Origin of the sequence: Anabaena cylindrica UHCC 0172, assembly GCF_034931625.1 — a bacterium.
Classification (GTDB): Bacteria; Cyanobacteriota; Cyanobacteriia; order Cyanobacteriales; family Nostocaceae; genus Anabaena; species Anabaena cylindrica_A.
In genome coordinates this window covers 1-57,671 of sequence record NZ_JAYGGY010000084.1, presented here as the reverse complement: position 1 = coordinate 57,671, position 57,671 = coordinate 1, and the positions used below count along the sequence as shown (strand labels likewise).

Here is a 57,671-nt window from a genome sequence, read left to right as displayed (position 1 = left end):
TTTTATTTCTAAGTATTGACCGGCTAGAACTTCAGTTTAATTGAGTAGAAACTACATGGGACAAGGTTTTTTACAAATTGCTTTAACGCTCCTTATTGTCATATTGATTACTCCCAAATTAGGAAGATACATAGCTAAAGTCTTCTTGGGAGAAAGCACAATTCTAGATTTGATTATGAACCCGATAGAGAAAATTCTCTATATATTAGCGGGTATTCGCAAAAAAGAAGAGATGACAGGTTGGCAATATATCCGTGCAGTATTATGCAGCAACCTGGTTATGGGGATTTTTGTATATGCAGTAATCCATTATCAAAGACTTTTACCTTGGAATCCCAACGGTTTTGGGGCGATGAGATGGGATACATTGCTACATACGACAATTTCTTTTTTGACTAACACAGATCAACAACACTACATTGGAGAAAAGACTTTAAGCTACTTTAGCCAAATAGCGGCTTTAGGATTTTTAATGTTCACTTCAGCTGCAACTGGGTTAGCGGTAGGAATTGCTTTTATTCGGGGGTTAACGGGGAGAAAGTTAGGGAATTTTTATGTTGATCTCACCCGTGCCATCACCAGGATATTATTGCCTTTGTCTATTATCGGTGCGATCGCTCTCATTGCTGTAGGTGTACCACAAACATTAGATCAAACATTGGTAATCCAAACCTTAGAAGGCGGAACCCAATATATCGCTAGAGGACCAGTTGCTTCCTTTGAAAGTATCAAAATGTTAGGGGAAAACGGCGGCGGTTTTTTTGGTGCTAACTCTGCCCATCCCTTTGAAAATCCCAATGGCGCTTCTAATTTATTAGAAATGATCGCCATGCTTTGTATTCCCACATCCTTAATTTACACCTACGGCGTATTTGCCAACAACCTCAAACAAACTTGGTTACTGTTTTGGATGGTATTTGTCGTTTTTGTAATTCTGATTTGGGTTACAGCCGTTGGTGAAATGCAAGGGAATCCCTTAATTAACAAAATTATTAACGCCGAAATACCGAATTTGGAAGGTAAAGAACTGAGATTTGGCTGGGCAGAAACTGCATTATGGGCAGTCACAACTACTGCGACTATGTGCGGTGCTGTCAACGGAATGCATGATTCACTCATGCCTCAAGGAGTATTTTCTACCTTATTCAATTTATTTTTGCAAATAATTTGGGGAGGACAGGGAATAGGAACAGCCTATCTATTCATTTACCTGATTTTGACCGTTTTCTTAACTGGGTTAATGGTAGGACGCACCCCAGAATTTTTGGGACGCAAAATTGAACAAAGAGAAATTGTGCTGGCCAGCGTCGTGCTGCTAATTCACCCAATTTTAGTTTTGGTTCCTAGTGCGATCGCTCTAGCATATCCCATATCTCTATCAGGAATCAGCAACCCCAGCTTTCATGGTATCTCTCAAGTAGTCTATGAATACGCCTCAGCCGCTGCAAATAATGGTTCTGGCTTAGAAGGGTTAAAAGATAATACTCTGTGGTGGAACTTCAGTTCCAGTTTCAGTATTTTAGCAGGGCGCTACATTCCCATTATTGCTATCCTCCTTTTGGCTGATAGTATGTCCCACAAACCAAAAGTACCAGAAACCCGTGCTACTCTCAAAACCGATTCTCTCATGTTTACCAGCATCACCGCCGGCGTAACCATCATCTTAGGAGTACTAACTTTCTTTCCAGTTTTAGCTTTAGGCCCCATAGCCGAAGCTTTTAAACTAGCTTCTGGAAATTAGAAAACTGGGGAAATGGGAGAAAATATTTATCTGCCCCCTGCCCCCTGCCCCCTGCCCCCTGCCCCCAATCGTTTATGAATTTCACCGCAACTACCCCAAGACCAAAATCTCGCATTCGTCCAAGCGATCGCCGTCCAAAACGCAAAAAAGCCCTAGTCAGTACCAAAGGACTCTACACTAGAGCCATCAGGGATACCTTTCTCAAACTCAACCCCAAATATGCCATCAAAAATCCCGTCATGTTTGTGGTCTGGTTAGGAACAATAATCACCCTAGCCCTCACAATTTATCCCCCACTATTTGGACCCGTCAACCAAAAAAACCCCCAACTTTTCAACGGCTTGCTAACGGGAATTTTGTTTTCCACCGTTCTGTTTGCTAACTTCGCCGAAGCATTGGCAGAAGGACGGGGTAAAGCCCAAGCCGACGCATTGCGATCTACTCGTTCAGAAACCATCGCCAAAAGAATCGTCGTTGATGGCACAATCACAGAAGTTTCTTCCACCAGCCTCAAACAAGGTGATACTGTTTACGTCGTTGCAGGAGATATCATACCCGCTGACGGTGAAGTAATTCTTGGTGTCGCTTCCGTAGATGAATCAGCAATTACCGGCGAATCTGCACCAGTCCTCAAAGAACCAAGTTCAGATGTTGCTAGTTCTGTTACTGGTGGTACGCGCATCATCTCCGATGAATTAATTATCCGCATCACCGCTGATCCCGGCAAAGGATTTATTGACCGGATGATCAACTTAGTCGAAGGGGCAGAACGCACTAAAACACCTAATGAAATCGCCTTAACCTCACTACTAACAGTTTTTACCCTTGTATTTTTCTTTGTAGTCGTTACCCTGCCAGCCTTTGCCTATTATGTAAACAGTCCAATCAGCGTACCCATACTCATTGCCCTCTTAGTAGCACTCATCCCCACCACTATCGGCGGATTACTCAGTGCAGTAGGCATCGCAGGTATGGATAGAGTAGCTCAATTTAACGTCATAGCCACCTCAGGCAGGGCAGTTGAAGCCTGTGGAGATATAAATACCCTCGTTCTCGATAAAACAGGAACAATCACTCTCGGCAACCGTTTAGCAGAACAGTTTATACCCATCAACGGCCACTCAATGGCAGAAATTGCTAACGTTGCCCTAGCCGCTAGTATCTTTGACGATACTCCAGAGGGAAAATCTATTATCCGACTAGCAGAAAAATTTGGGGCAAAATTTGATATAGACCGTAAAAAATCCCAAGGAGTAGAATTTTCTGCCAAAACCCGCATGAGTGGAACTAATCTGCCTAGTGGACATGAAGCCCGCAAAGGTTCAGTAGCTGCAATTAAAGGATTTGTGCGATCGCGAAGTGGTTCCGCAGGAACTTCTCGGAATGGACGCGAAAACATAGAACTAGATACCGCTTACGAAGAAGTTTCTCACCAAGGAGGCACACCCCTGGCCGTTTGTCTAGATAACGAAATTTACGGTGTTATCTATCTCAAAGACATAATTAAACCCGGTATCCGCGAACGTTTTGACCAGCTGCGGCGCATGGGAGTTCGTACCATCATGCTAACCGGAGATAACCGCATCACAGCATCTGTCATTGCTAAAGAAGCGGGAGTAGATGAATTCATTGCCGAAGCCACACCCGAAGATAAAATCATCGTCATTCAACGGGAACAAGCAGAAGGTAAACTGGTGGCAATGACAGGAGATGGCACGAATGATGCCCCCGCTTTAGCCCAGGCAAATGTCGGTGTGGCAATGAATACAGGCACTCAAGCAGCAAAAGAAGCGGCTAATATGGTGGATTTGGACTCTGACCCCACAAAACTAATTGATATTGTCAGTATTGGTAAACAATTGCTGATTACTCGTGGGGCATTGACAACATTTTCAATTGCCAATGATATTGCTAAATATTTTGCTATTATCCCGGTAATTTTTACCGCTGCTAATCTAGAAAGCTTGAATATTATGAAGTTAACCAGTGCTAATTCGGCGGTACTGTCGGCACTGATTTACAATGCTTTAATTATTCCAATTTTGATTCCTTTAGCTTTAAAGGGTGTCCAGTTTCGACCTTTAACAGCTAATCAACTTCTACAACGTAATATTTTAATTTATGGCTTAGGTGGAGTGATCGCTCCATTTATTGCCATTAAATTTATAGATATGATTGTCACTGTTGTAGATTTAGTTTAAGAACAGGGAAGAAAATAATTACCAATTACCAATTACCAATTACTAATATATGGTGTTTATTCAAGAAACTATCAAAGCAATTCGGATAACTCTTTTACTTTGGTTGTTGACCGCAATTATCTATCCTCTAGCTATTCTACAATTTGGTCAGTTTGCCTTCCCTTCTTCAGCCAATGGCAGCATTGTTTTAAATATAGATGCTAAACCCATTGGTTCAGCTTTAATTGGTCAATTTTTTACATCAGATAAATATTTTCATGGTCGTCCCAGTGTTGTAAGATATAGCCAAGGCAGAAGAGCTTATCTCACAGGTATCTCTGGTGCTAGTAATCTTGCGCCTAGTAATCCAGAGCTAAATAAAAGAATTCTAGAACAAAATAATCAACTTCAAGATGAAAATATACAACCCTTACCAGATTTAATTTACACTTCTGCTTCGGGCTTAGATCCTCATATTTCTTTTGAAGCAATACAACAGCAGTTAGCAAGGGTAGCACGGGCAAGAAATATTAAAGAAGATGAAATAATGCCTTTAATAAGCAAGTATACTGACGAAAGATTTTTAGGGATATTTGGTGAGCCTGGTATCAATGTTTTACGTTTAAATTATGCTCTTGATTTGCAAGAACTGAATCGGCAACAAAATTAATAATTAGGACTTGCTGTAAAGCCCTGCGGGCATAGCTTCGCTTACCGCGTAGCGTGCCGTTAGGCATAAAAATCTTTTGCTTTGGGCTAGGAGTCAGGAATCAGGAGTCAGGAGGAAGAATTAGAAGAAGAGAAGAATCGTCTTGAATGTAGTCAAGTGATAGGTAAATGAACAGTCTCAACGCTTATTCCTTGCACCTGATTCACCTTTTTAACCTGCAAACTCTTGATATATCTAAGTTTTAGAATATGCCTAACGGCTAAATAAGATAACACCCCTTTTGTATCTGCCTCTGCGTTCTCTGCTTCTCTGCGGTTAGTTTTCAAAATTCCGTTTATAAATCCAACAGGACAGATATACAGCAGTTTGCGTAGTTAGGAGGTACAAAATATAAATTGAAACCTATACACAAAGCCAGTTTTACTTCTGACTCCTGACTCCTAGCCCAACTGGATAATTGATTTTCTACAATTACAAATTACGAATTATAAATTATGCTAACTGATACAAAATCTTCTCTATCTTTGAAACGACGGGGAAAACACAAAATATTTATTGGTATGGCTCCCGGTGTAGGTAAAACCTACAAAATGTTAGAAGAAGGAAAGTTATTTAAACAGGAAGGAACGGGTTTTAGTGTGTGTATCTACTTACCCTAATTCGGTGCAATTATTACGTCGGGGTGCTAGGTTGGCTGGTTATATGAACGCTCCTATGTATGTTTTATTTGTGTCTGATCCTCAGCGCTTTCTCTCGAAAGAAGAAAGTTTACATCTTGATATTTGTGAGAAGTTATGTAAAGAATTCGCAGGAACTTTTATCAAAGTTAATAGTCATAATATTGCCAATGCGATGGCTTCGCTCGCCGCAAGCATTGCAGAAGTCGCTGAAAAATACCACATTACTCAGATAATTATTGGGGAAAGTCAGCGATCGCGCTGGGAAATCCTCTTTAAAGGTTTTTTAACCCAAAAATTGGTACGTCTATTGAAAAATGTGGATTTGCATATTATTGCTACCGCAAAAACATAATTGTCTAAGAATTAATAGTGGTTACTTAAGCTTGGGATTTGGGTAATATTTAGGTTAAACTACCTCTGGAACTCACACCAGAAGCTCTGTAAATGCATCCGACTCGCGTTATAGGTTTAATAAGTGGCACTTCTGTCGATGGCATAGATGCTGCCTTAGTAGAGATTGTCGGTACAGATTTGGATCTAAAAGTTGAATTACTCGCAGGGGAAACATACTCCTATCCCGCTGAACTCCGAGATAGGATTTTGGCAATTTGTGGTGGTGCTGCTATCTCAATGGCAGAATTAGCAGAATTAGATGATGCGATCGCTCTAGTTTTTGCCCAAGCTGCCCAAAATATTCAAATAGGTCATCCCCCAGCCACTTTAATTGGCTCCCACGGTCAAACTGTTTTCCATCGACCACCTCAGCAGGGGAACGGAGGGGAATCACTCGGCTATAGTTTACAACTCGGTCGGGGGGCTGTCATTGCCCGTCTTACAGGTATTACTACTGTCAGTAATTTCCGAGTTGGTGATATTGCTGTCGGTGGTCATGGTGCGCCTCTTGTCCCCAGAATTGATGCTTTTTTACTCAGCCATCCCCAAGAAAGGCGTTGTATTCAAAATATTGGTGGTATTGGTAATGTAGCTTATATACCTCCTCGGCATGATGACTGGCTTGACAAAATTTGTGCCTGGGACACAGGCCCAGGAAATAGTCTTTTGGATTTGGCGGTACATCATTTTAGTAATGGTGCTAAGACCTACGATGAAAATGGCGATTGGGCAGCTAGTGGTACTCCCTGTGTTCCATTGGTAGAAAGATGGCTCAATCAAGATTATTTTCATTTACCACCACCTAAATCTACAGGTCGGGAATTATTTGGTGTGAGTTATTTACACGATTGTTTAAAAGACTCCCAAACCTACGAACTCAGCCCCGCAGATGTGTTGGCAACAATTACAGAACTTACCGCAACTTCTATAGTTCACAGTTATCGGACTTTTTTACCGCAAATGCCAGACAGGGTATTTTTATGTGGCGGTGGGAGTCGGAATCTTTATTTGAAACATCGGTTAGAATTATTGTTGGAATCAGTGCCAGTCTTAACTACAGATGAAGTAGGCTTAAGTGCAAATTTTAAGGAAGCGATCGCATTCGCGGTCTTAGCCTACTGGAGACAGCTAGGCATTCCTGGTAACTTACCCACTGCAACTGGAGCAGATCAAGAAGTGCTTTTAGGAGAAATGCACCAGAATAGTTCTGAGTGCATTTGATAACGCCAACTGATTTTATGGAATCTCTCTAATTGCAAAGTGTTGGATTAAAACAAGGAATGTAAAAGGTGACTCACAGTTTTTTATTAGAACCAGGGCGCTGGATCATGCAAGGAAGTTGGCTGGAACGAAATAGTATGCCAATCTGTTTTAAAGGCATGACTGTAGTCGTTTGGGATCGTGATGACTGGTTTTCTATGGCCACAAAATTGGTATTTCCTGGTAGCGATCGCACAGAAATATCTTGCCAATATAAAGGCAGACTGCATGATAGCGATCGCCAATATACTTTTTTACTGCAACATAATCTTTTAGGCCAAGTAGAAGGTGAAGGCTGGATTTGTCCCGATACCATTGTCCAGCGTTTCTGGGTATTGGGCGATCGCGAACGTCGCAGCGGGTTTGAAACCCTACACCAAGTTTCTGATGATAATTACTACCTCACTAGCGGTATTCTTGCCGGCCATTTTTTGACCAGTACAATGGAAGCAAGTTTGGAGCGTCAACCAAACTAGTAAAAGGAAAAGAGGCAAGCTTGATCACACTTTAAAACTTTTTCACCGGATAGTTACTTTCACGGTTATTCACTAGATAACCTAGTTATAAATAAAGTGAATTTTGTCAATCTTTTAGTTACCCAAAATTACTTAAAAGAGATTGATGATTTCCGGTTTCCTCTTCTCAATTCAGTAAATGTAACAACAGATTTGTATACCAGGTTAAAAAAACTTACATTGCACGCAAGTATCCTCTAGAATAAACAAAAAATTATTGGCGAAATTCCCACTTATTTCCGTAAATATACACAAAAAAGCTGATAACTTGATTAATACCCTACTGTTTGTTCGCTCAGTCCTAAAAACTGAAAAAATTACAACTCTACAAATGGCAGGTTTCATTCACGATTTTGGAACATGGGAGCCGAATTTTCTATGCCAGACCCCAATACTGGTCGCTTACTCAGCAAACGCTACCAGCTCCAAGAGTTAATTGGTATTGGAGCAATGGGGCGGGTTTATCGTGCTAAGGATAATTTGTTGGGAGGTGTACCCGTAGCCATCAAGTTTCTTGCTATATCTATTCAAAACGAAAAAATGCGTTTGCAAGAACGTTTTGAGCGAGAAGCAAAAACCTGTGCCTTACTAGGTCAAAAAAGCCTGCATATCGTCCGGGTAATGGATTATGGCGTAGATGAAAATAATACTCCATACTACGTGATGGAATATTTGCAAGGAAAAAGCCTCAGCGATGTCATCCGTGAGCAAAATCTTTCTTTATCTAGATTTTTGAGTATGGCAAGGCAAATTTGCCTGGGTTTACAGTGCGCTCATAATGGCATTCCAGTAGACGGAGCTATCTACTCAATTATTCATCGTGATATTAAGCCTAGCAATATGCTGGTGGTTCAAGATGCTAGTTTTGGTGAACTAGTCAAGGTCTTAGACTTCGGAATTGCCAAGTTAATTATGTCGGATAGTGATCAGACCAAATTTTATTTGGGTACTCTAGCCTATTCTTCTCCTGAACAAATTGAGGGTAAGGAACTAGACAATCGCTCTGATATTTATAGCTTGGGTGTGATGATGTTTGAAATGCTCACATCTAAGTTGCCATTAGTCCCATCTAATCATTCTTTTGGAGCATGGTATCAAATCCATAAATCTCAAAAGCCAAAGTATTTTGCTGAGGTTAATCCTACATTAAGGATACCAAAGCAAATTGAAGATTTGGTAATGAGTTGTTTAGAAAAAAAACCAAGCGATCGTCCTCAAAGTATTAACGAAATTCTCAGTATTTTAGTATCTGTAGAACAGCAGGACAAAATACGTAAAAAAGCTAGTGAAAATATTCCTGTACTCAATCCTAACTTCACCGCTAAACAGCAACCAGAACCTGAAAATAAGGCAAAAATCAGCCCATTGGTATCCCCAGTAGCAGAAAAAATAATCAAAACTGAACTACGGGTATCCCCAATCAGCGATGATATGTCTCGCACCACTTCTTGGCCGTTAAATAAGCCAATTGCTGATATTGTTTTTCCCCAACCCATTTATAACAATGGTGAAATTTTACCAGCGTTGTGGATCATGCTACCGGAACAGGAAATTCAAAAGCGTTTAGTTTGTACTCGATATAATCAATTTCTTTTCATTTCTGTTCCCCATCCTATGCTGTTGTGGATTACAGTTATCTACAATCGCCAACATGGAGCTAAATGGCTACCTTATTATGTTGATCTCAAAACCAATTTTGGTCAGGAGATTGTGCGCTTACTTCAACATACAGGTCATTATCGCTTGCTGTTCTTTGCGCGAGAAACACCCACTCACTGTAACCATGTCCTACCTTCCAGTATTGCCCCTGTCCAATGTCAGCGACTACAAGAGTGGTTGGAAGCAAGCAAGATATCAACATCATCTGCTGATGCTCTAGTTAGCAAAACTTTCCTTAAACAAGAGTATGAAAAAATTAAACCACAGATTTTAGCTAGACTGGAAACAATGGATACAGATTCACCGTTTGACCTATCTGGCTAAATTTCAGATGAGTATATTACAAGTATTATAAATAACAAGAAAGTATTTAATCAGATAAAGTAAACTTTTGTAAACAAAAGCTTTCTACTTTGGCAAATTATAGTTAGATAAATAAAGTGTCAGCCTTAATGATACTATATGTTTGAACTGGTATCATTATCAGTGCGAATTAGAATCAAACTCTCTACAGGTGAAAGTAATTTAAGGTAGACAAACTTCTAAATTTTGTCTTGTTTTTAATTACTAGTATCATTTTAGGGCAGTTTTGAGTTAAGTGATATCAAGTTGAAACCTATGACTTGACTATGAATTTGCTTCCTGAGTCAAGGTTATGCATTCCAGAAGGTAGGTTTGAAAGATCGAAGTTGACGCCCCGGCATCCCCAGCTCTTTTCCTCTGGTGGAAACCAGCAAGAGAAGGAGGTCGTCCACTGCGACAAAAGGAGATTTACTCTATGCCATAGTGGAGCCTGAATCTAATCCCCACTGATGCTTGAGAAGCTCCTTATAGGTTTCCTCTTTGACAACCATTTGTTCATAGAGCTTAACTAAAAAGTCTTGTGCTTGTTCATGACTCATGTGCTTAACTTGTGTTGCAAATGAGCGGATGTTAAACTGTTGTTCCAATGAAAGCTGAATTGGTTGATTCATAGTTAAAACCAAAAAAACAACTCGTAAAAGTGATATAAGTTACAGAAAGGCCAAAATGATCATATTTGGGCTGATATCTATCTTAACGTTTGTTTCTCTTTAATGAAGAAAGATAACAATTGTTGGACAAATTACCCGTTCATTTAGGTCTAACTTTTCGGCTGTGGTATTCTGCGCTTAACCCTACTGGCACACTGTCCAAGCTTGGTCAGGCGTATTTTGGATAAATAGACCTGTTTACAAATTAAGGTGCTTGAAATTGCGTTCAGATTAGGTTTGCCTAATATCCTTGTAGTTGGGATCTGCAAGGGTGATAGGTGCAGAATGTCAATTGCTTCAGATTATATAAATTTAACCTCGATCAGATGAATTTAGAGGTTACAGATATTTCTATCAATTTGTAAATAGAAAAAATGCTCAAATTGAACAAAATGTTGAGTATATTTACTCGATTTATTAACAGTCAATGGTAATTGGTCAGTTATTGATGATTTAATTTATTACCAAAGACTTATGGCAACTGTCTGTAGAGACGTATTACTATACATCTCTACAGCAGTAAAATCCATTTGCTGGATGGTTTTGTTAAGAAATTTACCCCGTTATCTAGTTCCCAGTTTCCGACTGAGAATGCTATCACAGAGGCTCTGCCTAAAGCTATTACTTGCAACTGACAATATAAATTAAGAATTTTCCTCAACAGCAACAAGGACAATGGTGATATTGTCGTGTCCACCTTCCTCTTTTGCTGCTTCGACTAGAGCAAAGGCGGCTTTATCTAACCACGGGGTATCTTGGAGATGGCTGGAAATCTTTTGATCAATCAGTTCCTCGGTGAGTCCATCACTACATAACAGCAAGCGATCGCCAACTTTGATATCTAATGCTTGTATATCAACATGATTAAAGTCTTCACGTCCCAAACAACGTGATAAAACATGACGATAGGGATGCAATCTGGCTTCTTCAACCGAGAGATCGCCAATTTTGATGGCTCTGGCGATCCAAGTATGATCTTCTGTGATTTGCTCCAGTTTGGATTCTCGCAAGCGGTATAGTCTTGAATCTCCGATATGAGCGCACAAAGGCTGTTCTTGTGCAGGAAAAACCACTACCACAGCTGTTGTCCCCATGTCGGAACGTTCAGGATGATTTTGTTGATCCTGCAAAATTGCTTTATTAGCTGTGAATAAAGCTTGTTCTAATAATTTTTGGGCAGATTCCGAAGATTGCCAATTTGCACCCAAGTAAGCTTGGATTTCTTGGGTAGCAATGCGACTTGCTTCTTCACCTCCGGCATGACCACCCATCCCATCAGCAACTATAAAAAATCGCCCTTCCGGGTCTATATAGTAAGCATCTTGATTATTAGCACGAATAAGTCCCGGATCGCTACAACCCGTGAAGTTTAGTTTCATAGATTTTCGAGCAACAATTAATACTTTTGATCATAACGGTCAAGGCGTAAAAGCAGACGAATCAGCAAAAATGATATTGCTGCTGCAATTAAACCAATGAAAACGGCTAACCACAGAAACTTGCCAACTAAGAGAATTGTGGCTGCAATTGTGAAACCACTAATTATAAGAGCATAGCTCATTCCGAGTTGAATGTTACTCTGTCTGCGTATGAGTCTTTCTGTTTCTACGGAACGAACTCGCAAACGAATATCCCCACGTTCGATTTTGTCGAGAGTGTCTTCTAGTCTACGTGGTAATCCGAATGCAGTGCTACTGACTTGTACTGCTTGACGACTTAACTCATTCAAGAAACTATTCCCCTCTAAACCATTGTTATCAGTCATAAGCTGCATTGCATAAGGTTGGGCAACTTCCATAAAATTAAAATCTGGATCTAATCCCTTGCCTACTCCCTCTAGGGTGGAAAAGGCACGCATGACAAAGGTAAAAGTTGCTGGAAATCTAAACGGTTGATTGTAAGCTATTTCGTAAAGGTCTTCACTAATGGCGGCGACTGATTGGTTTTCAAAGGGTTTATCCATGAAATTATCCAGCATATACTGAACCGAACGTCGCACAGGCCCCATGTCATCTACGGGAGCGATCGCACCCAAATCAACAAGAGATTGAACCACGCGATCGCCATCTTTTTGAGCAATGCCAAACAAGGTTTGCATTAAACCCTCTCGGACATTGGATTTAATCGTCCCCATCATCCCAAAATCGTAGAAAATCAAAGCCCCATTTGGGCTAACTGCGAGATTACCAGGGTGGGGGTCAGCGTGAAAGAAACCATTATTTAGTAGCTGATGTAGGTAAGCTTGAGCGCCATAACGAGCGATCGCCTTCCGATCCACTCCCGCAGCTTCCAAAGCCTCATACTGGCTCACCTTAATCCCCGGCAAATACTCCAAAGTAATTACCCTAGAAGTAGCATAGCGCCAATAAACTCGCGGCACATTTACCCAGTCATAATCCCGAAAATTGCGGCGGAAAGTATCAGCATTGCGACCTTCCTTCAGATAATCAATCTCCTCCCAGAGAATGCGGCTACATTCTTCATAAATTCCCATCCAATCTCGTCCCTTTCCCCATTTAGGATGGTTTTGAAAATAACGAGCAATACCCTTGAGAATCTTTAAATCAATTTCAAATAGCTTCTTCAGTCCAGGACGTTGCACCTTAACCACAACCGATTCCCCAGAATGCAGTATAGCCTTATGAACTTGTCCCAAACTAGCAGCAGCTAAAGGAATAGGTTCAAAACTCTGAAATAGTTGAGGAATCTTTTTGCCTAATTCCTGCTCAATAATTGCTTCTACTTGCTCATAGCTAAATGCGGGAACTCTATCTTGTAATTTAGAAAGTTCTTCCACATATTCACTAGGAAAAATATCAGCGCGGGTAGAGAACAATTGCCCAACCTTAATAAAAGTTGGACCCAATTCCAAAAATGTATTACGAATCCAGATAGCTTGGGCTTTACGTCTAGCGCTTTGCTTCTCCTCTGTTATTCCTCCAGGGTAACTCCAAGCTTTGTTATAGCGCCAAAGCTTGTACATTAACGTCAATACAAAAGACCAAATATCTACAAAGCGCCGTTTGCTAGAATAATTTTCCCGATTCCAACGGTATGCTTTATCTGAATAACCTTTGTCCATATTTTTTGTGTACCGTCGGGTATTCACCTAATTACCAGTAAAAAAAGACACTTCCTAAATTTTTTTTGATATAGAAAAACCGATTGAGGGTAATTGGGAATGGCTAACACTCCCGGAGGGAATACAATATTTTCAGGATAAAGGATGATAAAAAGATTAATCTTGTTCATCCTTTTATCTTTAAATCCTGATTAGTAATTAGAAACAGCCCATTACCAATTACCCATTATCAGCCTTGACGAGATAGCAAATTGGTTAGTTACCCCTGTTTTGCTCTTTATTTTGAACTAGTGCGATATTTGTGCAATTCAGTTCTTAAGAGGGCAATTTCGGCTCGTAATTCATCAATTTCTGCTTGTAAGTCAACTGAACCAGCCTTAGTTTGATTAGTACCTGGAGTTGTCGCAGATCCAGCCGTTTCCGCCGCTCGATTAGCTCGTGTTATAACTTCATCTGTAAATTGGCGTAGTTGCTCTCTAGCTTCAGCATCAAATTTGCCTAGTTCACTTAAAGCATCAGTCAAGGCGACTTCTACACGCTCATTAATGACTTCAGCTACTGCTCTGCCTACAAAAAAGGCTTGCACAAGGGGATTACTCATAAATTTTTGTAACGTTGCTCCGCAAGAGAATTATAGCTTGCCTGGATGCTGGAATGCTTCTATCTGAAACATTGGCATCGCAACCACAAAAATCAAATAAAAACATATATATCATTTTTGTCAAGAAATATTACTGCGTAATATTACTCTGTTAATCCCTTTTTTTATCTGTGGTGTAGCCGCAATTTTCACATATTTCGATCAAATCTCCCATAGCGTGCGGATGTAAAATGATCAGGATTTGATTGATTGCATAACCAGGCCCACATTTGATCACCAACAGAAAAATGCCACCATTCTCTGGGATTACGTTGAAATCCTGCTTTTAACATCACATCATGTAGCAATTGACGATGAGCATGATACTGTTGGTTACTACTAGCATAATAATTAGGGTGCGATCGCATCGACATCTCATCAATCGGTGAACCCATATCTACAACTACCCCATCATCATCCACCAGAGTCACATCTACCGCAGCCCCCGTACTGTGAGGAGGGGGAGTATTTATATCTAAACTAGGTACAGCCCAAATTTCATAAACCGCTTCCCAAACTTCTTCCCGTTGCTGGGGTGATAAATTTGCCTCAATCAATCCCCTGTTCTGCAAAGCTTCGGCAAAACTGTAATCTACCATAAACTGCTGTACAGCCACCGGGCGATAAGCATCAAAGATTTGGATATACCAATTAGGATGTAGGAATTGTAAATAATTTTGTGCTTGAATCAACTTTTCAATTACAGTTTCGCGCAAATAATAAGGTGAGTGTACACCATAGTTAGCACCTAACTTTTCATAAGGGTGAGGAGATTCTACCGCAAATAATTCTAAAGGAATTTTTACTAGGGGTTCACCAGATTCGATAATTGGTATTTGATGATAAGGTCGCATTTTAATTTGAGATTTTGTATTTAAATTATCTTACACTTTTCCTTTAATTCATTTTAATTGATATAGAGATATCTACGGTAATGCTCTTTATAATTTCCACAAAAAGTATACAAAATGTAGAGATTTAGCATTGCTAAACCCTTGCAAAAATTGACGATAGATGAGCGATAAATGTAAGGATTCAAGTGTTTGAAACCCAGTCACAGAACCAGTTTCAAAATTGAATTTGGGTTATTAACATACCTTTAGTCGCAACAAGGAACGAAAATATAGGCGTTACGTAATTCTTATTAAGAATGAAAATTTGTGGTTAATTCCCGGAAACCCTTGTCAAAAAACGATTGTAGAGATTTTAGTATGACCTGAATCCTTACCGATAAATTACCTAATGTATCGCTTTATTTTTCAGGGATAGCTGATAATAAGCAACGTAAAGCCTGATTTACTGCTTCTGATGTTTGAAAAACTTTAGCAACATCAGGATCAAGGGTAACAGTAATTCTATTTTCTGATGTTGACGCAAAACGATTAGGACGGGCTTTACTGTAATCGAAATTATATTCAGGCAATAAATCATCTGATTCAAAATAGTTTTGCTCAATGTTGGGTGTTTTGTTCATAATTTTGTCGTTCTTTTTTAGTGGTTAAACGAGAACTGAAAATACGGATTAAATCTTTGTCTCTTTCGGTAAAACAAACTAGAAGTAAGCGATTTTGAGTAGAATAACCAATAATAATTTCCCTTTGTTCACCGAAAGAGTGAGTAGGATCATCAAATATCAAAGCGAACGGATCATCAAATACTGTTTTTGATTCTTCAAAATTCACTCCATGTTTATTAAAGTTTATTTGTGCTTTGTTATGATCCCATTCAAATTCTAATTTCATATAAATTAGAAATTATCACCTACTTTTAGTATAAGTTATTGTTCTCCATCACTCCTCTTGTAAATCCTGATTCTGACAAAAATACTCGACATCAAATCACTCATAAGTGTTCACAACAAGACTTTTTCTCCACCTCTGGAACAGGATCATAACCTCCTGGATGAAACGGATGACAGCGTAAAATCCGCATAATCCCCATCCAGCTACCACGGAACACTCCAAATCGTTCAATAGCTTGAATAGCATAAATAGAACAAGTAGGTTGAAAGCGACAAGTGGGGGGAAACAGGGGTGAGATGAATAAGCGATAGCCTTTAATTAGCCAAATTAATAATATTTTCATATCCTAAATCGAATAAAGTAGTGTTGGAATTCAAAATTTCACTGTGTTGAGTACATTTCCCAATTTAGAATCCATTACCCCATTGTGGCTGCAAATTTTACCTGCTGCGGCTTGGGTTTTACTAGTCATCCTCACCGCTTGGGGAGTCAGTCGTTTTCCTCATAGCGAACCCGAAATTATCCGTAAAATAGTTCATATTGGTATTGGTAACGTAATTTTGATTGCTTGGTGGCTAAATATTCCCCCTCTTGTGGGGATTACAGCTTCAATTTTAGCCTGTGCTATCACTTTATTGTCCTATATATTACCAATTCTGCCGGGAATTAATAGCGTTGGTCGGCAAAGTTTAGGAACATTTTTTTATGCTCTTAGTATCGGTATTTTAATTGCTTGTTTCTGGCATTTAGAGCAACCCCAGTATGCTGCACTAGGAATTATGATTATGGCTTGGGGGGATGGACTAGCTGCTTTAATTGGGCAAAGATTTGGTAAACATAAATATATACTCTTTGACTCACAAAAAAGTTGGGAAGGTTCCTTAACAATGACTGTGGTTAGCTGCTTGATTACTATTATTATTTTACTGGCAATACAAGGAAATATCTGGCAAATTTGGGTAATTTCCTTAGCAGTAGCCATCATAGCTACAGGTTTAGAAGCTTTTTCATTTTTGGGTATTGATAATTTAACAGTTCCTTTAGGTAGTGCAGCAGCAGCTTATATGTTAATTAAGCTATTAGTATTGAGTTGAATTATCCATATTTTTTAGGACTTACACAAAAAGTAAGAATTCAGGAGTCAGGAGTCAGGAGTCAGGAGGAAGAATATTTTTCTCTTCTGTTCCCTGCTATACTGCAAACGGGTCAAACTTGGACTTATGTCATACTGACCGTAACGTAGTGCAGGGAAGTATCTCGGAGATTCTTCACTTCGTACCCTACGGGAAGCAAGCTACAGAATGACACTTTTAACCCGTTTTTAGTATATATCAAATATCCTGAATCCTTACCACAAAAACTCTCTACAAATCTCTTTCTTACCCTACGGGAACGCCTCTGTGGAAGGTGTTTTTTGAAATACGGTTCTTCATGATTTTGCGGAAATCAAGTCAATAAATCGCTTTGCGATCTGTGAAGGGTGAGGAAAATTTCATTCCCTACTCTCCACACCATGTTTCACATATCCAATTCTGTAAGATCGGATTAACTATCTCAGGTGCTTCATCTTGAGGGCAATGTCCCACTCCCTCTAAAGGAATAAATTTTTGTACTTGAGGAAAATTGGCTAATTCTCTACCTAATTCAATTGGTTCCCAAGGGTCTGCTGTTCCCCACAAAATAATTGCTGGACAAGGTAATATAGATAACAAGTCTTCTGGTAATGGTCCACTAGAATAAGCCGTAAAAGCTAAAAATACGGCAGCAGCGCCAGGATCTTTTGCCGGTGTCATCAGAATTTCTACTAATTCATCTGTCACTGTTTCGGCATTAGCATAGGCTTGTAAGAGAATCTTTTTTACTGTTTTCGGTTTAGCTAGTTGGCTAAAAAAGAAGTCACCCACTGCTTGAATAGATAAAACACGTTGCAGAATCGGCGCACCAAGGCGTTTTATCCAAGGTAAATTTAGCCGTTTGCGATCGTGTAATAATCGCAAAGAACAGTTAATTAACGCAATTCCTAAAACCATATCAGGTCTAATTACCGCCGCTTGCATTGCTACAATACAGCCAATTGAATTACCGACTAAAAAAGCTGGTTCACCTACCACTTGGCTACAAAAGTCTGCTAATTGCTGCCCCCAGTTTTCTAGTGTGTATGTGATTTTTTCTCCTGGGTGAGGTTTAGCAGAAGCACCAAAGCCGATCAAATCAATGGCATATACTCGACAATTTTCGGCTAAAACTGGTATATTTTTACGCCAATGTCCCCATGAAGCACCAAAGCCATGTACTAGAATCACCGCAGGACCGCTAGTTCCTTGGGTTTGGTAACAAATGGGGAAACCTTGCCAAAGCCAGGTTTGTGTGGATGTAGATGCATTTGTATAAGTTGTCATGAGTTGATTTTTGGATAGGGAATTATTCAGAATTTAAATTTGTCTAACTATTTAAGAATTATTTTTATATTGATGTATTTACTTAAGTAAACGTTTTATCAAGTTATTTTTCACGTTTGCTGACAACACACTACACGGAATGTCTTTGAAAGAGATAGTGAAAAATTTCCAATATACTAAGTACGCTGCGCTATATTAAGTATGGCTACATCTTCTGTAAGAGATACAGTATCGCAAGTTGGAGATAAACGAATAGGTGGCACTTTACAGTATTTTTAAGAAAATTTGCAGAAATATAGCGGGTTGGGATGATTAAAATAGCACCAGTAAGAGATCAAGTAGTTTTACAATTTACGCTAACTCAATTAGTATATAAAATTAATTGGATATAAAACAAATGCTAAGGCGTAGTTTTACACCTGGAAACTAACGCTAATTTTGAAAAAGTTTTTGTTCCTAGTTCCTTCGGGCGAAAGAAGATGAATATACTAGAAACAATTGATACTCCTATCGGAAGTTACGCTCCAGATTTTGAGTTGCCAGGAATTGACGATCATGTACACCATCTCAGTCGTTACTTAGAAAATTTACGCTCAGTCTGTGTCATTTCCATTTGTAATCACTGTAATTATGTGGATTTGTATATAAGTAGACTAAAAACTATTCAATCGGAATTTTCCCCTAGGGGTTTCACACTGATTGGATTAAATTGTGGTGATGGCAACAATGATGTTCGTATTGGGGAAGAAATTGACGCTGTATCCAACTTTGAGAGGATGAAAGCATTTGCCCTTCATCATGAGTTAAATTTCCCCTATCTATGGGACTCAACTCAAGATGTAACTCGGAGTTTTGGAGCAGTTAGTACACCAACGGCTTTTCTAATAGATAGTGATGGGATTTTGCGCTACAAAGGTCAAATTGACGATCACCCGCAAGAGCCACTAGCTTCAGGAGTGGATTATTTGAGAAATGCGATCGCTTGCTTATTTGCAGATCAAGCAATCCAGCCAGCACAAACACAACAGGTCGGAACACCATTAGTATGGCGTAAATAGACCTGATAGACACAGATAGCCCATTGTACTGCTATCTTAAATTGGAGGCAATTGCAACTTATTTGATAAAGTGTAACTTCATGGGAACGAATTACCGACGGGTTTTACTTAAACTGAGCGGTGAAGCTTTGATGGGCAACATGGGCTATGGTATTGATCCAGAAGTAGTCAAGGAAATAGCCGAACAGTTAGGAGAAGTGGTAGCCACTGGCGTTCAAGTCGCTATTGTCGTTGGCGGCGGCAATATTTTTCGAGGGGTGAAAGCGGCATCGGCGGGGATGGACAGGGCAACCGGCGACTACATTGGAATGATTGCCACGGTAATGAATGCCATGACGCTGCAAGATTCACTAGAACGAATAGGGGTACAAACGCGGGTACAAACTGCGATCGCTATGCAAGAAGTAGCAGAACCCTATATTCGTCGTCGCGCCATCCGTCATCTCGAAAAAGGACGGGTGGTAATTTTCGGTGCGGGGTCAGGAAATCCTTTCTTTACCACAGACACTACTGCCGCTTTAAGAGCAGCTGAAATTGATGCAGAAGTGATTTTTAAAGCGACCAAAGTAGACGGAATCTACGACGCTGACCCCGAAATTTATCCTGATGCCAAGCGTTACACAACCCTCACCTACACCCACGTGTTGGCTAACGATTTACGGGTTATGGATAGCACCGCAATTGCCTTGTGTAAAGAAAATAATATTCCCATTCTGGTATTTGACTTAACAGTGCGAGGTAACATTCACCGCGCAGTAATGGGAGAATCTATTGGTACCCTTGTGGGAGGTTCTTGTGAAATTAGATGAAGCCGAAAGTAAGATGCAACATACCGTTGAGGCTACTCAACGGGCTTTTAATACCATTCGCACTGGTCGCGCTAATGCCAGTTTGTTAGATAAAGTCCAGGTGGAATATTACGGCACACCCACCGGACTAAAATCTCTAGCAAACATTAGCACACCTGATGCCTCAACAATTCTGATTCAACCCTATGATAAAGGCAGCCTCAACATAGTTGAAAAGGCAATTTCTTTGTCAGATATAGGCATAACTCCCAGTAATGACGGTTCTGTGATTCGGCTCAATATTCCGCCTTTGACAAGCGATCGCCGGAAAGAATTTGTCAAAATGGCTGCTAAGTATGCAGAAGAAGGTCGAGTTGGGATTCGCAATATCCGCCGTGATGCGCTGGACTCCATTCGCAAACAAGAAAAAGCTGCGGAAGTGTCAGAAGACGAATCACGAGATCAGCAGGACAAATTGCAAAAACTGACAAACAAATACACAGCAAAAATTGACGAATTGCTGTCAGAAAAAGAAAAAGACATCACAACTGTCTAAGTTGGTGATTGGGGATTGGGGACTGGGAAAGATTCTTATCAATTACCCATTACCCTTCCCTATATTTATTGAAACTTTACCAAAAATCTTAAACCCTTATATATACTAGAAAGTCAACTAATTAAAATAAAAAGCAAAAATTCAGTAATTATGTACGACTGTATCATCGTCGGTGCTGGACCAGCAGGTGGAGCAGCCGCATATCATTTAGCCAAGCGAGGACGCTCAGTATTAGTTTTAGAGAAAGAATCCCTACCTAGATATAAGCCTTGTGGTGGTGGTGTGTCACCAGCGATCGCGCAATGGTTCGACTTTGACTTTAGTCCCGCAATTTCCGTCAAAGTAGATTCCCTCCGTTTTACCTGGAAACTAGAAGATCCCGTAGAAGCAAAAATCGGCATCAAAGAACCAGTCTGGATGGTGCGACGAGAGATTTTTGACCATTTTCTAGTCCAACAAGCCCAAAATCAAGGGGCTGAACTCCGGGACAATACAGAAGTTAAAGGTATTGAATTTAAAAATGATCATTGGCAAGTTAACACTGCTAATGGACCCGTCACCGGTCGTTACTTAATTGCTGCTGATGGTGCAAAAGGTCCAATGGCAAAATGGCTAGGTTTTAAAGACCGTAAACGCCATTTAGCAGGTGCATTAGAAGCCGAAGTTGCTGCTGAAGTAGTCAACAAAAACATGGCACACTTCGAGTTTGGCTTGCTGAAAAATGGCTATCTTTGGAACTTCCCCAAAGCTGACGGTTATTCCATCGGTGTTGGTACATTTATTGGTAGCGCACCGCAAGACTTTAAAAAAGTTTTAGATCAATATGCCCAATCCTTTAATATAGATGTCAAAACTAGTAAACAATACGGTCATCCCCTCTGTATTTGGGATGGTAATCAAAAACTACATACCCAAAATGCCATTTTAGCTGGTGAAGCTGCTTGTGTAGTTGACCCCTTTACAGCAGAAGGTATTCGCCCTTCAATTTTTAGCGGTGTCCTCGCAGCACAATTCATTAATGAGGCTCTCGGTGGTGATATCAACGCCTTAGAAAATTACAGTGAGGCCATTAATGAACAGTGGGGAACTGACATGGCTTGGGCGCAAAAATTGGCAGGAGCCTTCTATCGCTTCCCCGGTATTGGCTACAAAGCCGGTGTTAAACGTCCCTCTGGCGCTCAAATTATGGGCAAAATTCTCTGTGGAGAATTGAGATATAGTGATGTTGTCGGCCGGGCATTGAAACGGTTGATTCCCGGTTTTGGCGGTTAGGTAATAATTCCTAACCAAAAAACCAGATAATTACTCCTGTTCCCAGAACGCAAAGAACCCCAGTCAAGCCGGCTAGGGGTTTTTTGTTTTTACCTGTAAACAATTCTGAGACTTTTCCTGTGTAGGTAATTAGCTCTGCTGTATCTATGGTAGCGATCGCCCATACCCATCCGGCATGAAGTCCCCAAGCTATCCCTAAGTTATTATTATCCGCTAACCTAGCTACTACCAAAACCATTCCCATTAGCCACAATCCGGGGAGTTGGGGTGCAGTTTCCCGTTGTTCCCAGACTAAATGTAGTAACGCAAAAATCAAGCTGGAGATAATCGCCGCTACCCAAATTGCATAATCCTTTTCTAACTGAGTCAACAAAAAACCCCGAAAAACTAACTCTTCTATTCCACCAACAAATAAAGCCACCAAGGAAATTGGTAACAAAATAGATGGTATTAACTTGAGATGAGATTTTTCTAAATAGCACCAACCCAGCCAAAATTGGCAGGTAAACACTATCACAAGACCCAATACACCCAGCCCAAAACCTAGCAACAAGGAACCAAAAATAGAAAAGTTCCCAACCAAGCCATAATCAGCAAAAGACCCAAGTCCTAACCAATTAACTCCCCAGAGAATTAAGGGCGCTAATAAATAGAGAGATACTAATAAAGGTATTTTTTGCTCTGGCTGTAAAGGTTTATTAAGTTGCAATTTGAGCATGGTGGCTGCGATCGCAGCTAATGGCAACCAAGACCCTACCCAAACAATAAAAAAAGCCACCACAACAAATCCTGGCGTATTTTTAAATAACGCCAGTGATGTATTGACTGATGGCTCTAAAAGTGATAAAAAAACAGGCAAAAAAATCACGATAGAATTCTAGTAGAAATAAAGTTCTTGCTTATTATTCAAGACTCTACTAGAATTTGTGACTCATGCAAAAGGTAAAATTGTATTTTGTTGTGTGAATATATACTTAAACTACAAATATTATTTATTTGTAGCAGTAGGGACAAGTTATCAAGTATTTACCTAAAACTTCCCCCTACTATCAGAAAAGTTTATTCCTCTTCATCTTCCAACTCTGTTTCATCAGAGTCTACATCCTGCGGGGTTAATTTTTTATCACTTTCGCCTAACTGAATCAAGTGAATGTGCTTGTAACCCAACCTAATTTCAAACTCATCACCAGGCTTTAAGCCCATTGCTTTGGTGTAAGTAGCACCAATAACAATTTGACGATTTTGGTGAACACTAACACGGTATGTCGGTTCGCGCCCACGTCCATCTTTAGGTGCTTCTGGGCTGAGAGGAATCCCTCTAGCTGACAACAAAGCATCATAAAAATCGGTGAGATTGACACGAACCTGATTATTCTTAGTAACGGTGTAATAGCCGCACTGCTTTGCTCTTTCTCGGCGGGGTAAATTAGAAAGCTCTTTTACTTTAGCCAGCAGTGCTTTTCCAGTTAATGGTGCGGTTGCAGTTTCAGTCATTATGCTCAAAATTTCCTTAATCTCTAGCTGATCATTAATGTAGTCTGAACACAGTAGTTAGCTTTTTATGCCTCTACACAGAGCTATTCAAGACTTGTGGGTGAGGGGTGAATTCCTGCTGATATGAGCAGCCCAAGTAACTCTATAAATGGTTTAGCACCTTCAATTAGAGGTTAGGGTTGTCACAGAAATCTATTTAGGTGATTTTACGGCACTTTTAACCATCATTCGCCATGAGAAATAAAAGTATTTTATTTTTGGCGCTACTGTAGCGGTGTAATTTTAAGCCACCTTTACAAATCAGGTTAGTTCTACTCCAAAAAAGTCGTAGATACAATAAATTGCAGGTTTTTCACTTTCAGTGCTTGCCTTTCTCGCCATTGAGTTGTAGGGTCATCCCTACTCATCATCTCAAGCTGAGGACAGCATTGTATTGGCTTATGGTCTTGCGGACATACACCCTTTTGTCCTGCTAGTAGAGACATGAATTTTCTTGTCTCTACACCATGAATAAACAAAGCGGTAATAGTCGCACTTATACGGCGATTGGTACTGGTTTTGTTAATTCATAATTTTATATTAAATACTAGCATGGACTAATAATAGCAAAATATTTATTTAATTTAAAATTCAATTTGCAATTCAAGTTTTTTTTTAATTCCTGGACTTGGGGAGAGAAAAAGCAGTGTAGATTTTTCTCTGGCTTTATACTGTCATGAGTTTTGAGTCAAGGCTTTTATAAAAATTCATATGATGAAGACGAGCAGTTTTGAGTGAGTGAGTTAAATTCACGGTTCTCTTGATAGAGATGAGACAAAAATCCATCTCGATTTTTGGCCATGTTTATTAGCATCAGGTCAAATCTCTCAAATTCTTCTGCACTTCTGTCTAGCGGAAGATTCAATTTACCACATCTATCCGCCGCTTGATAGGCATGACACAATAATTGTTATCCGCTTTAACACTTCTATATATTTAAAAAATTTCTACTTCGCTGCTGCTTAAGAACTTTTGATAATTAGGACTTGACTAAAGAAGGATGAAGTAGTTGGGGGTAGATATCTCGCCTTTTGTGAGGAAAAAGGAAAAAATTTTTTCAAATATTTAGACCTATTATGCCTGTGAGGATGAGAAATTAAGGTTCTTCAGTCTTTGGTTGACTGTGGTTGACATCAAGATGTATAAGCTGCATTGAATCAAGTAAGCACCTCTATAGGTGAAACACTTCCACTCTGTACTCCCCAACAGGTAGATTAAATGCAAAAGGATGATTCCTTGTTACTGTTAGATTGCTTTGAGAAGATAAATTTCGCTCATTGCACTTCTACGACTAAACTTTTAATGGTTATCGTTAAACTGGAATCATGAGAGCCTTAAGCGTCAGCTTATTAAGCACTGACGTTATGTACAATAGCTCATTTTTCACAACAACCGACCTGGACTCATGATTTTTGAAGCGGGTAAGGCAATTTAAAAAATTTGATTGGTAATAATGGAAGTTATTTTTAAGATTATTCGGCAGCAACAAAACTCTACTCCTGTTGTGCAGAGCTATCCTTTGCAGGTAGAAGCAAGTAGTACAATACTAGATTGCCTCAATCAGATTAAGTGGGAACAAGATGGAACTTTAGCATTTCGCAAAAATTGCCGCAATACGATTTGTGGTAGCTGTGCGATGCGAATCAATGGACGTTCGGCATTAGCCTGTAAGGAAAATGTGGGTAGTGAACTGGCTAGATTAAAACAAATTCCATCACTGCAAAACCAAGATAATACCATTGGTGAAATTGCGATCGCTCCTTTGGGTAATATGCCAGTGATTAAGGATTTGGTCGTGGATATGAGCAGTTTCTGGAATAATTTAGAAGCAGTTGCTCCTTATGTCAGTACAGCCGCGCGACAAGTTCCAGAAAAAGAGTTTTTGCAAACACCACAAGAGCGATCGCTCCTCGATCAAACCGGTAACTGTATTATGTGCGGTGCTTGCTATTCTGAATGCAACGCCCGCGAAGTCAACTCAGACTTTGTTGGCCCCCACGCCCTCGCCAAAGCATATCGCATGGTAGCAGATTCCCGCGATAGTGAAACTGAAAATCGTTTAGAAAACTATAACGAAGGTACTAAAGGTGTTTGGGGTTGTACTCGTTGTTTTTACTGCGACTCAGTTTGTCCAATGGAAGTTGCACCATTAGAGCAAATAACCAAAGTTAAACAGCAAATTCTTGACCGCAAACAAGCCAGCGATAGCCGTTCAATTCGTCACCGAAAAGTATTGATAGAGTTAGTAAAAGCAGGTGGTTGGATTGATGAACGCCAATTTGGTATCCAAGTAGTTGGTAACTATTTCCACGACCTTAAAGGCTTACTCAGCATTGCACCACTAGGCCTGCGAATGCTTGTCCGGGGTAAATTCCCTCTGTCCTTTGAACCCTCAGAAGGGACACAGCAAGTGCGATCGCTCATCGAATCCATTCAACAAGTAATGAGTAGCGAGTAACGAGTACTGAGTAAGAATTTTTTCTCCCTGCTCCCTGCTCCCTGCCTTCAATTACGAATTATTTAGGTTCTTGAGGGATATTCAATTGTCTTCCAGCACGGTCATACAGCAAAATATCCCATTGTCCATTATTACTAAACTCAAACGCAATCCTACTACCATCAGCACTAATTGTAGGATTGCGGATTTCCGCTTGCAGACTAGGAGTTAAATTTCGTGATTGGCGCGTTTCTCGGTCATAAAGAAAAATGCTCGAACGCCCCTGACGACTCGCAGTAAAAACAATATAACGACCATCTTGGGTAACAGAAGGATGGGACGCGATCGTATCAAAAGAATTTAAACCCGGTAAATCCACCAAATTCCGAGTCACAGTATCAAACATATAAACATCTTCGCTACCCCTGCGGTCAGTAGTAAATACAATATACCTCCCAGAAATTTGTGGATCTAACTCTGAAGCCAGACTATTAAGACCCCGACCACCAGAATCAAAAGGATAACTCAACAAACGAGGATAACCAAAACATCCAGTTAACAAAGATGAGCTTAAAAATAAAATAATAGGTAATTTGTAATTAGTCATTGGTCATTGGGCATTGGGCATTGGGCATTGGGCATTGGGCATTGGGCATTGGGCATTAGTCATTAGTCATTAGTCTCTCCCTGCTCCCCTGCCTCTTCGCTGTCACCTGTCACCTGTCATCTGTCACCTAATTACTCACAGTTGCACCATTAGGAATATCTAACTCCACCGTCGGTCCACGATCTAGCACTTCCACATCCCATTGTCCACGACTAGCAGATTCAAAGACGATATAACGTCCGTCAGTACTGATATGAGGCTTTCTTACCCAACCTCGATATGTAGGCGTGAGGATTTGTGATTTTTGCATAGCGCGATCGTAAAGTGCTACAACTGCTCTACCTTGATCACTAGTTAAATAACAAATATAACGCCCTGTATAGCTGAGGCTGGGACTTTCTGCGATCGTTTCCCGTCGATTCAAGCCTGGTGTAGAAATAAAACTTTGGATTTCCAAGTCGTATATCAACAATTGCTGATTACCATTTCGATTAGAAACAAACGCCAAAAAGCGACCGTTTCCACTCAAAGACGGTTGTTCCTCAGTATAACGACTGTTCAGAGAAGATACCCCTAAAGGAATATCACCAGAACCACAGGACACAATTAAACTAGTCAAACTAAAAATTAGGCTCCAATGAATTGGTTTTTGGAGCCACAACATAGACGTAAATGTTCTCACATCAACCGCATTCCGTCGCCTTTGAAACTACCATCCCCCCCAACTGTTCTAAATATCATCATCAAAATCAGTCGAATTATCTCCCCTATCATTTGGCTTTTCAATTGGGTTATACGGTACATAATCAGTAGGAATAGCCTCATCATCTTCCCTAACTCTGCGAGGAGATGAATCAGCAGGTGGACGACGCTTTCTTGGTCTAGGAGCAACATCATCCTCACGAACTTCTGGGCGTTGAGGTCTGTTATTACTGCGACGTGGCTGTTTTCTTACATCCTCCTGGGGACTTTCCCAATCATCAACTTCCCTAGAAACAGAACCCCAATTTTCTTGTTCATAACTTTCTGTAGGGCGACTCACAGAGCGCCCAGAGGTAGGACGACGTTTCCTTTCTCCAGTTTCAGGTTTTTCTGTACTATTACGGCGTTCAGAACGGCGGGGGGTTTGATCCTCGTAATAATCATCACGGGTTGAACGCTCATCTCGGCTACCGCGAATCCTAGCACGTGGAGGTTGTTCTTCCTCCTCATAAGGAAGGGGTTCCAAATCTGCATCCATCTCCGCTTGATAATTGCGTCGCTCAGAGTAAGAATATTTTCTGCTTACTTCTCGCTCATCATCCACAATCGGAGTATTTCGTTTGGCTTGTTGGGTTGCTATACTCCGCAGACGAATACTTTCAACTGCAAAAAATACAGTAGTCCCAACTAAAAGCAGCTGACCAAATTGCAGAATGGGATCTAATCGCCATCCTTGGAAAATGAGAATAAAACCGCACAATAAGCCAACTGCTGCAAAAAAGATATCCTGATCTCGTGACAATTCTGGCCGCACTGTGCGGAGAAAATATAGCGCTGCCCCAGCCACAGCCAGGAAAATTCCTAGAATACTGGCTGAGTTAGCCCCAAAATTTACCTGAGCCAAAACACTGGCTGAGTTCAGCCCAAAATTTATCATTGCTGTTTTCCCAATATCAAATCTATGTTAGCGAGTCACAATTAAAATCACTACTCTAATCTATTGACAATATATTGAAGCTTCAAAGCATCTGGCAAAGAAGCTCTGAAGCTGTTTACCGTTATTGGAGAATTAGGGATTTAGTGACAGGTAATTGGTAATTGCTGATGGGAGAGAATAATCTGTCACCTGTCACCTGTCACCTGTCACCTGACCCCTATTCCTTAGAAACGTTGGATTTTATCTTTTTGGCTGATGAAAATCAACCCAACTGTTGCGGGGATAACTACAATTGCAGTACCCCAAACCAAACTCCAAAGAAAATTTGCTAAAGAGGGTGTCATAATTCTCAACCTTTTTTTACACACTTCATTTTAATTTTAATCTTAATCTTGTATCACTTTCTTGAGAAGAGTTGACAGCATTTCGTTAAAATGAGAGAGAAGGCTTTACAAAGCTTCAACTTTTCTGGCTTGCGCCCAAATTTTATATTTACTCACAGATATTAGCTGAAAGTAATGACTGGTGCTAACTTGACCTCTTTGATTCTCGGTCTCATTTTGGGACTGATGATATTTCTGTTTATTTTCCGCATCATTCTCACTTGGTATCCACAAGTCAATCTCAACCGTCTGCCCTTTAACCTGATAGCTTGGCCCACAGAACCTTTTTTAGTGCCATTGCGAAAGCTAGTACAACCAATTGGTGGGGTCGATATTACCCCTATTATTTGGGTTGCTATTTTGAGTCTAGTACGAGAAATTCTTTTAGGTCAGCAAGGTTTACTGACCATGATGTCTCGCGTGAATTAGGTGACGGAGGTGACAGGTAACAGGTAACAGGTAAAAGGGAGAACAATATTTATTCCATTACCCATTACCCATTACCCATTACCCATTACTGAATCTTCATTTCTTGGACAAAATCAGTGTAAACATTACCTGCCAAAAACTGCGGATTTTCCATAATTTTCTGATGGAAGGCAATGGTTGTAGGTAGTCCTGTAATTGCACATTCTCGCAAAGCCCTTTTCATGCGGTTAATGGCTGTAGCTCGGTCTGGCCCCCAGACAATTAGCTTACCAATGAGGGAGTCGTAATAAGGAGGGATTTGGTAATCTGTGTACACATGAGAATCAATTCGCACGCCGGGACCTCCGGGGGGTAAATAACCAGTAATTTTGCCTGGGGAAGGGCGAAAATCATGATCCGGGTCTTCGGCATTGATACGGCATTCAATGGAATGACCCCTGAGAATAACTTTGTCTTGAGTTAAATTGAGTTTTTCACCTTGGGCAATGCGGATTTGTTCTACAAGTAAGTCAATACCAGTCACCATCTCTGTGACTGGATGTTCAACTTGTATGCGGGTGTTCATTTCCATGAAGTAATATTTACCAAATTTATCTAGGAGAAACTCGATAGTACCTGCCCCGGTGTAGTTGATGAATTGGGCAGCTTTCACCGCAGCTTGTCCCATTTTTTTCCGCAGGTTTGAGTCAAGTGCTGGACTGGGGGCTTCTTCTAGGAGCTTTTGATTGCGGCGCTGAATTGAGCAATCTCTCTCACCTAAGTGGATAACATTACCGTAGTTATCCGCTAATATTTGAAACTCAATGTGGCGCGGACGTTCGATAAATTTTTCTATATAAACGCCGGCATTACCAAAAGCTGCTCCTGCTTCTCCTTGGGCGGCATGGAAAAGTTTGGTGAATTCATCTTCAGAACGGACAAACCGCATACCCCGACCACCACCACCTGCTGTGGCTTTAATCATTACAGGGTAGCCGATCTTTTTAGCGATCGCTATTCCTTCTTGCTCACTCTCTACCAAACCATCACTACCAGGGACTGTGGGTACTCCAGCTTTTTGCATGGTTTCTTTGGCTGTGGCTTTATCCCCCATTAACCGAATAGATTCTGGGCTGGGGCCAATAAAGGCAATATGGTGGTCAGCACAAATTTCCGCAAACCGAGCATTTTCTGCCAAAAAGCCATAACCAGGATGAATAGCAGTAGCATTGCGCGTCAAGGCGGCAGCAATAATATTGGGAATATTCAAATAACTTTTACTGCTGGCTGGTTCACCAATACAAACTGCCTCATCAGCAAGTTGGACGTGGAGAGCATTCCGGTCAACGGTGGAGTGAACAGCAACTGTCGCAATTCCCATTTCTTCACAAGCTCGGAGAATGCGAAGCGCTATTTCTCCCCGATTAGCAATTAAAATTTTGTCAAATTTCATTTTCTAGCTTCGATATTAGTACCACGTAGATTGACATTCTCTCCCATCCCGTTGAAATAAAGCTGTCGCATTACTGCAAATTTTAACAGGAGATTCTCCACCTTCATTCTTATAGATTTCATGATTGGGTTGGTTGCCTCCCCGAATCTTAGCTAAACTAACAACACTGCGGCTGTCAGTCTTTGCCAGTTTCCCGCACTTGGCTTTTTGGAAGATCACCATAACTTTTAATATCCCTTGTCCCATAACTATATTTCTGTCAGCTTCATACCCGCATTCAAAGAATTTGAGAAAAAATTCGCCTTATTTGTGTTTTTATGCTATATTGAAGTCTAGCTAAATTTTGCGGATGTGGCGGAATTGGTATACGCGCACGCTTGAGGTGCGTGTGGCTTTGCCTTGCGAGTTCGAGTCTCGCCATCCGCATTTTTGTGTCTCTAGTTTAAGTGCTGATGTTCAGATTTATCAGCCTAATTAACCCAGGTTCCTAATTAGGATCTGGGTTTTTTATGCTTTCATAGAAACAGGTGAAGTTTTGTAAATAACATTGACTACTATTGTTACGCCCACAAATAACTCAACATTGCCAACCGCTTGGCATCGCCTAAATCCTATTTGGGAAGGTGGAGAGAAGGATATTCAAAAAGGTTTACCTCATACTCAGTTAGCACCAGCATGGCAATTGCTACTTTTAGGAGATGGTTCTCCAACTAGGCATTTACAATTACTCACTTGTGAGCCTATAGAAGTGGATGTCATTGATATGGCTTTGATTGGCATGAATGGGGATGCTGCACCGGATTTAATTCAAGTCGTCCCCGGTCCACGACTGCGCCGACAAGTATGGCTACGTACTGCCTCTGGTCAGCGATTGGGGTATGCTACTTCCTGGTGGGAAGCTAGTCATGTAGATGAGTTTTTGCAAAATCGTTCTCTACCGATTTGGGCGAGTTTAGCTCGGATTCGGACAGAGTTATATCGAGATATTAGAGGCATTTACTGTGGTTCTTCAGCTGCCCTAGAGTCAGGCTTTGAGCAAGTTGGGCCTTTTTGGGGTCGTCATTATTTATTTTGGCATCATGGACAACCTCTAACCTTGATTTATGAGGTTTTTTCGCCCTATTTAACTAAATATTTGGGTCAACAACAAGGTGATCAGAAAACAGACTGAAAACTCTAGCAAAATTGAAATTATTGAGAATTAAGATATAAAACTTAAATTTTCGCAATAATTTATAAAAAGCTATTATGCGGTAATTTGATACCGTGAAAGTAATTGTACTTCATCTGCAATACAATTATGAATTATGCCTTCTCTAGAACTTTGATAATGGGAAAATGAATGGCTAATTCTGAACATTTGGGTATCTTTTGTCAAGGAGCCAAAGCTTGGAATACTTGGAGAGAGAGCAACCCAGAAAAGATTCCTGATCTAAGTGGAGCATACATTGGCTGTATGGGTTTAGCTGATTCATGTAATGATAATGATGGGTCAGTAGATATTGCGTATGACTTTGAGGAAGATGAGGTGGATTTAAGAAGATTAAATCTTAGCAGAGCTAATATGAAAGGCTGTCACCTTGAAGTGCTTGATCTTAGCGAGGCAAATCTTAGTTATGCGGACTTAAGTCAAAGCCAATTTCTCTGTTCAGTAGATTTTACCAAGGCTAACTTTTTCAAAGCTAATTTAGTCGATGCAGACTTCAGTCTTGGTGTCCTTATGGAAGGACTTTTTTTCCAGGCATCCCTGACACAAGCAAATTTTACAGATGCCAATTTAACTGGAGCGCTTCTATCAGCAGCAGATTTGGAAGATGCAAGTTTAGTTAGGGCTAATCTGAGTAACACTAACCTTGTTGGAGCAAATTTTAGAAATGCAAATCTTGAGGAGGCAAATCTTTACGAAGCTGACCTCAGAGGTGCGGATTTTACGGGCGCAATACTCAAAAAAGCTAACTTAAACAAAGCTTTGACAAGAGGGAATACTAATTTCGTCAATATGGGTATATTCGATCTTAGTTCATTGAACCGTAGTCATGTTATTTTTAAGAATGCCGATTTAAGAAATGCTACGTTGATTGATGTGGACTTGAGTGAAGCCAATCTTAATGGAGCAATATTTTGATAGGTTTATTTCCTATCATCTCGACAGATTTATAAACTGGAACAGCCGATTAGGTTGTCTGTTTTCGTTCGCAATTAAGCAAGCTAAAGGAATCGGCTAGGTTGTTATGGATATGCAATAGTGATGCTGCAAGCAGATCGCAAAATTGAGTGACCTGGTTAGCGATCGCTTATAATTGGGAAAAGCCGAATGTTTTTCTTCCTATGCCAGTAAGCACTGAAGCCATTAAGCAAGACTTGGATAGACTGACTCACAATCAACTTCAGCAAGTAGCTGATTTTATTGCCTTCTTAAAGTTTTGCAATCAGCGTCGTCATCAGGTTGTCCTCGATCCAATGCAATTGGCTGACCTATTTACAGAGTTTGCTGATGAAGATCGCGCCTTGGCTCAAGAAGGCATGAATGACTACGCAGTAATACTCCATCAGGAAGACTAACGATGACTAATCCTGTCAAACGGGGTGAAATCTGGCTAGCCGACCTCAATCCAACTCAAGGTTCTGAACAAGCAGGCATTCGCCCTGTCATCATTTTCCAGAATGACCTTGTTTCCCAGTTCTCAACTACGACCATTGCTATTCCCCTCACCACCAACCAACGTCGCGCTGCTTTGCCTATATGCTTACTGATCGAACAAGGTAATGGTGGACTCAGCCAAGATTCTGTTGCCTTATGTTTTCAGATGAGAGTTCTTGATAAAACTCGTTTGATTAGCACACTGGGACAACTGAGTCCTGAAATAATTGCCCAATTGGAAGACGTGGTTTTGCTAACTTTGGGATATGAATCATGAATTTGACAACGAAAAACCAAGGTCAAAAATAAGAAATAGCTCATTATGTACCGTGCGTAAAAGAAGTGTAATGCACTAATCCCCTCCCTGCAAACCCTTATTCCTCTGTGTCGCGCCTTTCAAAAATATGCGATCGCAGCATAATGCAAATATTATACCACTCGGTTCCCGGTGAGATAATTACGAATTACCAGACTAAACTAGATAACTAGCAAGTTGGGTTAGGTAGTAAGTTGCAATGGCACCATCTATTGTGTCTAATTGGATGATGAAAAAAAAGAAACCGTCTTTGGTGCTAACGCTATCAGCTGCTGGGTTATTGATTGGTGCTGGGAGTGCGGCATATTGGTTTTTTATTCAAGGACAACCATTTTCCAGAAATTTGCCAGTGGGTGCAAATATTATTCCTGAAGATGCCTTAGTTACAGTTTCCTTGACGACGGATACTAAGCAATGGCAAAAATTACAGGAGTTTGGAACACCAGAAACTCAAAAAGAACTGAATAAAAATTTATTACAACTGCAACAGCGGTTTCTCACCAATAATGGTTATGACTTTGAGAAAGATATTCAACCGTGGGTAGGGGATGAAGTTGCGATCGCTATTTTAGCTCCTCCATCTACCAAGCCTATATCTAAACCAGTAGCAACTAATACTGAAGTTGGTTCTGAGCAATCAGTCGTGATAGTGCTACCAATTAAAAATCCAGAAATCGCCAAAAGTATTTTGGCACAACCCAAACCCCTCAAACAAGGTAAATGGATTGACCGCACTTATCAAGGAATCGCTATTAAACAAACCGAAGGACAAGCTGGAGGAAAGCTTTCAGCAGCATTGATAGATCAGCGATTTCTCGTAATTACAGATAATCCCAAAGCCACAGAAAGAACGATTGATGCTTATAAAAGTAAAGCATCTTTAGCAACCATAGGGGGCTTTGCTCAAAATTTCTCAAAAACGGCCAGTTATCAACCTTTTGCTCAATTTTATCTAAATGTGCCGATCGCAGCAAGAATAGCGGCAAAAGCTCCCAACCGTCCTTTACCAGCCCAGGTTTTAGCTCAACTTCAAAATAACCAAGGTTTAGCGGGAACTGTCACTTTAGAACCAAAAGGAATCCGTTTAAAGGGTGTTTCTTGGTTAAATCCTAATAGTCAGCGAGTGCTGGCAGTAGAAAACCAAGCTGGAACTATGCAAAATCGCCTACCCAGCGAAACTTTAATGATGCTTTCTGGTAGTAACTTAAAGCGGTTATGGGCAGACTACATTTCTACATCTAGGGGAAATCCTTTATCACCAATAATGCCTGAACAGGTGCGACGGGGTGTAAAGTCGTTAACAAATTTGGATTTAGATCGGGATTTACTAAGTTGGATGAAAGGTGAATTTTCAGTTGCAGTAATTCCTAATATCCCAAAAGATGGTTCACCGGATAATTTTCGGGCAGGGTTGGTATTTATGACAAAGGTAGGAGGCAAAGGTGAAGGAGACCAAAGAAGTGCGGCAGAAACTTCCTTAAAACAGCTAGATGAGGCGATGCAAAATCAATACCAGTTCAAGATTCAATCGGCAACTGTGGCTGGTAAACCTGTTGTCAACTGGATTTCACCTTTTGGGACTTTAACTGCTACTCATGGCTGGTTGGATGAAGATGTGCTGTTTTTCGTTTTAGGCGCTCCTATCAGCGACAAAATTGTTTCTAAACCTCAAATTACACTCGGTAGTACTCTCGCTTTTCAAGAAACCGTCCCCAGAGAATTGAATCCAGCCAAGGGTCTATTTTTCTTGGATGTGGAACGGACTGTTAAAAACTTTACTCTGAATACAACATCTGCCAGTCAACAAGCATTGCTTGCAGGAATACGGACAATTGGGCTAACAACTGCGGTTAATGATAGTCGCAGTCAGCGATATGACATATTTCTAGAACTTAAAAAAACTGGTAAGTAGGAATTGGAGGCAGGAGGCAGGAGTCAGGAGGCAGGGGGCAGGGCAGGGCTGTTTCATTCGATAAGGTATGTATTTTGTCAATATGATTGGCAATAAATATCAGAGCAAAAGTCATAAATTGGTGACCATTTTGATGCCTAAGATTGAATGCCAAGCTTATTTTTCATCTTCTAGACTCTTGCATTTGCAAGCCTTTTAGGGAATGAAACAGCCCTGGGGGGCAGGGGGCAGCAGGAGAAAGATAAATATTCCTCTGTTCCCAATCACCAATCACCAATCACCAATCACCAATCACCAATCACCAATTACCAAAACTAGATAGGATCAGAATAGTCGGAATTGATATTTCAAGCATTTATTGGGGAGAAGAGTTTATGAATCTGGTTGTACTCCAGAACTGGCTAGATAATGCCTCTTTTGCTGTTTTATTCTGCACTATGCTGGTGTATTGGGTGGGGGCGGCTTTTCCGAATTTATCGGTGACAGCGGCTTTGGGGACGGCTGGAATGGCGATCGCTAATTTGTGTATTGCTACTCTGTTGGGGGCTAGATGGATTGAAGCGGGCTATTTCCCTCTCAGCAATCTCTATGAGTCCCTATTCTTCCTAACTTGGGGTATTACCGCTGTGCATCTAATTGCAGAGAATAGCAGCCGTAGCCGCTTGGTGGGGGTTGTCACTGCTCCTGTGGCGATGGGAATCGCTGCTTTTGCAACTTTGACCCTACCATCAACAATGCAGGTTTCTGAGCCGTTAGTTCCTGCTCTCAAGTCAAATTGGCTGATGATGCACGTCAGTGTGATGATGTTGAGTTATTCGGCTTTAATGGTGGGTGCGTTGTTAGCGATCGCTTTTTTAATTGTCACTCGCGGCCAAAACATCCAATTACAAGGTAGTTCCGTCGGCACAGGTGGCTATCGCAGCAATGGTTACAAGTTAATTAAGGCTGGGGAAGTAATTTCTCAACCCCCAACACCAGTTGCGGAAAATAATGGCTTTTCTCGTTTGGAAAGCAGTAGCAACGGAAATGGAACCGCTGTTTTAGATTTACTCACTGTCCCCCAAACTCAAACTGTAGAATCTACGGAAACTCTTTCACCTCAACGCCTCAGTCTAGCTGAAACCCTCGATAATATTAGTTATCGCATTATCGGTTTGGGATTTCCCCTGCTGACAATTGGTATTATTGCTGGTGGCGTTTGGGCGAATGAAGCATGGGGATCATACTGGAGTTGGGACCCCAAAGAAACTTGGGCGTTAATTACTTGGTTAGTTTTCGCTGCCTATCTTCACTCTAGAATAACTCGTGGTTGGCAAGGCAGAAAACCAGCAATTTTAGCCGCTACTGGTTTTGTTGTGGTTTGGATTTGCTATCTCGGTGTGAATCTTTTGGGTAAAGGTTTACATTCTTACGGTTGGTTTTTCTAAGGATATCTTTTTCCCCTTTTCTTTTGAAGAGGGGAATGTTTTTTATCTAACGCAAAGACGCAGAGAGAAATTTAGGAATATGGTATAAAATACAATATACTAAGTTCCAATTAGTTTGAAGTAAAATATATGGGTAATGAATTTGAAAGACTAGATAAAAAGGATGTGATTTCTGTTCATCCTGAAAATTTTGAAAGAATAAATGTATCCAGAACTTTAACAGTAATTGAATTAATAGAAGCTGTTAAAGATTATATAGGTTCTGATAATACAGATGAAAAATTGTTTGCAGAAGGCGTGGAAGTTGAAATACTCAGACCCGGTGATGTCTGGAAAAAGGGGAAAATTAAATTTTATTTGGAATTTTGCCATGATGAACCAAAAGTCAAAGAAACAATTGTGAATAAGAATTTAGAAGTAAATCAAGAAACTTCGTCATTAGATGATTTACGCGACAAACTCAAAGATATTGAAAATTAATATTATTTACCCAAACACAGGTAAGTAAAAGAAGGGACGTTAAATCAAAAACTATTTTTTCGTCAATACCATACCAATTTAGTTATAGGAGATAAATATGGAAAATGGATGGGAGCCAGTAGATAACGAAGATACAGTTTTGTCTATTACAAAGGTTGTTCAGCGATATATAATGGATGATCCTATGTTTAAAGTCGCTCAAATTCTCAGTAAAATTAAGTCCAATATCATCTCTATTGATAGTAGCTATTGGGAAAAAACTGACGAATACATAGAAAAGAAAAGATGGCTAAATGAAGGCGTAGATTGTGAAATTATGAAGCCAGGCGGTTACTGGAAAAAAGGTAAGCTTAGGGTTAGAGTCACTCTAGAATTTTGTCCTGATGAACCGGAATCTCCACTTGATGATTTACGCAACAAACTTAAAGAAGTTGAAAGCTGATCTTCCGTTTAGTTTGTAAGGATTCATCTGTCAGGTTATAGCCACGCTTCAACTAGGGTAATGCTATCAGCAAAAATAAGAATCAAATGACATGGACTCCTCTCCACGCCCAAATACATCGGACTATTCGCTCACGCCTTTTATTTACACCTAACCAACGGTTATTAGTTGCAGTTTCTGGTGGACAAGATTCTTTATGTTTAATTAAATTATTATTAGATTTACAACCCAAATGGGGATGGAATTTAGCTATAGCTCATTGTGATCATTGTTGGCGTGAAGATTCTTTAGCTAATGCTAATCATGTGCAGAATTTAGCACAAAGCTGGAATACACCTTTTTATTTAGAAACTGCGACAAATTCTGTAAATAGTGAAGCATCAGCACGAAATTGGCGATATCAGGCTTTAACTAAAATAGCCCAAAATAATAATTATCAATATATCGTTACTGGACACACGGCGAGCGATCGCGCGGAAACTCTGCTTTATAATTTAATGCGTGGTACTGGTGCAGATGGTTTACAAGCTTTAACTTGGCAACGTCCACTAGCTGAAAATATAGTATTAGTGCGTCCACTCTTAGAAATTACGCGCACCCAAACAGAGCAATTTTGTCAAAGTTTCAACTTGCCAATTTGGGAAGATTCCACAAATCAAGACGTGAAATATGCTCGCAATCGTATCCGCCAAGAGTTGCTTCCATATTTACAAAAAAATTTCAACCCCCAAGTCGAATCGAATTTAGCCCAAACCGCCGAATTGCTACAAGCGGAAGTGGAATATTTAGAACAAGCAGCCCGTCAATTGAAGGAAGAAGCAATGGAGGGAGGGGAAAATGGGGAAATGAGGACACATCATTTAAACCATCCTCTGAGGTTAAATCGGCGGGTATTAGAGAAAGCAGCTTTAGCCTTGCAACGTCGTGTTATGCGTCAGGTATTGCAAGAAATACTACCTAATGCTCCCAACTTTGAACATATTGAGAAATTAACGGCTTTAATTACAGCCCCAAATCGTTCTCAAACTGATCCTTTTCCTGGTGGAGTCATAGCGATCGTACAAGATAGCTGGATCTGGATAAAAAAAGATAAAGAATAAAGGCTGATATATTGGTTCATCCTTCATTCTTGATTTCTTCTATAACGCAAGCAACTGTAAATCGGGTATCAAATTCTGGAGAGTTTGACGCATTTCAGTAATAGTCTGAATTTGAGAATCACCAGTTTCTTGAACATGAGCCAAAGAATTAGAAATGACTTGCAGCTTATCCCGTAAACCATCCAAGCAATCTTGAATAGGTTGTAGTGCTTCTTGATAGAGATTTACCCTACCCCAGCATTGATAATTGGTTGTTTGCAAGTTGAGTAATTTTGCTTCTATGGCTCTGAGTTCTTGGCGCTTTTCATCTAGTACAAAGTTTTGATGATCAATTCCTTCTTGGTTCATCTCTAGCTCGGCACTCAGTAGTGAAATCTCGCTTTCGAGCTTTTGCAGTTCTTGGGAGTATTGTTGTCGTTGGTGATCAATTTGGGCGAGAATTGACTCTAAATTAATATTGTTTTCCCCTGGAGAATTGACAACAGTCTGTCCTTGTCGTTGCAAAAGGATATTTTGGTTACGCGTTAGAGTTTTTTGTCGATCTATTAAATTACGGCGTTGTCCTTCCAAACTATCATTGAGCATTTGGTACAGGAGTTCTTCATCTGCTAATTCTGCTTCTAAATTTTTTGAATCTTCCTCTGATGCTTGCTGTATCTTGGTTTGCAGTTCTTCTATACTTTCTTGTTTGTAATTGAGTTCTTGTTCTTGTTCTTGAACAAAAATAGAGTCTTGGTGCAATTTTTCCTGGTCTTCTGCCACCATTTTTTGCAGTTCTTCCAGGGGAATTGTCTGCAAAGCTTCCACATCGACTTGCTGTTCGACAGCTATATTACCAGCCGTTGCTACCAAAGTCTGGGTTTGTTGGTATAAATCTTCTTGATTTTGCAACTGCTGTTTGAGTATGGCAGAAAAATCCTCTTTATTCTTAAGCGTGGCAGTAGTGAGTTGAAACTGAACTAGTTGTTGCTCTAAAGAGAGTATTTCAGTTTGGCGATCGCGCAAAGTTTGGGAAATTTGTTCAACTTCCTCTTGCTGTTGATGAGCCAAAGTCAGTTGCGACTCTAGTTGTTGCCAATGTGGGTTAAGAGTAGCTTGTTGCTGTTCAATTAGTTCAAAGGCACACTTAAGGTCTTCCTGTAATGTTCCAGTGGCACTAACGTCATTAGTAGACAAGCGCTTGAGTAAATCAGCGATCAGCTGACTTTGCTCCTCACCCAAAACTGAACCCTGGGGGGCATCTGTTTTGATCTCATCTAGACGACGCTGTTCTCCCCGTAAATGCTCCCAAGCACCTTCTAGTTCCTGACGATTGCGTTCAACTTCCGCTTGCAACTGTTCAATTTGCTCACGGGATGTTTCTACTTCATGTTTTTGTGTTTCCAAGCGTTGAACATCATTTTCCAGTTGTTGCAGTTGTTCTAATCTTGATTCCATGTCCATTTCGCGGCGATTTAGCTCTTGGACTTGAAACATTAGCGACTGCTTCCACTGGTCAATCTCGTCCTCTTTGAGCTTAAATTTTTCCATCTGGCGGGAAAAATTCTGCAAAATGTTGACTAGGGGACGGCCAGCCTCTTGAATCCGCTGCACTTGGCGATTCGGACTCAGTTCCACTAGTACTAGTGCGCCATCATTCAATTTGCCTGCTTCCTCAGCAGTTATAGTTTCTTCTGATACAGTGTTCCAATTCTGGTCGCTTCGTTGACAAGCTAGTAGTTTTAGTTCTGTTTTAGAACCACCACTAAGTAAGCCGCCTTTTTGCTTTTGTACTTCTGCTAAATACAGCACACCGCTAGTCCTTTTGATGCACTTTACGTCTGTGTTTTGGGATATATCTTAGATTATTTTGTTAACTTGTCTTGTTTAACCTCAGTTTAACAGCACAAGATAAACAAAAATATTTATGGAAGTGATATCTCACATCTTGATATATCTTGATATTTGGTAGACGCGGCAATGTCGCATCTTTTATATCCTGTACCCATGATAGTAATTATAACTACCGTGTGAACACTAAGTTTGTCAGTTATTGATCACAAAAGGATCATGTCTGGTTTCTGAGACTGTTTGTCTAGGTCATCTTAACCTTAGTTGCAACATGAAAAAACTGAAAGTAACAATTGATATAGTAATCTCTCTAGAATGCCACGGAGGGTTTTTTAGCTAAATGCAGGGAAATTTAAACGAGATTGATATTTACAGTATCCTACAACTGATTTCCTTAGGACAAAGAACTGGGCAGTTGTGGGTAGAAGCGCATCATTCTTACCCAACTCACAAACTGAGTGGAGAAGACACTCTCAAGTATCGTTCTTCGGGAGATAGCAAACCACAGTCTTGGTTTGTATTTTTCCTCAACGGTCAAATAGTCTATTGTCAAGCTGGTGAAAGTAGTTTATCTCGGATTGACGATTACTTGCGTCATTATCGAGTTGAGCAGCGACTTAATAAAACGCAACTTGCCACTTTAGAATCTACAAATTCCCCAGAGTATGCTTACATTTGGGCGCTTCTAGAGCAGAATATTATTACCCCAAAAATAGCTCGCAATATCATTCATGGCTTAGTACATGAGACACTCTTTGATCTGTTGAGTTTACATCAAGGTAGTTTTATTTTTGATTTAGGTACAGCACTTGTTCCGCAATTAACTAGCTTGGAGATAGCTACACTGACAACAAAAATCACTAAACAAGTACAGGAGTGGAAACAATTATATCCCCATATTCAATCACCAGAACAATTGCCAGTACTGGCTGATATAGATAGATTTCGCCACTCATTACCAGCATCAACAGTGAATAAGTTACAACATTGGGCAGATGGTAAAACATCCCTACGGCAATTAGCTCGTTATCTGAATCGTGACATTTTAACCGTTGCCAAAGTCATATATCCTTACGTACAACAGGGGTGGCTACAATTAGTATATTCTGTGACTGATAGCCCTAGCGATCAAATACCAAACTGGGAGCAACCAGATAAGAACAAAGGACGGATAGTATGTATTGAAGATGCGATCGCCATCTGCCAAACTGTAGAGTCAATCTTAAACCCACAGGGCTATGAAGCAATCTGCATCACCAAACCCTTAGAAGCCCTCAGCCTCGTTTTTCAACTCAAGCCAGATTTAATTTTATGCGACATTGCCATGCCGGAATTAGACGGTTACGAAATTTGTGCCATGCTGCGACATTCCACCGCATTTCGGTTGATCCCAATTATCATGTTGACCGGAAAAGAAGGATTTATTGATCGCGTCAGAGCTAGGATGGTTGGGGCTACAGATTATTTAACAAAACCATTTGCTGATACAGAATTACTGATGCTGGTCGAAAAATATATCCACATAGATTCTGGTGTGGGAATATAAACGGAATACAAGACTTGTGGATTTGCTCAAACATAGGGTAAAAAATGTTATCACAGAATCAGCTAACTCCAGTAAGATGTCTAGAATCAGTAAATTATTACAATACTAGAATTAATTTATACAGTTAATATTTGTTAGAAAACCAATGAATATTCATTCTAGAAACACAAAGTATAAATCAGGAGGTAGATAGGTATTTATGAGTACAGTTCTGATTGTTGAAGACAGTATTGCTCAAAGGGAGATGATTACAGACCTCCTGAAAGCCAGTGGTTTAACGGTTGCCCATGCTTGTGACGGAGTTGAAGCTTTAGAAGCAATTCAAAGCAAACCTCCAGATTTAGTAGTTTTGGATATTGTCATGCCCCGCATGAATGGTTATGAACTATGTCGGCGGTTAAAGTCTGATCCTAAAACCCAAAATGTACCTGTAGTCATGTGTTCTTCCAAAGGTGAAGAATTTGATCGCTACTGGGGAATGAAACAAGGAGCCGACGCTTACATAGCCAAACCATTTCAACCAACCGAATTGGTAGGAACAGTCAAACAACTGCTGCGAGGATAAGAGTCAATAAAAATAAACACAGATAAAAAAATATGGTCAGCAAACCAGACTTTTTAAGTGGTAGTGGTCAAGATCAATTCCGCCCGGAATTACAACTAGAAAGTCCCGAAGGCGAGTTACATTTAAGATTTTACCTTCCCTCATATCAGGAATTTGCATTGCAAGCCACTGGCATCCGGGAAGTAATCGAACTCAGCCCAGATCGGATCACTCCGATTCCTAATGCTTCTCCCTTGCTGTTGGGTACTCTAAACTTGCGAGGAAGATTAATTTGGGTGGCAGATTTAGGACAATTTTTGGGGGAGGGAACTGCATTAAACACGGATAGGTCTGAAATACCAGTAATTGCTATTGAAGATCAAGACATAATAGTAGGTTTAGGAGTAGAGCAAATCTGTGGAATGGGCTGGCTTGATGTACAGTATCTGATGCCATCAAATAACGTACCAGATACTATGGCTCCATTTTTGCGTGGAGAATGGTTAGATACTAAAACTAATAAGTATCTACGACTAATAGATCAAACAGCTATTTTGCGAAGTGCGCGGTGGGCAGGATGAAGTCGGGAGGGAGGAAATGGTAGTAAATATAGATGATCACAATTCAAAATATCAGCAAGCCGTAAAAGCTTATACAGAAGGAGACTATGAAGTTGCAGCTACTTTAGTAGACCAGGTGGTGCAAAATTTACCAGATGACCCCAACTCTCATCTGTTAAGAGGCCACATCTATTATGTTTTGCAGCAATTTGAGATAGCAAAAACTGAATACGAAAAGGTATCTCATTTAACAGATGATGAAGAAATTCTTGGTTCTGCCATTAGTTACCTTGAGAACATCAATCAATACTTACAGTCATTTGGTGGAGAAGAATCATTAATAGAGTCTAATGAGTCAATAAATTCCAGAGAAATGTCTAATGGTCTGGTAGATAATGAGGCGGAATTATTAGATTTAGGAATGGCTGGAGACTTCGATGACACCAGCTTTGATCTGCAATCTTTTGCTGAATATCAACCATCTGACAATGCCATCCAAGATATATCCCAGAGTAATGCCTTTGATAGTCATTTAGACGATCTAGAATTTGACCAAATACCAAATAATGGTATAGCCTTTGGTGATGATCCTTTCGTTTTAGATCAACCATTAAAAGGTGCAGAGGCAAATGGCATTAGTGATAATGGAGAATTAGGAGCTTTCGAGCTACCTCTGACTTTAGATCCACAAGCGAGTATTGATAGTGGTGAAGCATCAGGAGCTTTAGAATTACCTCCTTTTTGGCAAGAAGATATTTCCACAGGAAATATAGAAAATTCAGGAGAGAATAATCCTTTTGCTGATATTGAAGTCGATACTATTCAGGAATTTTCAGGAATTAAAGACGATCAGACTAATTCACCTTTTGGAGAAATCAATAATTGGGAACCTACGCCTGAATTATTGATGGAACAAGATTCACCAGACTTTGAAAATACAAGTATGGGGAATTTTGAATTTGCTAACCATAGTCCGGAGGAGATCAACGCCGTCAATAATTGGGAACCCACACCAGAATTATTGATGGAACAAGATTCATCAGACTTTGAAGATATAAGTACGGGGAATTTTGACTTTGCTAACCATAGTCTGGAGGAGATCAACGCCAGCATTCCTGATGAAGAAGAAATCCCTAACGATTTAATCAAAACTGATTTCAGAGACAGCGGTGAACATACATATTTGAGTAGTTTAGATAATTCGTTAGCTCAAATCCCAGAGGAAATAGAAACTGTATCAGAGTCAAACTTCAATACCAACCAAGAACAAAATAAATTTGGTGATGATAATTTCGATTTAGAGGCTTTTGAGTCTGCCTTTGGATCAGAAGGCTTTCCTGATGATGAAGATATCCATAGTGTTTCGAGTATTTCACGGGGAGAAAATTCTAAAAATAATATCCAGTTTTTAGACGATTTTGACGATTTTGATGATTTAGGCAATATTCCTAGCTTTGATTTGAGTGGAGATTCTAACTACAGCGATGTGGATTCATTATCTCAATCACAGGGAATCAGAGGTACAAATAGCCATAGTTTCAGTGGTACAAATAGCCATAGTTTCAGTGGTACGAATAGCCATAGTTTTAATGAAGAAACCGATAACAGTGTTGACCGTGATGAGGAACTGTTCACGATTACTGGGGCCCAAGAAGCAGTCCCTGTATTTACTGAAACAGATGCTTCAAAACTAGAACCTAATGTCAGTGTTGAGCAAGGCTTGTTTGCGTTTTTTGAGAATGCTTCTCTAGAAACAAAGCAATTGTGGATTGCTGGCACAGTGGGTTTCACCTCAGCAATGGTAGCTGCTGTAATTAACTTTGGAGCTATGCAAATGTCTCCGGCTGAACACCGGGTTTCAGTGCGGAATACAGGTTGGGCAATGGCTGTAGCGGCGGGAATTGCTGGGGGAGCAACAGCAGGCTTCATGGGGAATCTCACACTCAAGCAAATTCGGCGCACTACCAAAGACCTGCAAACACAGTTTGATGCTGTCCGGGAAGGGAATTTGAATGTTCAAGCTACAGTTTATTCCGAAGATGAATTAGGATACTTAGCCACTAGCTTCAATGATATGTCGCGGGTAATTTTCACGACTACTAATGAAGCGCAACGGAAAGCGGTTGAGCAAGAGGAAGCGAAAGAAAATCTGCAACGCCAGGTAATTCGTCTCTTGGACGACGTAGAAGGAGCAGCCAGGGGAGATTTGACAGTTCAAGCTGAGGTGACAGCCGATGTATTGGGAGCTGTAGCTGATGCCTTTAACCTGACAATTCAAAACCTGCGGGATATTGTGCAACAGGTGAAAGTGGCTGCACGAGAAGTTACTAAAGGCTCAACCAATTCAGAAACCTTTGCTAGAGCCTTATCTGGTGATGCCTTGCGTCAAGCAGAAGAGTTAGCTGTGACTCTAAATTCCGTGCAAGTGATGACTGAATCTATCCAACGGGTAGCGGTGGCTGCAAAAGAGGCAGAGACAGTAGCTCGTGATGCCAGTACGATCGCACTCAAAGGAGGTGAAGCAGTAGAAAATACAGTGGCGGGGATTTTGGAAATTCGGGAAACAGTGGCGGAAACTACCCGCAAAGTTAAACGATTGGCAGAATCATCCCAAGAAATCAACTCTATTGTCGCCTTGGTTTCCCAGATTGCTTCTCGTACCAACTTATTGGCACTAAATGCCAGTATTGAAGCAGCAAGAGCAGGAGAAGCTGGACGGGGGTTTGCAATTGTCGCCGATGAAGTTCGTCAGTTAGCAGACAAATCCGCCAAATCTCTCAAAGAAATTGAACAAATCGTGATGCAAATCCAGAGCGAAACCAGTTCTGTAATGACAGCGATGGAAGAAGGTACACAACAAGTAATACAAGGTACAAGACTAGCAGAAGAAGCCAAGCGATCGCTAGAAAACATCATTCAAGTAGCCGATCATATTGACCGGCTGGTGCGCTCAATTACCAGTGACACCGTAGAGCAGACAGAAACCTCTCGCGCTGTAGCTCAAGTAATGCAATCAGTGGAACTCACAGCCCAAGAAACCTCCCAAGAAGCACAGCGAGTTTCAGGAGCCTTACAACACTTAGTAGGGGTATCTCGTGACTTGATCGCTTCCGTGGAACGCTTCCGAGTGGAAACCATTGAATCCAGGTAAAAGATGCAAGATGAAGCATGATCATAGTTCATGCTTCAATCACCGATTCTACCTTGAAGATTCTCATGTTGAGTACGGGAAGCTGTCATCGGGGGATCTACAGCCTTAATCATTAATCCTTTATTCTTCATCGTTTATGCAGCCGGAACAACAACAGCGGATTTTGGGTTACTTTATCGAAGAAGCCAGAGAACACCTGAATACTATCGAACAGGGGTTACTGAAGCTACAAGATACCCTCAACGACCCAGAAATGATCAACGAAGTCTTCCGAGCCGCTCACTCCATCAAAGGAGGTGCGGCTATGCTGGGCTTTAATAGTATCCAGCAAACATCTCACCGTTTGGAAGATTGTTTCAAAATTCTCAAAGAGCATCCAGTCGCAGTTGACCAAAAGTTAGAGTCTCTGTTTCTAGGTGTCTCTGATACTTTGAAAGCATTGTTAGATCATCTGGGTAGTCCGTTTGGCCTTTCAGAGGAAACGGCGCATACTTTGATGTTAGAAAGTGAACCCATATTTGCTGGACTTAATGAGCATCTAGCACAACTTTTACAATCAGAAGATAGTGCCAGCCTATTTACTGAAGCTGCACCGATAACGCAGCCAAAACAGGATTATAAACCTCAAGAGCAACCACAAAAACCGCTAGTAGGCAGCAAACCCAACGATGTATCAGAGTTCCAAACTCAAGTACTACAAGCCTTGCGGGATATGTTGCAACTGTTTAAGCAAAGCACCGTACCCTCATCAAGGGAAGATCTACAGAAATGGTGTGACAAATTAGTCAAGCTTGGTGAGAGATTAAATTTGCTCAACTGGTGCAGTTTGTGTCAAGCAGCCGGTAATGCGATCGCCAATCCCGACAATTCTTATCTCACTTTAGCCAAAATCATTATTACCGAAATCAAACAAGCTCAGGAATTAGTTATTCAAGGTAGAGAAGCCGAAATAACTATTAGTTCACAGCTAGAAGCACTTGAACTACTTCCAGAACTAGAGCTATTAGAACTACAACTTGATTGGGCTGATGACCAGTCAGAGACGGGAACAGAATTTCAAGAAACACTGGAACTACATACAGATAATTTGTTGCTAGAAGAGAATAGCACGATTATATTTGCAACAACAGAAGAACTAAATTTAGCAGTAGATACCAGCGACAATCCCTTTGATAACTTACCAGAAATAGCAGCAACCAAAACGGATGCAACTACTGTTTCTGCCGATTCTTTATTCAGTTATCAAGACTCTATACTCAACCTAAATCATATTATTGACCTCACTGGACCAGAGGTAGGTATTTCTGAGTTAAATACCCTAGCGGACTTGTTTGAAGGTGAGACTCCCGAACTGGAGGAAACCTGGCAAAAAGGAGAAATGCTAGATACCACCATCAATCAACTAGGAATTAGTAATGGTGAAATTGAAGATGAAGAAGATGATCTTGATTTAGATTACTTCCTATCATTGGATGCCAATACAATTAATGATCAGCAACTGGATACCAATACAATTAGTGATCAGCAACAAAGCCCCAGTCATACTTCAGAAGACCTGACCCCATTATTTGGCGAAAACTTCTTAGAACCAGAAAATTTAGCACCACAACAGCAAACAACAACTGCTCAGGTTCGAGAAACTAGTGAAAATTCCCTGGATAATCTAAATTTGGAATTACCTCCAACTGAGATTATCAATGTAGAATTGACGGTTAATTCTGGAGAAATTGAGTCAACAAATATTAATACTCATGAAATATTAGAAAATTTGTTGGCATTAACATTAGAAGAAGAAAATAAATCACTGTCTACAGAACCAGAATCTCTAGCAGAAATTGAAATTAATCCCAATTTAGACTTAGCCAACAGTGTTGATAACTTATTACCAACTGCAAATGCTAATTCCCTAGAGGAAATGGCCTTTGATATCCCAAGCTTAGAACTGAATCAACCAACACCAGAAAGCTTGTCTTTGGACAATCTGTTCAACGAAATCGCAGAAGATACACAAGAGCCAATAGATGATTTAGGAATTGGAGATATATTTGATTTACCAGAAGAAACAACAGCCGTAGACGTTGCCACAGAAGAGGACGACTTCAACAACTTCTGGAACCAGACAGATGTAATTCAAAACCAAAAAATCGCCGCTGTCGTAGAGCAAGATGTAGCTAGAGAATTAGAGGAAAGCTTATTTGCAGCAATATCTGAGGAATCCGTAAGTGATCATCAAGAATCGGAAACAGACCTCAGTTTTTACTTGCAAGACTTTGATTTTGCTGTTCCTGAAGAAGAGGTAGATGATCTAAACTTAACCTCAGATTCAGTTGATGATTTATTTGCTGATTTGGCAGATTCTCAATTCAGTTTCTCCATAATTGATAATGGTGGAATGTCTTCATTGCCGGAAGTACAGAGCTTCCCTCAAGAGCCAGAAGCATTGAATTTCACACCAGAATTTACTAACCAATCTTCCCAACAATCCTCTGAATTAGAGGATACGCTGGTTAGTTTTAATGACGACAGCGACCAGAATTTATCACTGGAATTGACAGAAATAGATGTGCCTGTAACTGCTTTACCAGCAGTAACCAACCAAGAAGAGTTAATTGTCAATTTTGAAAATATTGATTGGGTAGATAGTTTATCAATAGAAGAGAACGATGCAGTTGTAGATGCTAATTCCTTAGAATTGGATTTAGAAGCAGATGAATCTGCTATGGAACTGCCAGCTTTGGCTGAAACCGATGAAAATAATCACATCCCAGAAGAAAATGCTGAACAATTAGAGGTAGAAAATACAGTAGTAGATACTATTGAAGATGAAGCCTCTGTCCTAGATGAATTTGCCGAATTAGACGCATTACTAGAAGATGAAGAATTAGAAACGAGTTCCAGTGCTGCCATCCCAGATGCAGATTTTGCAGCTTTAGAAGAATTGCTAGGAACCAATAGTTTTGCGATCGCAGAAACACCCACAGCATCACCAAAAGTTTATCAACCTGTAGTGGCAAAAGCTCACAATCCGGTTGTATCTTCAGAAATGCCTGATGAATTTAAGGATTTGGAGAAATTACTCGCTGAAGCGGATCAAACAATGAGCGCCCAAGGCAGAGTAGTTAAATCTAATACCAGCAAAACACCACGTCCCACAACTCGACGAGTCAGAGAAGAAAGCATGAAGATTCCAGTTAAACAACTGGATGAAATGAGCAACTTAGTTGGGGAGTTGGTAGTTAATCGTAATACCTTAGAGCAAGATCATGAACGGCTACGACAATCCTTAGATAACTTGCTAATTCAGGTGCAGCATCTTTCGGATGTAGGAGCGAGGATGCAGGAATTGTATGAGCGATCGCTATTAGAAGCATCTCTCCTCAGCAGCCGGAATCGTTCATCAAGAGACAACAGCAACTCATCTAGCAATTCCCAAGACCGAGGATTTAGTGAACTAGAAATGGATCACTTTACCCTCTTTCATACATTGTCCCAAGAAACAATAGAGTTTATTGTGCGAGTGCGAGAATCAGCCAGTGACATTGATTTCGTCACCGAAGAAACCGAACGAGTCGCACGGCAATTTCGTCAAGTCACCACCCAGCTACAAGAGGGACTGACAAGAACCAGAATGATACCTTTTGCCCAGGCCATCGATCGCTTGCGGAGAGGAGTGCGCGAGAACGGCATTAAGTGTGGCAAACAAGTAGATTTAGTCACAGAAGGAGCAGATACATTAATTGACAAAATGATCTTGGATCATCTCACCGATCCACTGACTCATATGCTCAATAATGCGATCGCTCACGGCATCGAAACTCCAGAGGTTCGCAAAGCTACTGGCAAGCCAGCAATGGGCATCATTACTTTATCCGCTTTCCACCAGGGAAACCAAACAGTAATTTCTGTAACTGATGACGGAGCCGGTATCGATCACGAAAAAGTCAAATTCAAGGCGATTCAAAAAGGTGTCATTACACCAGAAGAAGCACAAAATATGTCTCGTCTAGATCTCTACGATCTTTTATTCCTACCCAGTTTTAGTACTGCTGATGAGATCGATGATCTCAAAGGACGCGGTGTAGGCATGGACGTAGTTCGTACTGATATTAGCGAAATTCGCGGCACAGTTGGTACTGATTCAATCATAGGTAAAGGAACTACCTTCACCATTCGCTTACCACTCACCCTTAGTATCTGCAAAGCCCTCTGCTGTATCTCTGATAAGTCAAGAATCGCCTTCCCAATGGACGGAGTAGAAGACACACTAGACATATCCGCAACAGATATTCAGCAAGATTCTGATGGACAATCATTCATTTTCTGGCGGGATACAGTCCTCCCATTCCGACCTTTACACGAAATTCTCGCTTTCAATCGCCAGATTAGTCGCGGTAACATCTATGGCAATACAAGAGAAGATGATCTACTTTCTGTCGTTGTATTACGCTCAGGAAATACAATGGTCGCTCTCCAAATTGACCAAGTATTGAGCGAACAAGAAATTGTAATTAAGCAATTTGAAGGCCCCGCACCCAAACCCAGCGGTGTGGCTGGTGCAACAGTTCTTGGTGATGGTCGCATTATGCCCATTGCCGACGTTTTAGAAATCATAGACATCTTCCAAGGTAAGATGTCCAAACAAATTGGTGGCGGTTCTTGGCAACGCAAAACAAATTCTCCCATCCCTGAAGTTCCAGATGTGAAGATTGAGCCGACAGTGTTGATTGTCGATGACTCAATTACAGTCCGAGAATTGCTCTCACTCACCTTCAACAAAGCAGGTTATCGTGTTGAGCAAGCCCGTGACGGTCAAGAGGCTTGGGATAAACTTCGTTCCGGTTTACCTTGCGATATCGTCTTCTGTGACATCGAAATGCCCCGTTGTGATGGACTGGAATTACTCTCACGCATTCAAAAAGATAATACTCTTAACCACCTACCCATAGCCATGCTCACCTCACGAGGTGCAGACAAACACAGACAAATGGCAGTTCAACTAGGTGCTAGTGGTTACTTTACTAAGCCTTATCTCGAAGAAGCACTACTGGAAGCAGCTTCACGGATGTTGAAAGGAGAAAAACTCGTTACAGCTTAGTGGAGACTGAGAAGAGGAAAGGGAGCAGGGTGCAGGGAGTAAGGGGAAAAACTTTTCTCATCTGCGCCCTATCTCCAATTTCTATTCGTGGGTAGTAGCCTAAAACTGGGGATATGGAGAGAATAGAGAATGCACAGCAATCATTTCTATAACTATGTCTAATTCTCCAAAATTCCTCACCTATCCCAACACTAGCAAAAGCAATCAAGTTGATAATTATCACGGTACGTCGGTTGCCGATCCTTACCGGGCTTTAGAAGATCCAGATTCTGAGGAAACCAGAGCTTGGATTGAAGCACAAAATCAAGTGACCTTTGGGTACTTGAACGAAATTTCTGGGAGGGAACAAATTAAACAACGTCTCACCAAACTTTGGGATTATGAAAAATATGGTATTCCCTTTAAAGAAGGTGAAACTTATTTTTATTTCAAAAATAATGGACTGCAAAATCAAAGTATTCTCTACACTCTGCCTAACTTGGATGCAGAACCTAGAGTTTTACTAGACCCTAACCAACTTTCAGAAGATGGCACAATTGCTCTTTCTGGAATTGAAATTAGTGAAAATGGTAAACTTTTAGCCTATGGTTTATCTAATTCTGGTTCAGATTGGCAAGAATGGAAAGTCCGTGATATAGAAACAGGTGAAGATTTACAAGATCATTTACAATGGATTAAATTTTCTGGTGCATCTTGGACTCATGATCATCAAGGTTTTTTTTACAGTCGTTATGATGAACCAAATAAAAAAACCAACTTAGCAGCAGAAAACGTAGTCTTGGTTTCTCCGCAAGAGGAGCAATTTTCTAAGACAGATGTTAATTATTACCAAAAACTTTATTACCATCAACTTGGGACACCTCAGTCAGAAGATATCTTAATTTATCATCGTCCTGATGAGAAAGAATGGGGTTTTGGTGGTGAAGTTACAGAAGATGGTAAATATCTAATTATTTCCATTTGGCTAGGAACTGATTCTAGAAACTTGGTTTTTTACAAAGATTTAACTAACCCTAATTCTGAAGTTGTCGAATTAATTAACCAATTTGAGGCTGATTACAGTTTTATTGATAACAATGAACAGGTGTTTTATTTTCGCACAAACTTAAATGCACCACGAGGCAAAGTTATTGCCATTGATATTAAAAATCCCTCATCAGCAAATTGGCAAGAAATTATTCCCCAAACAGCAGAAACATTAGAAAGTGTAGGCATTCTTAATCATCAATTTGTTGCTGATTATCTCCAAGATGCTCATAGCCAAATTAAAATATTTGACCTGACTGGTAAATTTATCAGGGAAGTAGAATTACCTGGACTGGGTTCAGTAGGAGGATTTGGTGGTAAGCGTCATGATACAGAAACTTTTTATAGTTTCACCAGTTTTACTACACCAGGAACTATCTACCGCTACGACATAAAAACTGGTAAAAGTGAAGTTTTTCGCCAGCCAAAGGTAGATTTTAATGCTGATGAGTATGAGACAGAACAAGTCTTTTATCAAAGTAAAGACGGTACAAGATTACCAATGTTTGTTACTCATAAAAAAGGTATTAAATTAGATGGCAATAATCCCACTTATCTCTATGGATATGGGGGTTTTAACATTTCATTAACCCCAAGCTTTTCCGTTGGTTTGTTAGTATGGCTCGAAATGGGGGGAGTGTATGCTGTGCCTAATTTGCGTGGTGGTGGTGAATATGGGGAAGAATGGCATCAAGCGGGAATGAAGGAGAAAAAGCAAAATGTCTTTGATGATTTTATTGCTGCGGCTGAATGGTTAATTGCTAATAATTACACCCAACCTCAAAAATTAGCTATTGGTGGTGGTAGTAATGGTGGTTTGTTGGTGGGTGCTTGTATGACACAGCGCCCTGATTTATTTGGTGCAGCTTTACCCGCAGTGGGTGTCATGGATATGTTGCGCTTTCATAAATTTACCATCGGCTGGGCTTGGGTAGCAGAATATGGTTCTTCAGAAAACTCGGAAGAATTTAAAACTCTCCATGCTTATTCACCGTTGCATAATTTACAGCCGGGGACTGCTTACCCTGCGACTTTGATTACTACCGCAGATCATGATGATAGGGTAGTACCTGCTCATAGTTTTAAATTTGCTGCGGCTTTGCAAGAGGCTCATGGTGGTGATGCACCTGTTTTAATTAGAATTGAGACAAAAGCGGGACATGGTGCGGGTAAACCAACAGCGAAGATTATTGAGGAAGTGGCTGATAAGTGGGCATTTTTAGTGAGGGTTTTGTCCAGCTTTTAGGGATTTTATCTCTTGTAGGGTGCGTCAGACCCGATAATTGAGCATCTAACAGATTGTCTCTATCTGACGCACCGCACTAATATGCTATTGCAAAAGCCTGAAGTAGGGATTTTCGTCTCTACAATTTTTTTTACCAGAGTCTATTAATGGGACTTTTCACGGATTTATAGAAATATGACTGGAAGCTGGACGCTAGTGAGGTTAAAATCGCAAACAAGGTCTAACTCTGAAGTAAAACTATGAAGACGGCTGAAAAATTGGCTGCTGGTTGGCTGCTCACACTCGGATTCATGTTTTTAACGATATCCGTCTCGGCAGTAATTACAAAAAATACTACACTCAAGCCAATTTTGCCAGGTATAGATGATAAAGGTTTGGTGAAAGATTTTGTTAATCACGAAGCTCTTAACCAGCTTGATAATACAGCTACGCAAGGTATAATGTTTGGCATTCCTACCGCAGTATTGGGAGGATGGTTAGCTTTGGGATTGTACAAGCAAAGCAAACAAAATAAAAAGGCAATTAATCAACAGATGAATGAACATTTGCGATCGCAAGAGCAAGCGAAATTATCGCAATTTTATCAAATGCTACAAGAAAATCAAGGGCGTGTAACTCTCTTGGGCTTTGCAATGCAGTCGCAATTACCAGCAACCGAAGCTAAAGAATATTTAGATGCAAAAGCTAAAGAATTCAATGCAAATTTTCAGGTCAACGAAGAAGGAGGCGTATCATATCATTTTGATGTGTAAAGTACCAACACCAATTTACGCCTAAGTATGATAACGCAGATTTTTTTGACTGTAGCTGCTATTTTTGGCGGTTTGTCTGTTGCTGGTGGTGCTTTTGGGGCTCATGCTTTGCGGGAAAAAATCAGCGATCGCGCTTTAGAAATCTTCGATACTGGCGCTCGCTATCAAATGTACCACGCTCTAGCACTATTGTTTGTCGCCATGCTCATGAGTCGTACCCCTTCTCCACCATTAACCTTGGTAGCCAGTGGTTGGTTATTTATAGCAGGTGTAGTTATTTTTTCAGGTAGCTTGTATGCCATCAGCTTAACAGGTATCAAATCCTTGGGAGCGATGCCTTCGGCGAGCGCAGCTATCGCACCTTTAGGAGGCATATCATTGATGGCTGGATGGCTGGCTTTAGCTATTACTGCTGCAACTATCAAGTTTTAATAAATAGGTAATATTTGAGAGTGCGTCAAAAATGGCGCACCCAAATTATATAAAAGTTAAATGTCTCCAACATCAGAAATCGCCGTTGAGTTTCGGGATGCCAGTTTTAAGATTAATCGCCGTTTTCTATTATCCCACTTAAATCTTACCATTTACCAAGGGGAAGCCCTTGTCTTACTCGGACGCAGTGGTAGCGGTAAAACAACCACCTTAAAATTAATCAATCATTTGCTGATTCCTACCCAAGGACAGGTTTTTGTCAACAATCGCCCGACAACTGAATGGGATGGGATTAAACTGCGACGGCGTATCGGTTATGTGATTCAAGACATTGGTTTATTTCCCCACTTTAGCGTCAGAGAAAACATCGCCCTCGTTCCTTCTTTAGAAAAATGGACACAACGCCGAATTGAGACGCGAGTCTATGAAATGTTAAACTTGGTGGGTTTAGACCCAGAAACATTCGCCCAGCGCTATCCCCATCAGCTATCAGGAGGTCAGCGTCAGCGAGTGGGTGTGGCCAGGGCTTTAGCTGCCGACCCGCCTGTATTATTGATGGATGAGCCTTTTGGCGCACTTGACCCCATCACTCGTCTAGAATTACAACAACAGTTTCACCACTTGCAAAAGCAACTGGGGAAAACCGTGATATTTGTTACCCACGACATTCAAGAAGCATTCTTCCTCGGTACTCGAATTGGGTTAATGTATGAGGGGAATTTAGTTTTCCTGGGTACAAGAACAGAATTTCTCCAATCTCAACATCCAGAGGCCAAGGCTTTTATTGCTTGTTTAAATGCTTGGGAAAAAAGTGCTTAATTGAAGGATTTAACCTTGTTTTTAATCCAATACGCCCCAGAAATCCTCCTGCGTACCGGGGAACATTTAGTCTTAGTTGCGATCGCAATGCTGGTGGCCATATCCATCGGCATCCCGTTAGGCATTTTCATCACTCGCCAGCCGAAACTCGCCCAACCCATTCTCGGTGTCGCTAACGCCCTCCAAACCATTCCCAGTTTAGCCATCTTTGGTTTCCTCATTTCTGTGCCATTTCTAGGAGGAATTGGCAAAATTCCTGCTATTGTCGCCTTGACTCTCTACGCTTTACTTCCCCTGATTCGTAATACTTACATAGGCATTAATAACGTCGATCCAGCCATTCGAGAAGCCGGCAAAGGTATGGGAATGACAGATTGGCAATTGCTGTTTCAGGTAGAAATTCCCCTCGCATCAGGCGTGATTTTGGCAGGAGTCAGAGTAGCAACGGTAATCTCTGTAGGAATTGCCACCATTGCCGCAGCGATCGGTGGTGGAGGATTGGGAGTATTTATTTTTCGAGGTATTTCTACAGTTAATAATCAATTAATTTTAGCAGGAGCAATACCCGCCGCTTTCATCGCTTTAGGAGCAGATTTATCCTTAGGATGGGTAGAGAAAAAAATAACAGAACAAAGAGATAAAAAGTTTAAAATTCATCGCAAATTTACCGTTGCCGTGGGTATATTAACCTTACTAACAGCAGGATTAATAGCCTTTAATTATCAACAAACACCACCAACAATTATTATCGGTTCAAAAAATTTTACTGAACAATTTATCTTAGGAGAATTACTAGCTCAACAAATAGAATCTCACACAAAATTAAAAGTTGATCGCCGCTTCAATTTAGGAGGGACTTTTATCTGTCACGAAGCTGTAAAAACAGGACAAATTTCTGGCTATGTGGAATATACAGGAACATCCTTAACAGCCGTATTGAAACAAAAACCTATTAGTAATTCTCAAGTCGTATATGAAAAAGTAAAACAAGAATACGACCAGAAATTTAAATTAGAAGTTATGCAGCCTTTAGGATTTAATAACACCTTTGCAATGATTATGCGAGGAGAAGATGCTAAACGTTTTAACATCAAAACTCTTTCTGAAGCAGCTAAATATACTCCTCAATTACAAGCAGGTTTTGGCTATGAATTTCTAGAACGAGAAGATGGCTATCCAGGTTTATCTAAAACCTATGGCTTACAGTTTGCGAACATAAAACAAATGGAATTAGGATTGATGTATCAAGCTTTAAAAGAAAAGAAAGTAGATTTGATCGCAGCCAATTCTACAGATGGCTTGATTCCGGTTCTCAACTTAGTTATTTTAGAAGATGATAAAAGTTATTTCCCTCCCTATCAAGCTGTTCCTATTTTTAATCAAGCAACATTGGAAAAATATCCAAAGTTACGAACATCAATTAATCAATTAGCAGGTTTAGTTTCAACTGAAGAAATGCAAAAGATGAATTATCAAGTAGATAATAAATCTCGTCCTGTTGAACAAGTTGTGAATGAGTTCCTCAAGTCTAAATCTTCCCAAAGCAGCAAACCCTAATCATTCGTAATTTACCACCATTTTGTCCCTGCTTCACCCTTAAAAGGTCCAACAATATCAGAAGTAATCCATCCACCGTAAAAATCACCCGGTTGAGGCTTCACTAGTTCATCGTTTACATAGCAAGCATCCATTAAATTTGCATAAAAACTATAGTATTCTTGAATCCCTACAAAATCAGGAGTTGGTTCAATATATTTCCAAGCAGCATAATTGATATTTTTATCACCCACAGATATATTGTAATATTGACACCAGCCTTTCCATTCACACCAAGTTTTTTTAGGTGTTTCTATCAAATGTTCTAGTTTAATGTCTTCAGCAGGGATGTAATACACTGGTGGATGACTAGTTTCTAACACTCTTTTAGCTTTCTGGGTTTCTCCTAAAATAATTCCATTAAAAATAACCTTGAGATGTTTATCAGTGTCTTCTAAAATTGCTGGACGGGGATAATCCCAAACTGATTCTTGACCTGGTTGTGGGGGAATAGGATTTGGTTTCATTATTAGTAATTTCCTTTTTTTAAGTGATAATTAAGAGGGTGTTTAAAAAGTTTTAGCTGAATGATTTTAAACACTTGCTGAATCTCCCCGAATCCCTTTTAAAAAGGAGGGAAATAGAGTCAGAGTCCAATACTGCTCGGTTAAGGCTTAAAAGTCATTATATGGTAGGTTGGGTTGAGGC

General features: G+C 40.4%; 52 protein-coding genes, 1 tRNA gene and 1 pseudogene. 35 read left to right on the top strand and 19 right to left on the bottom strand.

The genetic code is table 11. The features are described from left to right. Positions 1–55: 55 nt before the first annotated feature. The 8 genes and pseudogenes from kdpA to VB713_RS17555 all read left to right on the top strand — a co-directional run bounded on the left by kdpA (position 56) and on the right by VB713_RS17555 (position 9,422). Positions 56–1,741, top strand: coding sequence for a potassium-transporting ATPase subunit KdpA (gene kdpA, locus VB713_RS17590; RefSeq protein ID WP_323312808.1), 1,686 nt, complete (start codon positions 56–58; stop codon positions 1,739–1,741). A 74-nt stretch (positions 1,742–1,815) separates the two neighbouring features. Continuing rightward, entirely contained in the window at positions 1,816–3,942 is a 2,127-nt protein-coding gene (kdpB, locus tag VB713_RS17585) for a potassium-transporting ATPase subunit KdpB (RefSeq protein WP_323312807.1), read from the top strand. 49 nt (positions 3,943–3,991) lie between these two features. Continuing rightward, a complete protein-coding gene (gene kdpC, locus VB713_RS17580; protein ID WP_323312806.1) occupies positions 3,992–4,591 on the top strand; it encodes a K(+)-transporting ATPase subunit C in 600 nt (199 codons plus the stop codon). 494 nt (positions 4,592–5,085) lie between these two features. Continuing rightward, positions 5,086–5,250 carry a hypothetical protein gene (locus tag VB713_RS17575; RefSeq protein ID WP_323312805.1) on the top strand — a complete coding sequence of 55 codons (165 nt, stop codon included), beginning with the start codon at positions 5,086–5,088 and terminating at the stop codon, positions 5,248–5,250. Beyond that, positions 5,201–5,623, top strand: a pseudogene (locus VB713_RS17570) (universal stress protein); the annotation flags it as partial. The gene VB713_RS17575 and the pseudogene VB713_RS17570, both read left to right, overlap by 50 nt. A 92-nt stretch (positions 5,624–5,715) precedes the next feature. Further along, positions 5,716–6,885: an anhydro-N-acetylmuramic acid kinase gene (locus tag VB713_RS17565; RefSeq protein WP_323312804.1), complete on the top strand. Its 1,170-nt coding sequence runs from the start codon at positions 5,716–5,718 to the stop codon at positions 6,883–6,885. Positions 6,886–6,953: 68 nt separating this feature from the next. Then, the gene (locus VB713_RS17560) at positions 6,954–7,400 is read left to right on the top strand and encodes a hypothetical protein (protein ID WP_323312803.1); all 447 of its coding nucleotides are present in this window, start codon (positions 6,954–6,956) and stop codon (positions 7,398–7,400) included. 417 nt (positions 7,401–7,817) lie between these two features. Then, positions 7,818–9,422, top strand: coding sequence for a serine/threonine-protein kinase (locus VB713_RS17555; RefSeq protein WP_323312802.1), 1,605 nt, complete (start codon positions 7,818–7,820; stop codon positions 9,420–9,422). 452 nt (positions 9,423–9,874) lie between these two features. Here the strand turns inward: VB713_RS17555 and VB713_RS17550 are convergent, their stop codons facing one another. The 8 genes from VB713_RS17550 to yidD form a co-directional block, all read right to left on the bottom strand. Further along, the gene (locus tag VB713_RS17550; RefSeq protein ID WP_015212684.1) at positions 9,875–10,072 is read right to left on the bottom strand and encodes an NblA/ycf18 family protein; all 198 of its coding nucleotides are present in this window, start codon (positions 10,070–10,072) and stop codon (positions 9,875–9,877) included. A 683-nt stretch (positions 10,073–10,755) separates the two neighbouring features. Beyond that, positions 10,756–11,490: a Stp1/IreP family PP2C-type Ser/Thr phosphatase gene (locus tag VB713_RS17545; RefSeq protein WP_323312801.1), complete on the bottom strand. Its 735-nt coding sequence runs from the start codon at positions 11,488–11,490 to the stop codon at positions 10,756–10,758. 17 nt (positions 11,491–11,507) lie between these two features. Further along, positions 11,508–13,193, bottom strand: coding sequence for an AarF/ABC1/UbiB kinase family protein (locus tag VB713_RS17540; RefSeq protein ID WP_323312800.1), 1,686 nt, complete (start codon positions 13,191–13,193; stop codon positions 11,508–11,510). Between the two features lie 277 nt (positions 13,194–13,470). Beyond that, positions 13,471–13,794 (bottom strand): DUF6825 family protein, encoded by a 324-nt coding sequence (locus tag VB713_RS17535; RefSeq protein ID WP_323312799.1) that lies wholly within the window; start codon positions 13,792–13,794, stop codon positions 13,471–13,473. A 188-nt stretch (positions 13,795–13,982) separates the two neighbouring features. Continuing rightward, positions 13,983–14,687 (bottom strand): M15 family metallopeptidase, encoded by a 705-nt coding sequence (locus tag VB713_RS17530; protein ID WP_323312798.1) that lies wholly within the window; start codon positions 14,685–14,687, stop codon positions 13,983–13,985. Between the two features lie 398 nt (positions 14,688–15,085). Further along, positions 15,086–15,307, bottom strand: coding sequence for a hypothetical protein (locus VB713_RS17525; RefSeq protein ID WP_323312797.1), 222 nt, complete (start codon positions 15,305–15,307; stop codon positions 15,086–15,088). Beyond that, on the bottom strand, positions 15,285–15,575 hold the full coding sequence (locus VB713_RS17520; protein ID WP_323312796.1) for a BrnT family toxin: 291 nt from the start codon (positions 15,573–15,575) through the stop codon (positions 15,285–15,287). The genes VB713_RS17525 and VB713_RS17520 overlap by 23 nt, the downstream gene beginning before the upstream one ends. 100 nt (positions 15,576–15,675) lie before the next feature. Then, positions 15,676–15,918 (bottom strand): membrane protein insertion efficiency factor YidD, encoded by a 243-nt coding sequence (yidD, locus tag VB713_RS17515; protein WP_323312795.1) that lies wholly within the window; start codon positions 15,916–15,918, stop codon positions 15,676–15,678. 43 nt (positions 15,919–15,961) lie between these two features. Here yidD and VB713_RS17510 point away from each other — a divergent pair, with 43 nt between their 5' ends. Then, entirely contained in the window at positions 15,962–16,669 is a 708-nt protein-coding gene (locus tag VB713_RS17510) for an SEC59/DGK1/VTE5 family protein (protein WP_323312794.1), read from the top strand. A 405-nt stretch (positions 16,670–17,074) separates the two neighbouring features. Here the strand turns inward: VB713_RS17510 and VB713_RS17505 are convergent, their stop codons facing one another. Continuing rightward, positions 17,075–17,974 carry an alpha/beta fold hydrolase gene (locus tag VB713_RS17505; RefSeq protein WP_323312793.1) on the bottom strand — a complete coding sequence of 300 codons (900 nt, stop codon included), beginning with the start codon at positions 17,972–17,974 and terminating at the stop codon, positions 17,075–17,077. Between the two features lie 479 nt (positions 17,975–18,453). On the opposite strand from VB713_RS17505, the gene VB713_RS17500 reads away from it, so the two are divergent. The 4 genes from VB713_RS17500 to VB713_RS17485 all read left to right on the top strand — a co-directional run bounded on the left by VB713_RS17500 (position 18,454) and on the right by VB713_RS17485 (position 21,648). Further along, a complete protein-coding gene (locus VB713_RS17500) occupies positions 18,454–19,032 on the top strand; it encodes a thioredoxin family protein (protein ID WP_323312792.1) in 579 nt (192 codons plus the stop codon). 80 nt (positions 19,033–19,112) lie between these two features. Next, positions 19,113–19,841: a UMP kinase gene (gene pyrH / locus VB713_RS17495; protein ID WP_323312791.1), complete on the top strand. Its 729-nt coding sequence runs from the start codon at positions 19,113–19,115 to the stop codon at positions 19,839–19,841. Continuing rightward, on the top strand, positions 19,828–20,376 hold the full coding sequence (frr, locus tag VB713_RS17490; RefSeq protein ID WP_323312790.1) for a ribosome recycling factor: 549 nt from the start codon (positions 19,828–19,830) through the stop codon (positions 20,374–20,376). The genes pyrH and frr overlap by 14 nt, the downstream gene beginning before the upstream one ends. Positions 20,377–20,526: 150 nt before the next feature. Then, on the top strand, positions 20,527–21,648 hold the full coding sequence (locus tag VB713_RS17485) for a geranylgeranyl reductase family protein (RefSeq protein ID WP_323312789.1): 1,122 nt from the start codon (positions 20,527–20,529) through the stop codon (positions 21,646–21,648). 10 nt (positions 21,649–21,658) lie between these two features. On the opposite strand, the gene VB713_RS17480 is transcribed toward VB713_RS17485, so the two are convergent. Both VB713_RS17480 and VB713_RS17475 read right to left on the bottom strand, forming a co-directional pair. Then, positions 21,659–22,516 carry a type II CAAX endopeptidase family protein gene (locus tag VB713_RS17480; RefSeq protein WP_323312788.1) on the bottom strand — a complete coding sequence of 286 codons (858 nt, stop codon included), beginning with the start codon at positions 22,514–22,516 and terminating at the stop codon, positions 21,659–21,661. 191 nt (positions 22,517–22,707) lie between these two features. Further along, positions 22,708–23,142 (bottom strand): AbrB family transcriptional regulator, encoded by a 435-nt coding sequence (locus VB713_RS17475; RefSeq protein ID WP_323312787.1) that lies wholly within the window; start codon positions 23,140–23,142, stop codon positions 22,708–22,710. A gap of 1,492 nt (positions 23,143–24,634) precedes the next feature. On the opposite strand from VB713_RS17475, the gene VB713_RS17470 reads away from it, so the two are divergent. After that, a complete protein-coding gene (locus tag VB713_RS17470; RefSeq protein ID WP_323312786.1) occupies positions 24,635–25,639 on the top strand; it encodes a succinate dehydrogenase/fumarate reductase iron-sulfur subunit in 1,005 nt (334 codons plus the stop codon). Between the two features lie 58 nt (positions 25,640–25,697). Here the strand turns inward: VB713_RS17470 and VB713_RS17465 are convergent, their stop codons facing one another. From VB713_RS17465 to psbX, 4 genes are all read right to left on the bottom strand, one after another. Continuing rightward, entirely contained in the window at positions 25,698–26,225 is a 528-nt protein-coding gene (locus tag VB713_RS17465; RefSeq protein WP_323312785.1) for a Tol biopolymer transporter periplasmic protein, read from the bottom strand. A gap of 127 nt (positions 26,226–26,352) precedes the next feature. Further along, positions 26,353–26,889 carry a hypothetical protein gene (locus tag VB713_RS17460; RefSeq protein WP_323312784.1) on the bottom strand — a complete coding sequence of 179 codons (537 nt, stop codon included), beginning with the start codon at positions 26,887–26,889 and terminating at the stop codon, positions 26,353–26,355. Positions 26,890–26,955: 66 nt separating this feature from the next. Next, positions 26,956–27,864 carry a Ycf66 family protein gene (locus VB713_RS17455; RefSeq protein ID WP_323312783.1) on the bottom strand — a complete coding sequence of 303 codons (909 nt, stop codon included), beginning with the start codon at positions 27,862–27,864 and terminating at the stop codon, positions 26,956–26,958. A gap of 224 nt (positions 27,865–28,088) precedes the next feature. Further along, positions 28,089–28,208, bottom strand: coding sequence for a photosystem II reaction center X protein (psbX, locus tag VB713_RS17450; RefSeq protein WP_028083398.1), 120 nt, complete (start codon positions 28,206–28,208; stop codon positions 28,089–28,091). A 174-nt stretch (positions 28,209–28,382) separates the two neighbouring features. Here psbX and VB713_RS17445 point away from each other — a divergent pair, with 174 nt between their 5' ends. Continuing rightward, positions 28,383–28,676 (top strand): YggT family protein, encoded by a 294-nt coding sequence (locus VB713_RS17445; protein ID WP_323312782.1) that lies wholly within the window; start codon positions 28,383–28,385, stop codon positions 28,674–28,676. A gap of 85 nt (positions 28,677–28,761) precedes the next feature. On the opposite strand, the gene accC is transcribed toward VB713_RS17445, so the two are convergent. Beyond that, on the bottom strand, positions 28,762–30,108 hold the full coding sequence (gene accC / locus VB713_RS17440) for an acetyl-CoA carboxylase biotin carboxylase subunit (protein WP_323312781.1): 1,347 nt from the start codon (positions 30,106–30,108) through the stop codon (positions 28,762–28,764). Between the two features lie 15 nt (positions 30,109–30,123). Next, complete coding sequence (locus VB713_RS17435) at positions 30,124–30,354, bottom strand: hypothetical protein (RefSeq protein WP_323312780.1); 231 nt, start codon at positions 30,352–30,354, stop codon at positions 30,124–30,126. Positions 30,355–30,453: 99 nt separating this feature from the next. On the opposite strand from VB713_RS17435, the gene VB713_RS17430 reads away from it, so the two are divergent. From VB713_RS17430 to tilS, 10 genes are all read left to right on the top strand, one after another. Next, positions 30,454–30,534, top strand: a tRNA-Leu gene (locus VB713_RS17430). Between the two features lie 121 nt (positions 30,535–30,655). Continuing rightward, the gene (locus tag VB713_RS17425) at positions 30,656–31,279 is read left to right on the top strand and encodes a chorismate lyase (protein ID WP_323312779.1); all 624 of its coding nucleotides are present in this window, start codon (positions 30,656–30,658) and stop codon (positions 31,277–31,279) included. A gap of 171 nt (positions 31,280–31,450) precedes the next feature. Continuing rightward, complete coding sequence (locus VB713_RS17420; RefSeq protein WP_323312778.1) at positions 31,451–32,233, top strand: pentapeptide repeat-containing protein; 783 nt, start codon at positions 31,451–31,453, stop codon at positions 32,231–32,233. Positions 32,234–32,382: 149 nt separating this feature from the next. Further along, positions 32,383–32,670, top strand: coding sequence for a hypothetical protein (locus tag VB713_RS17415; RefSeq protein WP_323312777.1), 288 nt, complete (start codon positions 32,383–32,385; stop codon positions 32,668–32,670). A 2-nt stretch (positions 32,671–32,672) separates the two neighbouring features. After that, positions 32,673–33,026, top strand: coding sequence for a type II toxin-antitoxin system PemK/MazF family toxin (locus tag VB713_RS17410; protein ID WP_323312776.1), 354 nt, complete (start codon positions 32,673–32,675; stop codon positions 33,024–33,026). Positions 33,027–33,264: 238 nt separating this feature from the next. Continuing rightward, positions 33,265–34,977 (top strand): DUF3352 domain-containing protein, encoded by a 1,713-nt coding sequence (locus VB713_RS17405; protein ID WP_323312775.1) that lies wholly within the window; start codon positions 33,265–33,267, stop codon positions 34,975–34,977. 374 nt (positions 34,978–35,351) lie between these two features. After that, complete coding sequence (gene ccsB / locus VB713_RS17400) at positions 35,352–36,404, top strand: c-type cytochrome biogenesis protein CcsB (protein WP_323312774.1); 1,053 nt, start codon at positions 35,352–35,354, stop codon at positions 36,402–36,404. Positions 36,405–36,533: 129 nt separating this feature from the next. Further along, positions 36,534–36,884: a KGK domain-containing protein gene (locus VB713_RS17395; protein WP_323312773.1), complete on the top strand. Its 351-nt coding sequence runs from the start codon at positions 36,534–36,536 to the stop codon at positions 36,882–36,884. Positions 36,885–36,981: 97 nt separating this feature from the next. After that, entirely contained in the window at positions 36,982–37,326 is a 345-nt protein-coding gene (locus tag VB713_RS17390) for a KGK domain-containing protein (RefSeq protein ID WP_323312772.1), read from the top strand. Positions 37,327–37,412: 86 nt separating this feature from the next. Next, complete coding sequence (tilS, locus tag VB713_RS17385) at positions 37,413–38,426, top strand: tRNA lysidine(34) synthetase TilS (protein ID WP_323312771.1); 1,014 nt, start codon at positions 37,413–37,415, stop codon at positions 38,424–38,426. A gap of 39 nt (positions 38,427–38,465) precedes the next feature. Here the strand turns inward: tilS and hmpF are convergent, their stop codons facing one another. Then, a complete protein-coding gene (gene hmpF, locus VB713_RS17380; RefSeq protein ID WP_323312770.1) occupies positions 38,466–40,217 on the bottom strand; it encodes a pilus motility taxis protein HmpF in 1,752 nt (583 codons plus the stop codon). Positions 40,218–40,596: 379 nt separating this feature from the next. Here hmpF and VB713_RS17375 point away from each other — a divergent pair, with 379 nt between their 5' ends. From VB713_RS17375 to VB713_RS17330, 10 genes are all read left to right on the top strand, one after another. After that, positions 40,597–41,802, top strand: a complete 1,206-nt coding sequence (locus tag VB713_RS17375; RefSeq protein WP_323312769.1) for a response regulator — start codon at positions 40,597–40,599, stop codon at positions 41,800–41,802. Positions 41,803–42,001: 199 nt separating this feature from the next. Continuing rightward, positions 42,002–42,367, top strand: a complete 366-nt coding sequence (locus VB713_RS17370; RefSeq protein ID WP_015212647.1) for a response regulator transcription factor — start codon at positions 42,002–42,004, stop codon at positions 42,365–42,367. A gap of 32 nt (positions 42,368–42,399) precedes the next feature. After that, on the top strand, positions 42,400–42,927 hold the full coding sequence (locus VB713_RS17365) for a chemotaxis protein CheW (RefSeq protein ID WP_323312768.1): 528 nt from the start codon (positions 42,400–42,402) through the stop codon (positions 42,925–42,927). A 16-nt stretch (positions 42,928–42,943) separates the two neighbouring features. Next, a complete protein-coding gene (locus VB713_RS17360; protein WP_323312767.1) occupies positions 42,944–46,057 on the top strand; it encodes a methyl-accepting chemotaxis protein in 3,114 nt (1,037 codons plus the stop codon). A 136-nt stretch (positions 46,058–46,193) separates the two neighbouring features. Next, positions 46,194–51,152 (top strand): response regulator, encoded by a 4,959-nt coding sequence (locus tag VB713_RS17355; RefSeq protein ID WP_323312766.1) that lies wholly within the window; start codon positions 46,194–46,196, stop codon positions 51,150–51,152. Positions 51,153–51,306: 154 nt separating this feature from the next. Beyond that, positions 51,307–53,424 (top strand): prolyl oligopeptidase family serine peptidase, encoded by a 2,118-nt coding sequence (locus tag VB713_RS17350; protein WP_323312765.1) that lies wholly within the window; start codon positions 51,307–51,309, stop codon positions 53,422–53,424. A 239-nt stretch (positions 53,425–53,663) separates the two neighbouring features. Further along, complete coding sequence (locus VB713_RS17345) at positions 53,664–54,176, top strand: hypothetical protein (protein WP_323312764.1); 513 nt, start codon at positions 53,664–53,666, stop codon at positions 54,174–54,176. Positions 54,177–54,206: 30 nt separating this feature from the next. Then, complete coding sequence (locus tag VB713_RS17340) at positions 54,207–54,608, top strand: DUF423 domain-containing protein (RefSeq protein WP_323312828.1); 402 nt, start codon at positions 54,207–54,209, stop codon at positions 54,606–54,608. 60 nt (positions 54,609–54,668) lie between these two features. Further along, the gene (locus tag VB713_RS17335) at positions 54,669–55,427 is read left to right on the top strand and encodes an ATP-binding cassette domain-containing protein (protein WP_323312763.1); all 759 of its coding nucleotides are present in this window, start codon (positions 54,669–54,671) and stop codon (positions 55,425–55,427) included. A gap of 15 nt (positions 55,428–55,442) precedes the next feature. Beyond that, positions 55,443–56,984: a glycine betaine ABC transporter substrate-binding protein gene (locus VB713_RS17330; RefSeq protein WP_323312762.1), complete on the top strand. Its 1,542-nt coding sequence runs from the start codon at positions 55,443–55,445 to the stop codon at positions 56,982–56,984. Positions 56,985–56,995: 11 nt separating this feature from the next. On the opposite strand, the gene VB713_RS17325 is transcribed toward VB713_RS17330, so the two are convergent. Further along, positions 56,996–57,490, bottom strand: coding sequence for a DUF427 domain-containing protein (locus VB713_RS17325; protein ID WP_323312761.1), 495 nt, complete (start codon positions 57,488–57,490; stop codon positions 56,996–56,998). Positions 57,491–57,671: the final 181 nt, after the last annotated feature.

Coding starts and splice junctions, on each gene's coding strand:
- VB713_RS17365 (WP_323312768.1), top strand. CDS start 42,400: ATGGTCAGCAAACCAGACTTTTTAAGTGGTAGTGGTCAAGATCAATTC.
- VB713_RS17550 (WP_015212684.1), bottom strand. CDS start 10,072: ATGAATCAACCAATTCAGCTTTCATTGGAACAACAGTTTAACATCCGC.
- VB713_RS17405 (WP_323312775.1), top strand. CDS start 33,265: ATGGCACCATCTATTGTGTCTAATTGGATGATGAAAAAAAAGAAACCG.
- VB713_RS17500 (WP_323312792.1), top strand. CDS start 18,454: ATGAATATACTAGAAACAATTGATACTCCTATCGGAAGTTACGCTCCA.
- VB713_RS17475 (WP_323312787.1), bottom strand. CDS start 23,142: ATGACTGAAACTGCAACCGCACCATTAACTGGAAAAGCACTGCTGGCT.
- VB713_RS17370 (WP_015212647.1), top strand. CDS start 42,002: ATGAGTACAGTTCTGATTGTTGAAGACAGTATTGCTCAAAGGGAGATG.
- VB713_RS17420 (WP_323312778.1), top strand. CDS start 31,451: ATGGCTAATTCTGAACATTTGGGTATCTTTTGTCAAGGAGCCAAAGCT.
- VB713_RS17345 (WP_323312764.1), top strand. CDS start 53,664: ATGAAGACGGCTGAAAAATTGGCTGCTGGTTGGCTGCTCACACTCGGA.
- psbX (WP_028083398.1), bottom strand. CDS start 28,208: ATGACACCCTCTTTAGCAAATTTTCTTTGGAGTTTGGTTTGGGGTACT.
- ccsB (WP_323312774.1), top strand. CDS start 35,352: ATGAATCTGGTTGTACTCCAGAACTGGCTAGATAATGCCTCTTTTGCT.
- VB713_RS17435 (WP_323312780.1), bottom strand. CDS start 30,354: ATGGGACAAGGGATATTAAAAGTTATGGTGATCTTCCAAAAAGCCAAG.
- VB713_RS17460 (WP_323312784.1), bottom strand. CDS start 26,889: ATGTTGTGGCTCCAAAAACCAATTCATTGGAGCCTAATTTTTAGTTTG.
- pyrH (WP_323312791.1), top strand. CDS start 19,113: ATGGGAACGAATTACCGACGGGTTTTACTTAAACTGAGCGGTGAAGCT.
- kdpC (WP_323312806.1), top strand. CDS start 3,992: ATGGTGTTTATTCAAGAAACTATCAAAGCAATTCGGATAACTCTTTTA.
- VB713_RS17410 (WP_323312776.1), top strand. CDS start 32,673: ATGACTAATCCTGTCAAACGGGGTGAAATCTGGCTAGCCGACCTCAAT.
- VB713_RS17565 (WP_323312804.1), top strand. CDS start 5,716: ATGCATCCGACTCGCGTTATAGGTTTAATAAGTGGCACTTCTGTCGAT.
- VB713_RS17325 (WP_323312761.1), bottom strand. CDS start 57,490: ATGAAACCAAATCCTATTCCCCCACAACCAGGTCAAGAATCAGTTTGG.
- VB713_RS17350 (WP_323312765.1), top strand. CDS start 51,307: ATGTCTAATTCTCCAAAATTCCTCACCTATCCCAACACTAGCAAAAGC.
- accC (WP_323312781.1), bottom strand. CDS start 30,108: ATGAAATTTGACAAAATTTTAATTGCTAATCGGGGAGAAATAGCGCTT.
- VB713_RS17355 (WP_323312766.1), top strand. CDS start 46,194: ATGCAGCCGGAACAACAACAGCGGATTTTGGGTTACTTTATCGAAGAA.
- tilS (WP_323312771.1), top strand. CDS start 37,413: ATGACATGGACTCCTCTCCACGCCCAAATACATCGGACTATTCGCTCA.
- kdpA (WP_323312808.1), top strand. CDS start 56: ATGGGACAAGGTTTTTTACAAATTGCTTTAACGCTCCTTATTGTCATA.
- VB713_RS17505 (WP_323312793.1), bottom strand. CDS start 17,974: ATGACAACTTATACAAATGCATCTACATCCACACAAACCTGGCTTTGG.
- VB713_RS17540 (WP_323312800.1), bottom strand. CDS start 13,193: ATGGACAAAGGTTATTCAGATAAAGCATACCGTTGGAATCGGGAAAAT.
- VB713_RS17455 (WP_323312783.1), bottom strand. CDS start 27,864: ATGATAAATTTTGGGCTGAACTCAGCCAGTGTTTTGGCTCAGGTAAAT.
- VB713_RS17335 (WP_323312763.1), top strand. CDS start 54,669: ATGTCTCCAACATCAGAAATCGCCGTTGAGTTTCGGGATGCCAGTTTT.
- kdpB (WP_323312807.1), top strand. CDS start 1,816: ATGAATTTCACCGCAACTACCCCAAGACCAAAATCTCGCATTCGTCCA.
- VB713_RS17470 (WP_323312786.1), top strand. CDS start 24,635: ATGGAAGTTATTTTTAAGATTATTCGGCAGCAACAAAACTCTACTCCT.
- VB713_RS17395 (WP_323312773.1), top strand. CDS start 36,534: ATGGGTAATGAATTTGAAAGACTAGATAAAAAGGATGTGATTTCTGTT.
- VB713_RS17375 (WP_323312769.1), top strand. CDS start 40,597: ATGCAGGGAAATTTAAACGAGATTGATATTTACAGTATCCTACAACTG.
- VB713_RS17465 (WP_323312785.1), bottom strand. CDS start 26,225: ATGACTAATTACAAATTACCTATTATTTTATTTTTAAGCTCATCTTTG.
- VB713_RS17485 (WP_323312789.1), top strand. CDS start 20,527: ATGTACGACTGTATCATCGTCGGTGCTGGACCAGCAGGTGGAGCAGCC.
- VB713_RS17525 (WP_323312797.1), bottom strand. CDS start 15,307: ATGAACAAAACACCCAACATTGAGCAAAACTATTTTGAATCAGATGAT.
- yidD (WP_323312795.1), bottom strand. CDS start 15,918: ATGAAAATATTATTAATTTGGCTAATTAAAGGCTATCGCTTATTCATC.
- VB713_RS17530 (WP_323312798.1), bottom strand. CDS start 14,687: ATGCGACCTTATCATCAAATACCAATTATCGAATCTGGTGAACCCCTA.
- VB713_RS17520 (WP_323312796.1), bottom strand. CDS start 15,575: ATGAAATTAGAATTTGAATGGGATCATAACAAAGCACAAATAAACTTT.
- VB713_RS17360 (WP_323312767.1), top strand. CDS start 42,944: ATGGTAGTAAATATAGATGATCACAATTCAAAATATCAGCAAGCCGTA.
- VB713_RS17575 (WP_323312805.1), top strand. CDS start 5,086: ATGCTAACTGATACAAAATCTTCTCTATCTTTGAAACGACGGGGAAAA.
- VB713_RS17545 (WP_323312801.1), bottom strand. CDS start 11,490: ATGAAACTAAACTTCACGGGTTGTAGCGATCCGGGACTTATTCGTGCT.
- VB713_RS17390 (WP_323312772.1), top strand. CDS start 36,982: ATGGAAAATGGATGGGAGCCAGTAGATAACGAAGATACAGTTTTGTCT.
- VB713_RS17445 (WP_323312782.1), top strand. CDS start 28,383: ATGACTGGTGCTAACTTGACCTCTTTGATTCTCGGTCTCATTTTGGGA.
- VB713_RS17535 (WP_323312799.1), bottom strand. CDS start 13,794: ATGAGTAATCCCCTTGTGCAAGCCTTTTTTGTAGGCAGAGCAGTAGCT.
- VB713_RS17555 (WP_323312802.1), top strand. CDS start 7,818: ATGCCAGACCCCAATACTGGTCGCTTACTCAGCAAACGCTACCAGCTC.